This is a genomic window from Pedobacter agri (genome assembly GCF_032678665.1).
Taxonomy (GTDB): Bacteria; Bacteroidota; Bacteroidia; order Sphingobacteriales; family Sphingobacteriaceae; genus Pedobacter; species Pedobacter agri_A.
This window is the reverse complement of record NZ_JAVTSH010000011.1, coordinates 115,343-173,013: the sequence shown is the minus strand read 5'-3', so window position 1 is coordinate 173,013 and position 57,671 is coordinate 115,343. Positions and strand designations below refer to the sequence as shown.

The window sequence follows — 57,671 nt, the reverse complement described above, 5'->3', positions numbered from 1 at the left end:
ATATCAGTAAGTTGAATAATAGAATGTATTTTATTTTCTTCAGCATCTATAATTATATTTTTAATCGAAGTTTATTTTTTTCCATGACCGAGACTATCCCGATTACAGCGACGGCAATCACAAACGATCTGCATATCCCCAATAAGCCATTGTTCAGGTAATCGGGAAATTCCAGTTTCATCAGATTCAGCGCGGCATAAAGCAGATAGGGAATCAGGTAACAGGTCAATGTGCTGGTTCCTGCAGATTTAATGGGTTTTAACCAGGCGGACTTTCCTTTGACATCCATAAGCCAAACCATTGCCTCAAATGTCAGGATGCTTACGCCTAGGCAAATAAATACCCATGAGGGTGTGCCGTATATTTTGGAAATTCCGCCGGTATAGGACCGGATGAACATCCCGAAAGCAATAGCGAGCAAACCATAAAAAGAAAACAGGAACCACATGTGCTTCCATTTTTGCTGCGCTGTAAAATTCACATATAAAAGAGAAATACAGGCACCGGCAAGGACCGGTACAATGGATGATGCGTTGCCAATTACCGGAACATAGAAATCGAGCAGGCCAAGGTGTGCACCTACATTGATTAAAGCGAAAGCAAGAAACGCCAGGAATAAGAGGCTAAATTTTCCTTGAATAATCAAAAAAATCAGGGACGACACCAGATAGGCCCAGCCAATAATTCCCAGGATACCCCACCATTGCGGACGAAGGCCTATAGGATGTACCGGTGTACCGCCTCGATATAAAAAAGTCAGGAAAATTAATAGCACGACGCCCCCGCTGATTAGCATTAGCTGAACGTTTGATGTCATTCTTCCTGACGAATTATCCGTCCAGATCAAAAAAAATGATGCGGTCAATAACAGGCTGTAAACGGGGTAAGCCAGAAAAGCTGACTGATGATCATAGTTCTCGAGATTAACATGAAAAAACCCCATAACAATCAATGCAAGAGACCTACCACAAACATACCGAAGGATACTTAATGTGGATTTACCACGCTGCATTTTATTGCCAAGCCCTAATGGAAGCGACAACCCCACTATGAATAAAAACACCGGAAAAATCAGGTCCGAAAAACCCATTCCATCGAAATCTGCTCTAGAATGTTTAAGCCAATCCGGAATGTTGCCCACGCCTGCAACATCATTTACGAAGATCATCAGGAACATGGTCAGCGCCCGCAGTCCATCGATTGATATTGCGCGGATAGATAAAATGTTCATATTACTTAATAAACTTTTTTCAATTGAATGGCATTCAAGACAGGCTTTCCTTCAATCGGTAGGAACTTGACCGTAATCCCCTTATCGTTTTCGACCGTTATTCTGGTTTGCTTTTTTACAGCTGTGGTGTAACCAAAATCTCTGGCCAGGTTTACCTGCTGCATAAAAAGAGATCCGTTTATGGACACGCTGAAAATTCTTTTTTCTTCCACTTCTTTTTTATGATTGTTATCCAGATTATAGGCCAAAGCCTCTTTCGTCTCCCCACCCAGTAATTCGGCAAAATGCAGGGATAAATCATATTCACCATCGGGCACATCAAATTTGAATTGCTCAATACCTACCTGCTGGGTTTGATAAACAGGATCATGATCGGTACCAAGGATATTTTTATCACTTCCATAACTGATTCTGTTATTAGTCCCTTTAAACGGCTCGCCACCGATCGATCCCCATGAACCTTCCCTATAAATCTGATCAGGCATCCATGTCTGATGTTCCGCATCATCAAGGTAAAACCGTTTGGATCCCAGCAGCACATTGATTTGTTCAAAGGGAATCTCGTCCTTATACCGATAGGGCTGCACCAGAAAGTTGATATCGGCCTGATCGCTCTGGCCTTCCGAAACTACCCGAAGTTGATTCAATCCATTTTTGAAGGGAACTGTCCAGTCGATCACGTGATCCACTGCTGCTTTGAACCCCAAACTGGTTCCGTTTAAAAACAATTCTGCTTTCTCCAGATTCGTGGCAACCTGTATATTTTGTGTGCTGATCATTTTCGCCGAGTCCGCCTGTCCTGTTCGATCTTTCCAGTGAGCAGATGTTATTTTTAAATAGCCTTTTTTAAGAAGATATGCCTGATAAAGCAGGTAAGTATCTTTAGGCAGGCGTCCAATGGTCAGCAGTCCCTTATTATTAATGTGGGGCATCGTTTCCTCGCGGGTTTCGGAATTAAAATCTGCCAGGTTCCAGGCCATCCCTCCTGCAACAAAGGATCTGCTCAGCATGGCATTCAGATAAACCTGATGGAATTTTACGGCATATTCAATGCTTTTGTCAAATCTGACCGGATCAGTCGTTCTGATTCTGGGATCGGCATCGGCACCATATTCTGTCACCATAAAAGGGGTGTTGGGTAATTCCTGATGATGTCTGTCCAAAAATTTAGCAAAATCTGCTGGGACACCGGAATACCATCCGGAATATAAATTCCAGCCTACAATCATTGGGATTTTAGTCAGACCAACTTTATTGTAAATATCCCAGGCACCGTGATTTACCAGAAGCGTATACCTAGTGGGGTCAAGTTTACGGGTCAGGCTGTCGAGTTTTTGAGCCAGTTCCCGGACATGATCAAAATAAATCAGTTGGCGGGGTTTGTCATTCGAAAACTTCGTCCGCAAAAGGATTTCGTTCATATAAGCCCAGATGATCACGCTGGGATGATTAAAATTCTGGCTGATCATTTCCCGCTGCATGCTCATACAGTTTTTTGTGAAAGCCTCCGACTCTGTAATGGTATTGACCACCGGAATCTCGACAGAAGCGAGAATACCAAGCCGGTCACATGCCTCCAGGATCAGGGGGTCCTGCGGGTAATGCGCTATGCGTAGAAAGTTGCCGCCCATAGCTTTTAACAATTCTACATCCCTCGTCTGGAGCGCGTCGGGAGTCGCATTACCAAGCTTGTCATAATCCTGGTGACGACTAGCTCCCATCAGCTTCAGGGATTTACCATTTAAGAAAAAACCTTGATTGGCGTCAAATTTAAACCATCTGAAGCCCAGTGGACTGGACACCTGATCTATTACCTGATCTGACCGGATATCTATTATTCTGGAGACTACGCGATACAAATACGGATTTTCGGGTGACCACAGTTCCGGATTTTTCACCGAGCTGATGTCCTGAACCACCGGTTTATGTTCTCCACCGGCGAGCGTAATATTTTGCGCCTGGCTGGCAACAAGCATGCCTTTGGCATTATAGATTTGATGGATAAGCTGAAGCTTTTTTGTCTTGGTTGACTCGTTTTCCAGATAACTCCTGATGCTGACACTTGCGGCGTGCTCATTTACCTTTGGCGTCGTAATAAAAATCCCGGAGCCGCCGTTCTGGTCCTGCGAAAAATGAGTCCGATCAGTCATTACCAGATTGACATTACGATAGATCCCTCCAAAAAAAGTAAAATCAGCCGTGAGTGGTGGAATGTCCTCATTAAAGCGATTGTTCACCCTGACTTCCAACACGTCATTTTTGTAGTTTAAAAATTTTGAGACCGGGACTATGAAACGCGTATAACCGCCAACGTGTTTGGCAGCTGACTTGCCATTAATCAGCACTTCAGCTTCCTGTGCTACACCATTGAAAATCAAGAATATCGATTTGTTTCTGGCAGATTCATCAAATTTCAAGTTTCTGGTATAAACACCCAGATCACGGTAATATCCCGGAACGTCGTCCAGAACATCCTGATCATTCCAGGTATGTGGGATATTCACTTTGGAGACAGGGCCGTTCTGCTTGTGGAACAGCCACAGGTCGTTTAAGCTGGTGGTGAAGCGACCGGAATTTTGGGCAAAGCCTTGCAGGCTGAGCAGCGCTAATAATAGATTAAAATAAATTGACTTGGTTAATGACATGTTGTTTGCTGCTACTTGTTTTGCTGAAAAAGTTTTTTTGGATTTTAGATAGTGACTGTTAATCTTTCAAAAGGAAATCTTTCTGTAGTCTGATGTTGTTGGATGCGGTGCCGATCATCAGCTTAAATCCACCAGGCTCTGCAGCCCATTGTAACTTTTGATTATAGAAAGATAATTTCTCCTGGTCTATGATAAAAGAAACCGTTTTCGTTTCTCCCGGTTTGAGCATGATCTTTTTAAAATCCTTTAGTTCCTTAACTGGTCTGACCACCGAGGCAAACTTATCCTGAAGATACAGCTGAACCACTTCTTCCCCAGCGAAATTACCGGTATTCTTCAGGGTAAAACTCACTTCCATCTTCTCGTCCCTTCGCAGCTCGGTTTTATCAAATATTAATCCTGAGTATTCGAAAGTGGTATAACTGAGGCCGTGACCAAAAGCAAATTTCGGGCTGTTTGGCATATCCAGGTAAGCGGAGCGATAGCGGGTATCTTGATCATTTTTCGCTGGTCTTCCTGTACTGAGGTAGTTATAATAAATTGGTATCTGCCCTTCATCCCGGGGGAAGGTCATAGGCAATTTTCCACCGGGATTATAATCCCCGAACAAAACATTTGCCATCGCATTTCCTGCCTCACTTCCTAGCCACCAGGTGTACAGAATTGCTGGAACATGGTCCGCGGTCCAGTTGAATATCAGCGGGCGGCCCGCCATTACGAGTACCACCACCGGTTTGCCTGTTGCCTGAATGGCTTCAACTAAAGCTTCCTGTATGCCCGGAATACGGATGTGCGCCTTACTTTTAGCCTCGCCACTCATGTCCAATGTTTCACCAACGGCCATCACAATCACGTCTGCCTGCCTTGCCACGGCAACAGCCTGCGCAAAATCATTTCTGGAGGTGTCGGAAATATCACATCCCCTGGCATAAAGCAGTTCAGTTTTATCTCCCAATTTGTTTTTCATGCCCTGGTATAAAGAAATCAATTGGTCATTTTCCCAAGAGATGGACCAAAAGCCCTGCATGTCTTTTTCTGATTTGGCCAGGGGACCGATGACCGCAATTTTCTTTAATTCTCTTGACAATGGCAAAAGCTTCCCTTCATTTTTTAAAAGCACAATACTTTTTTCTGCCATGGACAGCGCAGCTTGTCTATTTCCTGCCGCATTCAACTCCTTATCCTGCCTGGTTACATTACTGAACCGGTAAGGATCATCAAAAAGGCCCAGTTCAAATTTTTTGCGCAATATCCGTCGAACCGCATCATCTATCAGCGTCACCGGCACTTTCTTTTCTTTTACAAGTCTGGCCAGATTGGGGAGATAGCTTCTGCTTTCCATATCCATATCACTGCCCGCCTTGATGGCCATTTCGGCTGCCTTTATTTTATTTTCAGCAAAACCATGGTCGACCATCTCCCCGATGGATCCCCAGTCGCTGACTACAAAGCCTGGATATTTCCACAGGCCTTTCAGTATATCCCGCTGCAGGTAGGAACTTGCCGTTGCGGGAATTCCGTTAAGGGTATTGAATGAATTCATAAATGTTGCAGCGCCGGCATCCACTGCAGCCTTGAAGGGAGGTAGATAAGTTTCCCAGAGCGTGTGTTCGCTTATGTCAACTGCGTTATAATCCCTTCCTGCGATTGCAGCACCGTAGGCAGCGAAATGTTTCGCACAGGCCATCACTGCATCAAGACTTCCTAATCCCTTCCCCTGAAAACCCTTTACGCGTGCAAAAGCGATTTTGGACCCCAGATAAGCGTCTTCGCCGGCTCCCTCCATCACCCTGCCCCAACGCGGATCGCGGGCAATGTCTACCATCGGGGCAAAGGTCCAGTGAACACCGGAGGCAGCAGTTTCCCTGGCTGCCACCCGGGCAGCATTCTCTATGGCTGATAAATCCCAGCTCGCTGCTTCAGCTAAAGGAATGGGGAAAGTTACCCTATAACCATGAATCACATCAAGACCAAAGATCAGTGGAATTTTCATCCTTGACTGCATCGCAATCTCCTGCACTGCCCTGGTTTCCTTAGCTCCTCGCACGTTCAGCATGGAACCCAGTTTTCCATCTCGTATATCTTTTAGTTTATCGGGATTATTGGTGATCGGCCCGGTGGCATCCCTGTCCCCGGTGTACTGGTTTAACTGACCGATTTTTTCGTCCAGGGTCATCATGTTCAATACTGAATCAACCTTGCTTTCAATTTTTTTATCCTGCGCTTTTAAGCTGATGGAAAAAATGAATAGCATTACAAGGGACACATAAGTTTTCATCATATTAATCTTTATTTTACACCATCCAAGATGGCCCGATAAGCCGCTTTTTTCTGATAATTACTATCGAATGGAAGCGGCCAGTCCGGACGATTATAATGAGCTGGTATCCAGCTGTCTTTATCGGTTACATTCCACTGGGTAATCCCAAATTGCTGCGATTTGGGTATGGCATTATAAGCTTTAATAATTGCCTTGTATTTCTGAGCCTGTAACTGTTCCAACTTAGCATTGAAGACCAAATTCTGTTCACCTTGAGGATTCACCGCAATATCTATTTCGGAGATATGTACCTTCAGTCCGGTGGCTGCGGCTGAGCTGATAGCCACCTGTAAGTTTTCATCGCTTTGGGTAATGCGTGTATGCATCTGCAGACCGATCCCATGAATTGGCACACCTTTCCCCTTCAGTTCATTCACCAGTTTTAAAATGGCATTTCTTTTGATGGCACTGCTCTCATTACCATAATCATTATAAAAAAGAATGGCATCCGGATCTGCCTCATGGGCATAGCGAAAAGCCCTCTCGATATATTCTGCTCCCAGCTTTTGAATCCAGATACTGTTCCTCAGACTGCCATCCTCATTCACCGCCTCATTCACAACGTCCCAGGATATGATCCTTCCTTTAAAATGGCCTACCACTGTCTGAATATGGTTTTTAAGAAGTGCTTCCCACTCGGCAGTGGTACCTTCGAAATGAACTACCCAGGATGGCAGAGATTTATACCAGTTCAGGGTATGGCCATGAACACGTTTTTTATTGGCGTCGGCAAAATCTACCAGGTAATCAGCATCCTCCCAGTCATACTTTTTTCTTTCCGGATGAATGGTGGCAATTTTCATCGCATTTTCAGGTGTAATACTGTTGAACTCACCCGTTACCAATTTGCGATAACCGGTATCGTGGCGCAGCAAAGCCACGTTTATTGCTGCACCCATTGGAAATGGTAGGCTTTTTTGCAACGTAGTTTCCCTGTCTGAGGTGACATTCTGTGGAAAATCGGCAGGATTTAAAACCTGATGCTTATCGCAGGCGGTATTCACAATCGAAAAAGCGAGCAGTAAGCCCAAGCCGGAAAAAAGTTTTAAAGACCCGATCATTTTAGCTGTATATGTTTTCCATTTGACTATCATTATCCTTTGCTGATCATATGCATTCTTTTTACCGTCTTCACCAAACAAACCTCGGAACTACTTTGCAGACTGAACAGGAAAACCTCTGGGTATTTGTAAACTAACCCAGAGGATTAAAACTAAATTAATCAATATCCGGGATTCTGTCCCAAAGCAGGCGCACGGTTCAACTCGTTTTGTGAAATAGGATATAAATAATTAGCGGCACCGAACACCCGATTTTCAATATTAAAAGGCGTATAGGTAAAACCTGCGGCCCCGGCCTGTACGATTCTCATGCCTGTAACAGCCTTATTAAACGTACTTTCCCCTTCCTTCCATCTGCGTACGTCAAAAAAACGGTGTTCTTCAAAACAAAGTTCCACTCGGCGTTCATTGCGAATCCTTTTCCTTAATTCTGCCTGTGAAGGGATGACATACCCATTTCCGGCCGGATTGGTCGTTTGAAGTGCAGGCATTGCTACTCCGGTCCTGTTTCTAATCAGATTCAGGACACGAAGCACCTCTGTTTGCCCGGCAACACCCTGAGCCTCATTCAATGCCTCGGCATAATTCAAAAGCACTTCTGCATATCTAAAGAAAATCCATGGGCGGCGGACATTGGTAGTAGTTGCAGCCCAGGCAGCATTTTCACTGAGGTACTTCCGAAGGTAGTAACCTGTTTTGGTTGCATTCACATTCAGGTTCAGCCCGTCCTTGCCTCCAACGTAGGTATCTACCGTCCTCCCTTTGAAAGTTGAGCCATTATACATGATTGCAAAATTCAGGCGGGGGTCACGATTGGCATAAGGGTTTGTTGCTGCATAGCCTGAGGCAATATCTGTAATCGGCCGACCTGTAGTCCGCATTTCAAATGCATCCACCATTTCCTGAGTAGGATTGGTTCGTCCATTTGCCGCATCATAACTGACCGGAGCATTGTTCACTTCGATAGAATTGGTATTCAATGTTGCTGTAGCGAAAATGGTTTCAGCGTTGAAGGCACCATTGTTCCATAACCATATATTCGGATAAGAACTGTATATGCTGTGTTTATTAAGGTCCATCAAACGTTTAGCTGCATCTGCAGCTGCCTGCCACTTAGTAATATCACCGGTCGGGTTGTATTGTGGACTGGCCGCATACAATAGCAAACGTGCCTTTAAAGCCATTGCGGCAGTCTGGGTTGCTCTTCCCCTGTTGGCCACGTTCCATTCCGTCGGCGAAATCGGTAAACGTGAGATTGCATCCTCGCAGTCTGCAGAAATCTGTGACACACATTGTGCAAATGTATTTCTTGGAAGATCCAGGTTATCGTTCACGGTAAGCGTTTTGGTTACGATGGCGTAACTGCCGTAACGTTTCAATAATTCAAACTGAAAAAAAGCACGAAGGAAATAGGCCTGACCTTTCAGTCGGTCAACCTGGGCAGCATAAGTTTGATTGGCAGCAACATTCGCTGGCAACATTTCATCAAGTGGAATAACAGCGCTACCGTCAATGTTTTCCAGGAACATATTCGCTTTTCGAATACCAATGTAGGTATCGGCGTAAATATCGTCAAATGTCTTAACAGGGCTCCATGTACCGTTAGTAATGGTATTAATGTTGGAGTTTTGATTGGAATTCACAGCCTCATCACTCGCTACGCCAAACAGTGCCCCGTTATTGTCCACATTATACCGATCGGAAAGAACAGAATAAACATTATTCAAAAAATTGCGGGCATAATCCGGATTTGCCCATAATTGCGCCTGTGTAATATCATTGCCACCACTGAAGGACCCATCCTGCAGAAAACCATCTTTCTTGCATCCGATCATTTGGAAACAGGAAAGTAACAGGATTATATAAAATATATTTTTTTTCATTGTTTTTGCTTTAAAATTTCAGGTTTAACCCAAACGAATAGATTTTCATATATGGATATGAGGAATTGTAACCGGATTCGGGCAACTCCGGATCAATTGGCAAATCGCCGAGCTGGTCAAAGGTCAGCAGGTTCAATCCACTCACGTAAAACCGCAGCTGCGAGATCTTTAGTTTTTTAATGAATGCGGAGGACAAAGAATAGCCGAGTTCAACATTTTTCAGTCTGATATAGTCGCCCGAGCGGATCCAGAAATCCGAGTTCGCTGTATTGTTGCCGCGATCAGTTAACAATAATCTGGGAAACTGGGCATTTGGATTTCCCGGAGTCCACCTGTCCTGGCTAAACTGATTGAGATAGCCATTGTTGATATTGCCCGCATTGACCAACTGCTGTATGGTGATCGAGCGGCCACTGGTTCCCTGAAACAGAAAATTGAGATCAAAATTTCTTACGGCAAGTGATGCACCGAAACCGAAGAAAGCCTTTGGAACAAAATTGAAATCCGTCCTTACCCTGTCAAGGTCATTGATCACCCCATCTCCGTTCTGGTCCACATATTTAATGTCTCCGGGCTTAACCTCCCTGGAGAGCAGTTGTTTAGGCGAAGCATCAATCTGGGCCTGACTCTGGAAAATCCCATCCGATATCAACATGGTGCTGATATATCCCGCCCCTGTCGTTGCAGTGGCTGCAGGGGAAATAACGCTAGAGATGGGATGGCCCACCTGCTTCTGATAAGCCGGCAAGTTGGCAGCCTCGTTGATGGCCAGGATTTTGCTGACGGTATAGGTAAAATTACCAAAAAGGTTTAAATTAAGCTCACCGAATTTTTTGTTGTAGTTTATCCCCGTCTCGATCCCTTTATATTGCGCCTCACCTTCGTTCACAAATATGAGACTTTGTCCCAGCAGACTAGGAAGTAAAGACTGTGTGGTAAGGTCTTTTCGGTTTTCGTAAAAGTAATCTGCACTGACCGACAAGGACTGCTTTAGCAGCTTGGCATCAAAGCCAAGACTGGTTTTATAAGCTTTTTCCCAGGTCAGGTAGGGGTTTGCCAAAGCAAGCTGGCCTGTTCCACCTACACCTGTGAAAGAAGTCCCAAAGGTATAGCCGGTGGTACTTCGGCTAAAGAAATCATTATAGGCGAATCTTCTCGCATTTCCTATTGCATCATTGCCTACCAGTCCGTATGATCCACGGATTTTCAACAAATCCAGCCAAGCTCCCGACCCTTTCATAAACTGTTCATCAGAAAGTATCCATCCTGCCGATGCGGCGGGAAAGAAACCATACCTGCGCCCCGGAGCAAAATTTTCAGACCCTGAGAAGGTTGCATTCAGGTCTAGAAAATATCTTTGTTTAAAGCCATAGGACAAGCGGTTTGACCATCCTTCCCTTCGCACATCTAGATTTCCGAAAGAAGAAAGGTTTGCTCTTGATACCCTTGTCGAAAATTTCACATCATTATCACCAAAAGTCCTGTTATAGTCCAATCCTGCCCACAGTTCACTCTTTTTGATATTGCCTGAAAACACATTTCCCTGATAATTTACCTTCGTTGCCGTTCCGAAAGATGAATATGATCCATCCGGATTCAGTATGGATGTGGCATAGGTTTCAGAGAATCCCGAGCGGTAAAGTCCGGCGATATCATATGCGTAAAATACCTCGGCTGTCAGACCTTTTAAAATACGATCCATTTTTTGGCGGGCACTGATGGTGGCGATCATATTCCGCATCAAATCCGTGCTTGCTCCCCTTGCCTGTAAAATGGCCAATGGGTTATTCTGGGTAAAAATAGAAGTGCCTCCGTAAGATCCGTTTGGATTCAATACCGGAAACGCGTTTGCGGGCGTAGAATAGACCGTATTCAGGAAAGTGCTTGTACCTGCATTTGGAAAATTCAGGTTCGTTATTCTTCCTCCGATATCGAGTGCGACATCAAGGTTTTTGTTTACATGAAGATCGATATTGGTCCTGAGGTTATAACGGTTAAAATCAGTATTGGCATCGTAGGTTTCATTGTTTCCGCCCTTGTAAAAGCCACCCTGCTGATAAGCACTCAAAAGTGTATAGTACTTGATAAAGGCATTTCCGCCGCTAACGGTAGCTACATAGCGCTGTGTCGGTGCAACTTTTTTGGTAAAATCCCGCACAAAATTATTATTTGGAAATCTTATCGGATCCGACCCTGTCTGGTAAGCATCCAGAGCTGCCTGATTATAGATAACCGTTCCACCACTGTTTAAGGAAGCTTCATTATACAGGGTCGCATAGTTGAATGCATCCAGAGGCTCGGTAATTTGCAGGGGTGCCTGCAACCCTGCCTGGCCATCAAATGTCACTTTAGTACTGGTAGCGCTTCCGCGTTTGGTTTTCACATAAATGACGCCATTGGCAGCATACATACCATACCATGCCAAAGTCGCCGCATCCTTGAGCACACTCACGCTCTCAATTTCACCAAGGTCCATTGCGGTGAAATCCCGTTCAATACCATCGACCAGAATCAACGGTTCCTGATTGCTGTTATAGGAAGAACGCCCCCTCACTAAAAAACTGGAGGCATCATAACCGGGCTGCTGAGAGCCGCTAGGATATACTGCCAATCCCGAAAGCCTTCCTGTAAAGACATTGGTCAGCGAGGATGAAGGAATCTGTGGAAGAAGATCTGTAGTAATGGTGCTTATCGTTGCAGTCACTTCTCTTCGTTTTCGCACGCCAAAAGGAATGTATACATTATCGTTATCCCCGGCATCAACCAATGCTCTGACTAATTTAACATCAGCATTCCTGATTTCACCCGCCGGTTTGAGTAGGGTGTTGAAGCCTGTATATTGAAAAATGAGCACATCACTTGTGGTAGCTTCAATTATAAAGCTTCCATCCGAGGCGGTAGCTACCGATTTTTTAGTTTTATCCTCCTGGATGGATATTGCCACTCCCGGTATGGGTTGATTGTTACCATCTACCACTTTGCCCTTAACCGTTATTCCTTCATCAGGCTTTTGCTGTCCATATGCCTGGAACAAAATGCACCAAAGCAGAAAGAAACACGTGATATATTTTGGTCTTATTAATTTCATATTGAATAAATCTTTAAGCGTTATGTAAAAACCGTTTACTCCCAACCTGGATTCTGGGTTAATATTCCTTTACTTTTGTAAATTTCATTTCTGGGAATTGGATAAAGGTTCTGAATCTCCGTCCATGTTTTTTGGAATGTGCCACTGAGTACGATGGGATTATAAGTAAAACTACCATTGGCATTTTTGATCACATCCATTCCTTTCATCGGAACAGAGATCGTTTGCGCACCTATTTTCCACCGCATGATATCATACCAGCGATGATCTTCGAAGGCCAGTTCAATGGCACGTTCATGTCTGATGGCTATGCGCATTTCATCCTGTGTCATACCAGCCTTCAATCCGTAAAGATTATTTGTACCCGGCAGAATACCTGAACGTTTACGAATCTCTGTCAATTGCTCATAGACGGTCTGATCAGGACCCACAGCTTCATTTTGTGCTTCTGCGTAGTTAAGCATCATCTCTGCATATCTGAAATAGATATAATTCAACAAGGTGGTGCTACCGCCAACAGTTCTGTATACCTCCGGCCAGTACTTTTTGCAATAGTACCTGGTAGCAGTGTAGGTTATGGTAGGATTGTAATCCTTCCCGTAAAGCGTTCTTCCGTTGGCATCGACGGTGGACCACATTTCGACTCTACCGCCCTGCCAAGGCCGATCATTATAAATAATGTTGTCGTAAAAACGAGGTTCCCTGTTTTCATAAGGACGTTGTGGGTTGTATCCTGAACTGGGGTTTGTTATGGGTAGACCGTTGGCCATATCATACATATCCACATGATTTTGTGTCGGGTTCATTTGTCCCTGCGCGCCACCCGATCCTGGAGACATGGAGAAATCCTGCATCATTTCTCCCGCCAGCGGGGTATTTCCTTTAATCCTGATCATGATATATTCGGGAGAGGATGGGACATTCAGAATATCTCCATAGGTGGCCTGCAGCTGATATCTCCCATCCATTAATATTTTGGCTGCATCCGCGGCCGCCTGCCATTTTGATTTATCATTGGACGGATTGTTCAACGGACTTGCTGCGTATAATAATACGCGGGCCTTTAACGCCTGAGCGGCACCAATGGTCGGACGTCCATAATTTGACGGGCCATATTCCGCATCGGTACCCAGTTTGGTAACTGCCACATCAAGATCATTTATTATAAACTGTGTAACCTGTGTGAAGGTGCTTCTTGGTAGATTGATGTCATCATTAACACCATACACTTTGTCCACTATGGGCACTCCTCCAAATCTTTTTGTGAGTTCAAAATAAGAAAGTGCACGCAAAAAGCGCATTTCGCCCTCCACACGCTTAGCATCAAAGATTGGAACAGAAGCATTTGGCGATGCCGGAACTTCGCTGATTCTGGCCAGCATCTTGTTGTGTACCGCAATCCCGGCATACATCAGACGCCAGACACCATAAATATCATTCAGGGAAGGTCCGTTGGAATGATCATGGTAGAGCCCTCTGTTGAGTGAAGTTACTGAACCTTCCGAATTTCCTGATACCGCTTCATCAGACGCCTGAGCGGTTGTGCCCCTGTGGTCATTGAAACGAACATATTTGGTGATCAGGTAGTTGTAGGCATTGTCCGCAAATCTTGCTGCAAGCGCCGGATCTGCGAAAATTTCATCCTCGCTGATGGCCACACCAGGGGTACGCTCCAGATAGTCCTTTTTACAAGCGGCAGCGCAGATGATAAAGAGAACAATTGCTGTCAATATTTTGTAGTTTTTCATTTTATTAGAATTGAACATTTAAACCAAAATTGTAAATCTTCGAACTTGGGTAAAGGGCTTGAAGCGGAAAGGCGGTGTTAATCGTGTTTACATTTTCAGGATCAACATAGAACTTGTATTTGGTCCAGGTATAGAGGTTTTGTCCTTGCAGAAACACCCGTATATTGCTTAATTTGATGGAAGAAGACCATTTTTTAGGTAAGTTCCAGGCCAGCTCCACATTTCTTATTTTTAAGTAAGCTGAATTTTGCAAGGTAAAGTCATTTAATGCATAATTTAGAGATGCCGTTCCCCTGGCGTGCAATGCAGGCCAGGTTGCATTTGCTGCATTCGCCGGTGTCCAGGCATCCAGCATAAAAGGATACATCTGTTGACCATTGTTTTGCTCATTCAGAATTACATTTGAGCTTATATTTGCAACGCCCTGAAATAATGCCGAGAGGGTAAAACCTTTGTAAATAATCCTAGGACTAAAACTGTAAATGTACTCAGGGGTATTGGAATAGCCGATCGCATCCTGATCCAAAGTGGTAATTACCCCATCACCATCCAGATCCCTGAATTTCAGGTCACCTGGAATCGGGCTATATCCTTGTAATTTCGGTGAGGCTGCAATATCTGCTGGCGACTGGTAGAATCCGTCGGTTTTGTATCCAAAAAATTGTCCTACCCTGGAGCCTTTTCTGGCTACAGAGAAAGGCAAATTATCAGGTTCATCATTTTCGACAATCCTGTTTCTTGCAAAGCTTAACTGTGTATTAAGTCCGAGCGTAACACTTCCAATCTGCTTTTGATAGTCTATTTCAATCTCATACCCTTTATTATATACTATCCCCCTGTTAAGATTGGGATAGCTATGTCCAAACAAAGCCGAACCGCTTAAAGGTGTTGTCAAAATATCCCTTCTTGTTTCATCAAACAAATCAACGGTTACTTTTAAGTTGTCTTTCAACAACCGGGCCTCAAAACCAATATTTCGTTTCGTGCCTGTTTCCCAGGTTACCTGCTCATTGCCTAAAGCGTTGATCGAAGCTCCGAAGAACTGCGGGTCACTGATCCAAAGGGTTGGGTAGCTGGTAATGGACAGCGGGTTGCCGAAGGGCGCTGCCTGTGCACTTCCCGCAACATTGGTGGAATAGTTGGTTAAAAACAGGAAGCGATCATTGGAAATTCTGTCATTGCCCACCAGGCCATAACTTCCCCTCACTTTAAAATACGTTAGTATGTTATTTTTCGTCCAGTAAGGCTCGTTTGTTAAGGTCCATCCTGCTGAAGCCGCCGGAAAAAATCCATAACGCAGACCAGAGTTGAAATTTTCGGATCCATTATATGACGCATTGAATTCAACTAAATAGCGCTCATCATAATTGTAGGTAATTCTGCTGGCAATACCCTGCGAAGCACGGGGTGGTGCAGTAAATGCAGTATTTCCGGTTGATTTGATCAGCTGACGGGTACCGAGCAATAAGGCTGTAACATTATGTTTTCCAAAATCCCTGTTGTAATCAAATCCGCTCTGCAGGTTCATATTGGTGCTACCTTCGGTAACGCCACCATCCTGCACTGCGCCAAGAGGTTCATCACGGTTCCTGGTATCTGTAGATAGGGTGGCCTGGCCGGTTGCCGGGTTATATACATATGCTGCCCAGTTCGCATTTCGTCTTTCGATATTATTATAATAGGAATCGTAGCCAAAAACCGTCTTGAATCCTAATCCTTTGGTGATGAAATTAAGTTTATAATTCAGGTTAAATGTGCTTTCAATGGTATTGTTATCATCATTCCGTGTCCCGAAACGGGTTAAGACTGCATAAGGGTTCCATATGTTTGTTCCGATGTTTGGATTGGCAGTGATTCTTCCGTCAGGCAAAGTCACGGGATAGGCATAGGCAGGAACCTGAAGGATACGTGAGATCATACCTTCGATGGTGTCATATGAGAAGGCCGAAGATGAACGCAATCCCGATGGCTGGTACCTGGTGGCAAAACGGCCACCGAGCTTGATGCCCACGGTAAAATCTTTGTTGAGCGTCAAATCTACATTGGAACGGAAATTATAGCGGTTATAATTGGGCACCGTATTAATTCCGTAAGGAGATTCAAATTTTTTAAAAATCCCGTCCTGGAAGGCATAGCCAGCCGAAACAAAGTATTTTGCAACCTTGGTTCCGCCATTGATGTTAATATTGTGCTGTGTTTGGGAATAAAACTTTCTGGTCAAATAATCGAACCACTGTACATCAGGGTAACCGATCGGATCTGAACCATCTCTGAACTTCTGTATTTCAGCATCGCTGAAAAATGGCGTTTTACCATCATTGATGTAAGATTGATTTAATAGAGATGCATTCTCGAAAGCCGGCAGCCCCACCGCCAGACCAGTGTAGGTCTGCAATGCGTAGTTTCCGGTATAGGTCACTTTGGGTGCACCGATCTTCCCCTGTTTGGTCGTGATGACAATAATACCATTTGCACCCCTGATTCCATAAATCGCTGTTGCGGCCGCATCTTTTAATGTGGTAATGGTTTCTATCTCATTCGCGTCCACATCGGCAAAGCTTGGGCGTTCTATCCCGTCCACTACAACAATGGCAGCGTTGTTTACACCATACGTAGCTACTCCTCTGATCTTGAGTGCTGCGCCGTCCGCTCCGGGCTGACCACTGGTTTGTACCGCCAGCAGGCCGGGTAGACGACCAACCAGGCTATTGGTCGGATTCGGGGTTGGTGACTTCATGATTTCTTCCGCACTAATCTGCGCAACCGCCCCGGTCAGGGTTGTTTTCTTCTGCGCACCATAACCTACCACCATAACTTCCTCGAGGCCCTGTGAATTGTCTTCCAGAACTATCGTCAAAGCATTTTTTGAGTTTACCGCCACTTCCTTACTGGTGTACCCGACATAGGTTATGGTAAGTACAGAACTTTCCGAAGCCCTGATAGAAAACTTTCCATCATTGTCCGTAACAGCACCTACAGAAGTTCCTTTAACACGGATACTTACGCCCGGCAATGTAATGCCTTTGCTATCTTTAACTGTGCCAGTGATAACGGATTGAGCCAGAACTTTGCCAGAGAATCCAAATAGTGACAGGAAAATAATTAAACAAATAAAGCTTGTGCGGTAGATATTGTTGCAGATAGCCGGCGACAAAACTTCCCGTCGTATGTAAAGTTTATCCATAGTAATATATATAATTGTTGATTTGAAATTGAATCAAAATATTGGCATAGATTATTTTATTGGCCAAGTCAATAAGCCACTTAATGTAAACCGCCAAACAGTGCATATTGGTTATAATCAGTAATTATCATCACCAACCACAACCCAAAAATTGTATGATATTATCTTAAATTAAAAACTACAAAATACGGTATGGACAAACTTTTTTTAAGCATCAGGAAGTGTGTCATCCATTGAATAATGGAGGAATAAGGATTTAGCAAAATAGATTTCATTTTTTTTTATTTGGTTAGAATTTTTAGTTAAACGAATGTATAAAAGTTAATATTAAAAAACCTCCTGATGCAACCTCAAACCCAAAAAAAATCCGGTTAAGACCAATTTCAAACGTTTGAAAAAATCGAATTCATCATTTATTTTCTCGGATCTTTTATCTCACATTTCCGATATATCATAACTAATTCAACAAAATCGTTTTATTCAGGTAATAAGCCCGATTTTAAACGTCAAAATGACGTTTATAACGCATCTTATCAAAAAATCCAAATTTTAGATAAAGACTGTAATAATTAAGACCACACCGGACGACTTTCAACATAGTTATTACCACATTTTTTTTTAAGTACCATGATAAGATATTATCAAAAGCAATATATAGATTGGTCACTATATTATCACATGAGGCTGCAATTCTAAAACTGATGACAGACTAATGGTCAAGCATATCTTATTATGATTGCTGCTTACTATATACTACGACAAACACATTTACAATAGTGTTATAACCTTTATATTTGTGAGCTGTAAAAAGGATAGACCTGATCTGACGCTTCAAAGGGAATGGATTGTCGAGGGATACAATATTGCTTATTTCGACTCCAATAACAATCAGCTTTTCCTTATGCTTTGGCATTTGTTGCTCCGGTTAAATTAGGCTTTGAAGGAAATAATGTAGTCAACCTTGATGAATATGATAATACAATTATAACAATTCCTTTCACCTCAAATAAATATGGTAAAGAAATCAATCTTAGTTTAGGAGGAAAGGGTATATATTTTGTCAATAACTGGAATGTTGTAAAAGAATCCAATGATGCTATATCCTTGATTAGCGATATATCTCACGCGTTTAGGCCACCTTACTTTCATGACACCAAAGAGATTGCAGTCAATCATGTGTTGATAAAGTTGGACTTGAAAAGAGTAAACTAATAGGTTTTTACAAAGAATGTGTACCCAGAATGCGTATTGAGCGAAGGTCGGTGCAGTAAAGTCCGAATGCGATGTAAACTTATGTTTTATGAAATCAAATATGAGGCCCAGAGTTAAAGTTCAGTGTTTGATCTCTTTCGTATAAAAATACTGCCTATAAATCCTAGATATAGTTACTGATATGGATTTCTACTAAACTGAGCATCTATAAACTATGAAACAATGTTTAATTACCCTCGCGTTCGTATTTACATATATCTCAGGCGATGCTCAAACACAACTGAACGACAGTAATATCGCAAAGACAATGCAAAGGCTATCAGATACAACGGTAATTATACAGTATCCCAGTATTTGGTCTCATGGCCCCTTTCTTCTTTTATTAAGCAAGACAGGAGACACAATAACTGCTTACGAATATAAAAGACCAGAAGCTCGTAAAGTCAACCTTACAGTGCCATCGGCGATCCGTAGGGCGATGTATTACAAAGACCTTACAGAATATATGAATGAACAAGTCTCGATTAACCGTTATTTCGTGGAAAAGGCTATTACACTGGATAAATTGAGAAATCTTTGGAATGATGTACTTAGATTGAATTTATGGAATATGAAAGATGATGCTATAGAGGGTTCGGGATGCCCAACGGTTAAAGGATCAAACCTAACCATTGATGATGCTGGAGGCATTTATATATTATTAATAAGTAAAGCTGAAATTAAGCCTTTAAACTTCTATGCTCCTGAAGAGTTTGAAAAGTTCTGTCCAGGACGCAAAGGTAGACAAACCGCTATTAAATTATCTGATTTAATGGTTAAAGCATTCAGAGCGCAGTGATTCCGATTTTAATCACTAAGGCCAGTCGTTCAGTGATGAGAATTTTCTCATCGCTTAGTGCTCAGTTTAGGCCGGCACCAAGCAATGTACCTAAAACAAAGCGTCAGAATCGCGTCGTCGTTTCCAGTATAGAGAAATGATTGTAACTGTAGCACAAAAGTTCTGCTATCACCTACAATACTGCCCCAGATCTTTCTTGCTTCCCACCAGCGATCATAGGACTGATTAAGCTTGAATGAAAGTATCACCGAAATCGCAGTACCCAAAAATGCCGGTATGCCCAGGGGCATTTCAAGGATAAGTATCCTGTGCCATGCAACTTTACCTGACATCATCCCCTGAGTAATTAGCACTCATAATTACTACTGGTACTGAGCACGTGGGAAAATCATTTTTGATACCCTTACATACCTCTATCCCATTACCATTCGGAAGCAGGCCAATCCCAAAGCCGGATACGCCAGCCATATCTTTTCCCTCCACCCTATGATACACGCTCGCACAACGTTCCCAGAATTTTTTTTAAGCGATGCCCATACCCTCCTCACGTAGGCTGACCTTTGCGCAATTTTGCACGGCCACACAGGCAATTAGGATAGTTCTATCATGCGCGGAATATTTCATTGCGTTGCGAAAGCCCCAGAATTGTCCTGTAAGATTTAAATTGGAGATGAGCTGTTCCGTCACGGCTATCTCGCTGATAGTTGTGGTTGGCGGGGTTTGATATGGGGTTAGCGAATTAGTGTCAGCAAATGATATTTTACAAAATAACAAAAAGGTAAAAAGATTAGCTTCTTCATTCTAATGGCCAAAAACTTTAATAAAAGAAAAATAGATATAAATAAGTAGCAACACCAAATTCATGATGAATATATCAACAAATAGATTGCAAGTTAATTAAGCTATCTTTAAGAAGTTTGTTTGTTCTATCTCTTGAACGGTTACCGCCTTGTGCATAATATTGTCGAAATAATATAAGGATCCTGTGCTTGCAACCTTTTTACTGAGGATGTCATCTTAACTGAAAACGGCCTTAAAATGCAAAACCACATCCCTTCTACATACGCGACTATTAAGTTTTTTCTACTTATAGCACTCGTACATTTTATTTTTATAAACATTAGCGTTCATGCCCAGGAAAGTCAACTATCTGGTAAAACTGTAAATGCCGCCACCAAACTCCCCCTTGCATTTGTCAGTATCGGCATCAGAGGTAAGGCTATCGGCACCGTTTCTGATTCATTAGGGAATTACAGGTTGAGCTATCGCCCAAATGAAATTTCAAAAACAGATTCGCTCATATTCACTGCAATAGGTTTCCAGACCGCTAGAATGAATGCAGAACAGCTCATCAATGCAAACACGACCATTTCTTTAAAGGAGTTGCCGCTAAACCTCAAAACCGTAGAAATAAATGCCGGGCAAAGGAAAATGAAAAGCTATGGACGCTGGTCAGCAAATCTGGTATTCTTTCCTGAAATGTATAAGAATATACCTAAATTCAGCGATGAAAGAGGCCGTGAACAGGCGACTATTCTTAAAATAGACCCGGATGTTTACCTAAGGAAACTTAATTTCGAAATTAACCGAAGACATTTTCAAAGGATAAAGCTCAGATTGAATGTTAATGGAATTCCCGATCACTCTTTGCTGGATAAGGATGTCGTGTTCGATGTGTCTGGCTCATCTGAGCAGGGAATGCCAAAGGTCCAGACCATAGATTTGCGTCCTTACCAGATCGAGATAAAGGGAAGAAAAGAAATTGCCGTTTCGCTGTCCATTCTTGAACTTGAGTCTTTACCCGGGGACACGAGCAGGCAGGCATTTTTTATCCCTTCATTTCCCAGTCCGCTGCGCTCAAGCCTCTACAGAATAAAAAGTGAAGCGCCATGGCAAAAAGTCTACAGTTCCCATTTGCTTATTGGCCTGGAAGTATCAAGCAGGAAAACCAAAAATATGAAGGAAGAAGAACAGGAGGAAAATCTGGATGGTATAACGAAAGTTGATCCGGAGATATCCGGGGCATTGTACGGAAACAACAATGGAAAGCGCATCATGGTGGCAAACGGTGAGATCTATTATGAGACCTATGGAAAAGGGAGTCCGCTGATTCTGCTCCATGGAAACAGCGAGAGCATTATCTCGTTTCGAAAGCAGATAGGACCACTATCTGAGCATTACCAGGTCATTGCCGTGGATACCCGGGGACATGGGAATAGCATCAACCGAGATACGATGGCCTATAGCTATAGGCTTTTTGCCGATGACCTAAAGTCGGTAATAGATTCCATCCACATCAAAAAAGCGAGTTTACTGGGTTGGAGTGATGGCGGAAATACAGCCATTGAGTTTGCTTTGAAACACCCTGAAAAAATTGATAAAATGGTCCTGATGGGTGCGAATATTTTTCCGGGCACCAGGGCCATAAGGGAAGATATTATCCGAATGTTTGAAAAACGTAGAGATAGCCTCATGAATCTTTAAGATGCAGCATCCAAGAACCAGTTGCGACTCACTCAACTGGTACTACTGGAACCGCATATAAATAAAAATCAGTTAAATAAGATAGCCATTTCCACACTGATCCTGGCTGGTGAGCATGATGTGATTAAATCCGAACATACCTTATTGATCCACGCCCATATCAAAAGTTCCAGCGTGAAGATCGTCAATGGTGAAGACCATTATTTACCACTAAAAAATCCCAAACTTTTTAATCAAATTGTACTTGATTTCCTCGGACAATAAATAATTGGATAGGTGAAACGGGCATAAAGCATTAGAGTATAAAAGCATCCATTCATTTCGTATTCACCTTATTGGCGTCGAAATAATTCAAAGATATCTTATACAATTTCTCCTTATGTTTATAGCGATACTAAAACTATTATAACGAGAAAACGTTATTGAATAAAATGATTCTATGAAATCTAAACTACACACGCTATCCCTTATTTTTTGTTTTTTTCTGATTAGCTGCAAGAAAGATGCACAGGTTGATCCAATTGTCAACGATCCTGAAGCACTTAAAGTAAAAATTACGGGTAATTAAATAACCACAGCGGGCAAAATTGAGTATTACGATGCCTCAGGGAAGCTTGCCAAAAGCGAAGATCAACCCGTTCTAAGTGGACAAGCCTGGGAATTTGCTGGAGATAATTCCGCGAAAAGTGTTGATGCCAGGGGTACAAGAACATATAACTACAGTTTCTCTACTAACAATAATATCAATTACATCAGTATTACAAATAATCCAACCGAAACCTATAAGATTACCATAGATAATAATAGAATGACATGGTCGACAGATGGGCCGTATAATAATGATCCAGCCTACACTTCCGCAAAGCTGACCTATTATTTTGTAAAAAAATAAATAAGCGGTAAATATTTCAGGTATAAGGTAACATTTTTTTTAAATTATGCTATCGGAGTGGAAATTTCGCAGGGTGTGACCATATCATTATGGAATTTTGAGTCAATTTGTTTCGGTCAAAGTTGAACACAGCAACCTATTAATAATTAATACGATAGAAGTTTAAAGTCAATTTACTTAAGCTGGTCAATCCGCTACGGAAACAATTACTCAGTAACCTCGAAATCTCCATACCAAGTTCTCCCGCAACTAAAAAACACAACTGCATTGCTTACAAAAGCCTTAAGACAAATTAAATTAGTCCACGCTTATAATATACTGCAAATTAATACATGAAATATTTAAAGACTGTGAAGTTTCAAGATTTTAATCAAATTCAACGGTAAAATTTTAAAATCATCAACCCCCATCCGTCGAACCCGATCTGTACTGGATTTTCCACTCATAAGCGCGAACCACTAAATCCAAGTTCTCCTCTTTCTGCAGACCAAGTTTTCGCTTTAAGCGATACCTGGCTATCCGGATGCTCTTAGGCTCAATCGCCAGCCTGTTCGCAATTTCCTTATTATCCAGACCCATTAATATATAGGCACAATATTTCAGGTCGAGTTTAGTGAGCACACCACCCGCCCTTTCCTGCAAAGCACTGAAAAATCCAGGGTGAATATCTCCGATCGAATTTTGCAGATCTGCCTTGTCCTTATCCAAACGCAGGTTTTGAGTGATCATTCGTCCCATACTTTTAGTAGCCGTATCGGCAATACTTTTCGATTTCTCTTTCAGCAGTTCCAAAACCGTGTTCTTTTCCTGAATCTTGAGCGTACCCGCTAACAATTCACGCTCCAGCCACTCCGTGCGGTCCTGAAGCAAAGCCTGCTGAGCAGCAATCCATTCACGTTCCTGCTCCCCTAAAGACGCCAGTAGCTCTGCCTCCTGTTTTTCCTGAAGCGATATCAAAATCCGCTGCTGCGAGGCTTTGAGCTTATAATGGTAAAAACCCAGTAACAAAGCCAAAACTAATATACTTGCTGAACCTATAACCACATATAACCAGTTTATCTGCCGATTTAAGTTTGCCCGTTCACGTAGCCTTACAATTTCCAGATCATGTTGTTCCGAATGATACTGTTCCTCCACCTGCTGCACAGCAGCAAGTTTATCACCGGAATGAGAACCCTGATGGTCTATTACCTTTACTGGCACACAGCGCCACCTATTCATGTTGTCCCATACATCTACAAAGAATCGAATGCTTTGAGTGGTTTCATTAGAGCCCTGATGCTTCCGGCTCAGATCATTTGGGGAATAATATACGTCTGGACCTGGATGAATACTAAAAAAAATAAATTACAGTAACCAGACCAGATATAATTTATAATTAAAATCAAGACGGTTTACCCCAATAGCCTTCCTATCAACATTGTCGCTAAACTGATTTATCACAAATGATTTATCAAATCTGACTTTACAGTCATAGATGAATGTTCAATTAAGAAACACCCATCTGAAAGAACTTAAAAACGCAGCTTAGCAATTATTATCCCTAAAGACAAAAGACTTTACTTGAGAAATGATTTCAAAAATTCGATTTCAGAAGTCCATTTTATTTGAGAAAAATTTTGATTGTCGAGCTTTGGGTGTTGCGTAGTGAACATCGAATATAGGTATTGTGCCTGCTGCCATTTTGAATACAACTCCTGCTCACCCAAAGGATTATCTGCGCGTTGTTTTCTAATGTTTGCCGCAAATTCATCTAATTCCGAAAACTTATACAATGTAAAATCCTGTCCGCTAATCAATTTAACCCTATCTTTTAATATCATAGGACTGATTTGAAAACTTGCGATATGTAAATCTCTTGGACTCTCATCCTGCAAAGCTACCAAAGCAGTAAATGCTGCAGTGTTTTCCATTGTTGTGAAATCCAGTTTCCAGTCCGCTTTATCACCCCAATAGGCAATTGATCTATTTTTTAGGTTTAAAATCGGCGTGTTGTATTTCAGTATATCAGCAAAGGCGCCGTTGAAAATGGAAGTGGCTTGGATGTCTTTTTCATCGATATAATTTTTAAAAGCTCTCCGAAGATCAAAGTTTCTGTTTTCCCCCGGCGTTAATGGCTGATAATCCGTACAAAAATCAGATGGAATAAACCGCTTCACTCCGGCGGCAATAGCACCATTTAAAAGTGCTTGTTGAGTATTGATTATAACATCGGCAAGTCCTGCGAGTGCAGAAACCACGCAGTCTATTCCCTCACAGGCTTTTGCGATTTCAGCATTCTTATTAAAATCTACTCCAATTACCGTGGCCCCTATTTGAGCAAGTGATACTATCTTATCTGCATCACTTGCTTTTCTTACCAGGGCAATCACATTGGCGCCCAGGCTAACCAAATCTTTACAAATCATCGACCCCAGATGACCGGTAGCACCTGCTACCAAAATATTTTTTTTCATTGTAATCTGTTTATGATTTTAAAAAATTATAAATGGCTTCAACCACCTGCTCCGGGGTTTCTTCAAACATATAATGGCCGCCGCCAGAAAGAGCCACTACATGGCTGTCTTGGCAAACATAAGGCATCGACATCTGCATAAACTGATGACTGACATTGCTGCCAATTCCTAAAACTGGCATTTGAAGTTGCTGATAGTTTTTCGAATCTTCAATATCTTGGCCAAATGCCTGATACCACGCATTGGAAGCCCTGATACTCTCTGCATCGCTATAGGCTTCAGCGTAGATGATGCGTTCCTTTTCAGTCATTTTGGTTTCGTCAATCATTACATAATCAAAAACATAATCTATCAGAAAGCGAAAACGACCTTCAAGAATGTTTTCAGGTAAACCCTTCACTTGATTAAAACCCATCCACCAGGCATAAGGCATATTGGCATCCATTTTTTCACCAAAAGTTCCGGGTGCAGGTAACAGCGGCATCTGCATTATGCCCTCGTTAGGATGCAACCCGTCGGCTACAATCAGTTTTTCAACAACTTCCGGGTGATTGAAAGCCAGGCTCATCGCGACCATTCCACCAATATCGTGACCAATCATTGCTACTTTTTTTAAACCAAGCGAATGTATTAATTGATTAATGTCTTGCGCCATTGTCTTTTTATCATAACCGCTTTCAGGCTTATCAGAAGTACCCATCCCCCTAATATCCACAACAATTACCCGATGCGTTTTTGAAAATTCAAGAGCAATATTTCGGTAAGAATACCAGGTCTGGGGCCATCCCGGCAGACAGATTATCGCTTCACCGGAGCCCCCATCGATGTAGTGTAATCGGACTCCATTAACCTCTGCATAATGATTACTAAATTCCGGAAAATCCTGAATGAGCTCGTCATCTGAAAACTTTTGCTGCGCTGTTCCTTTAAATATTGTCATTTGATTTATTGTTATTTGATTCAATCAAATGTACGGCAATGAAACAATGGCAAAACTACCAAAAGGTAGAAAATGACTTACCTGATGTTTTTTCTGATACGGCTCAATGCATTGGGTGTGATACCTAGGATAGCAGCAAGTTGCTTTACCGGAATTTTTTGTCCCAACTCTCTATTTGTAAGAAACTTAAGATAGCGTTCTTCTGCAGTCAAGGTCTGGAAATTCAATAATTGATCGACCATTCTGGCTGTTGTAGCCTCCCAGATCTTACGCCCGAATTCTTCCCAACTGCTTAGGTGGGCATAGAGAAAGTCCATATCTTTCTTATCGATAACGATCAGTTCCGTCTCCTCGATGGCTTCAATGTTGAAGCGGGTAGGTTTTTGCGGATGAAGGCTGGATATTTCAGTAAAAAACTCATTTTTAAAACAAACCCAAGTCGTATTTTCCTGTTCACCCGATGCATCGTAAAACCGAAGTCCGCCAGATACAATAAAGTAGTAATGACTGGCAACCTGTCCGCACTTCAACAAAAGCTTGCCCTTCGGTACAACTTTTTGCCTGCATTTTGATTGGACCAATCGCAAATCCTGTTCATCGATGTCCACTATACCCTTAATAAATCTAACAAATTGATCAATCCCCATTTATTTAATTCATCCGGTTGTAAAATCAATACCGAATCGCACAAAATTAGTTAAAGTAGATGCAAGAAACCACAGAAAAGTAAATTCCAGGACCAGGTTTTATAATTGACTATCAGTTTATTTTTCAATGAGTATAATCGTTTCTCTGACAATGGATTTAGTTGATCTATAGTAAGAATAACCAGGTTAAAAATCTGAATTCAACAAGGCGTAAAGACCGTCAGCTCCCATTAAAATTTCGAAATTAACACGGGTGCCCTCAGTGAGAATGGGTATATCTTTTCCTGATTGAAAACTTATCTCTTCACCATTAGCATCCCTGATCAATCCTTTTCGTGTATTGCCGTCAATGCAGATTATTATTCCTGTTCTCAAAAATTCTTTTCCCATGTGTTCTTGACAAAGCAACAATGAATAGATTCAAAAGTTTGATCTTAAAAATTATTGAAATAGTTGCAACTCCCATGTATAACTGATATCGAGATACAACCTCATCAAAAGAAATTTCCATCACCCCTTCCCAACACGTCTTAAAAATAGGTATCCCCCAAGCCCAGCCAAAACCGAGGCAATTAGTATCCCGTATTTGCCCTGCTGAACAAAAACCGGGTCTTTAAAGGCCAGTCCGCTTATAAAAAGCGACATGGTAAATCCGACACCGGCTAATAATGCAATGCCCATGATATGCTTCCAGTTAGCTTGGTCCGGAAGAACTCCAATTCCGGTCTTCACCATTATCCAGGTAAAGAGAAGGATACCTGTAAATTTTCCGATGATTAGTCCTGAGGTAACGCCAAGTGTCACCGGATTGATGATAGAACTGAAGAAATCTGACCCTATCAAAATTCCCGAGTTGGCAAGTGCGAATAAAGGCATGATGATAAAAGCGACCCATGGATGGAGTGCATGCTCAATTTTTTGCAGCGGTGTTTCCGCTGCCAAACTTAAGGTTTTAACATGTTGAATGGTACGATGTTGCTCTGGGGTAGTGAGGGTGCTGTTACTAGGAATTTCCTTTTCGAATTCATAGGAAAGTTTGCGCAAGTTGTTTGAATATACGTTTTCATCAATCCTGGTCATTGCAGGAATGGTAAAAGCGACCAAAACCCCTGCGATAGTGGCGTGAACGCCTGAAAGCAGAAAACCTATCCATACGCAAATCCCAATCAGCAGATAGAAAGTACTATTCCTTACCCCCATCTTGTTGCCAATAATTAACGCCAAAAGAAATATACCGGCGATGCCAAGAGCAGCAAAGTTTACATGATCAGTGTAAAAAAAAGCAATGACCATCACCGCTCCAAGATCATCTGCCACAGCAAGTGCAGAAAGAAAAACCTTTACCGAGGTGGGCACATTTCCCGCCATGGAAAGCAGGGCAAGTGCAAAAGCAATGTCCGTAGCCATCGGGATTCCCCAGCCGTGAGCGGTAGGAGTATTCAAGTTTAAGAGTGTATAAATCAAGGCCGGAAAAAGCATGCCCCCCAGCGCGGCACCCATCGGCATGGCTGCCTTTTTTAAAGATGAAAGCTCCCCTTCCATGAACTCTCGTTTGAGTTCCAGGCCAATAACAAAAAAAAATAGCGCCATCAGCCCATCATTGATCCAGATATGAAGCGGCTTACTAAGTGCATGTTTTCCAAACGCAATAGAGAAATCGATTTCCCATAAGTGATGATAGGATTCGCCAAAAGATGAGTTGGCCCATATAATCGCCAGGATCACACTGATCAAAAGAATGATTCCACTGGTGTATTCCAGGTGAATAAATCTGCTCACTGGGGCAATGATCTTCTCAATCGGGGTTTTCTTAACTTGATTCATGGTATTTTTTCCGGAAAGGCAAAGGTAAGCTAATTAAGGGCGTACACCTAGACAAACTTGTTCTTTAAGCATTCCGTTAAATCGGTTTTTTAGCTGAGTGGGAACGCTATTTATGACCAGTGCTTTCAAGATGGAGCTTTTTAATCTACTATATTTAATCAATAAGTCTTGAAAAGTTCGTATTATCGTAAAATTATGCTATTATTCGCCGCCCCACTTTATTTCGCTGTATACCTCATCTGGCTGGTCTACGCTGGGCTAATAACAAAGAATATCAGCCGGCACATGCCAATCGTTTACATCGGAGGTATTTTTGCCCTGATCTGGGCAGCAATCATTACGCTTATTATGATTTAAGATAAAAAGCTATTTTTTATCTCTTCCTCCTCTTTCTGCATGTAACCTCTCCAGAATAGCTTTCATCTGCTTGATTTCTTTTTCCTGGGAAGATATGATGGATATAGAAAGTTCCTTTAGCTCGGGGTCCTTTAAATCAGCATGACGACTGGTCATGATTGCAGAAGAATGATGGGGAATCATTGCCCGCATATACTGGGCATCTGTTACCACAACCTGGCTACGACGCATCCAAAAACTTAAAGCAAATATCGCTACAGCAGAAATGTTAATGATTCGGTTTAGGCCCTTATTTTTGTACATCATGGGCATGAGCAATAGCATGAGCACTGCCATAGGAGCGATCATGAGTAAAGTCATGTAGGTACGTGTGATGCTAAGGTAAATATGACTGCTGTCATCCAAATTTAAAAACATTACGCCATACATGATGAAAAAAGACAGGGTAAGCATTAATCCGAAAGTCTTGTAGCTGTTGGTTTTCATGGTAATTCTTTTAGGTAAAAAGTATACCGTTCAAACAGTTTAGCGATGTAAATGTTTAAAACGTGCCGGACTGTGAACCATCACAAAGGAAGCAAATAACAAGTATTTCTGATCAGGATAAGTTAATATTGGAAAACAATTAAATAAGAATTTCAGCGAATAACACATGCAAGATGAAAATGATAATGTTCCGGGTGCACTGCGAACATTCTTTTCCAGGCGTTTCAATTTGAATCTGGGAAAGACAAATGAAGAGGAAGTAGTAGATTCAATCTCCAGAAATTCTGTATTTGTAGGCGGCCCGCTTTGGACGCTGATTTTTGCTATCATCATCGCTTCAATTGGACTGAATGTGAACTCCACCGCAGTGATCATTGGCGCTATGCTGATTTCTCCACTCATGGGGCCGATAATGGGAATTGGGCTGGGTATTGGCACAAATGATTTTGAACTTGTTAAAAGAGGCGGAAGAAATTTGCTGATTGCTACCTTCATCAGTATAGCCACCTCAACCATATATTTCTACATTACCCCGCTCCATGAAGCTCAGAGTGAACTCCTGGCAAGAACCACTCCCTCTATATGGGATGTCTTTATTGCTTTCACAGGGGGACTTGCCGGCATCATAGCAGCCACCAGGAGGGACAAAAGCAACGTTATTCCTGGTGTAGCGATCGCAACTGCACTGATGCCACCGCTTTGTACGGCAGGTTATGGGCTTGCAATGGGCAACTGGCCCTTTTTCTTTGGCGCATTGTATTTGTTTTTCATTAATAGTCTCTTCATTTGTATATCCACCTATCTTATCGTACGATTTTTAAAGTTTGAGAAAAAACATTTCGAGGACCCGGGAGTGGAAAAAAAGGTTTCGCGGTATATTCTTATCAGCGTGCTCATCACCGTGATCCCCAGCATATACCTAGCCTACGGTATTGTGCAGAAAAGTATATTTGAGAACAATGCACAGACTTTTATTCGAGAGCAGTTTAATTTCACAACCACGCAGGTCATTAACCGAAACCTTCGTTATGCCAAAGGAGAAAAAGAGATTGACCTGCTGTTGATTGGAGAAGAACTCCCCCAGACCAAAATAAATTTAATTAAAGGGAAATTAAAGGAATATAAGCTAGCGGGAACTACTCTGCGAATAAGGCAGGGACTTAATGCCAGGCAGGAAATCGATTTTTCGCAGATCAAGGCCAGTATAATGGAAGATGTCTTCAAAAAAGAAAACCAGTCCGGTACTGCGGCGAAAGTCGACAAGCTTAAACAGCCATTGCCGGAAATCAGATCTGAGTTGATTGCGCTGTTTCCAGAGATTAAAAGCTATTCACTCGCGAACACAGTCATAAGCAGGCTCGATACACAGCGCAAGGATACGCTGACCCTTTTCAGCGCAGAGGTATCCAAAATGCCTAGTGCTGCCAATCAGGTAAGGATCCGTTCCTGGCTTAAGACTAGGTTAAAGGTAGATTCTTTAGTGGCTATTTATAGCAATTAAAAAGGAATCAATTGTTGAGATAACGAGTGATTTGTTTTGATGAGGGTTATTAATTGCAAAAAGATATAGGTAATTCATAACGTTTTACGGCAGGTAAGATAGCCCTTGCATTGACATTATAAAAGAAAGTTTGAGAAAGGAAAATCCCGGAATTCCAGCTTGGAATCCCGGGATAATCCATAGTTTGTTAAGAGCGAAAAACCTTTACCCCCCAAGCGCCCTGAAAAGGTTGATGAGCGAAGCGTATGATTTCTGCTTGAGATCCACCTGCTGCATTTCTGCTTCGAGCACACTACGCTGCGCGACTATCACCTCCAGGTAGCTGGCATATCCGGAAAGATACAGGTCGTTTGCTGTTGACACCGCGTTTTTTAGTTCCTGTACCTCGCTTGATTTTAAACGGTAGGCCTGCTTATAGTTATCCAGCGCCGAAAGCTCGACGGAGACCTCCTGATAGGCTTTAATAAGCATGCGCTGATAGTTGTAAAAAGCGGAAAGCTGTCCGGAGTTTGCAACAAGGCTACTGTTTTTAAGTGCTGCCCTGTTGAGTATGGGAGTACTCAGTCCACCCAGAAATCCTGCAGCAAGAGATCCAGGAGAAAAAATCAGCGGAAGCTTAAAAGCATTATAGCCAGCATAGGCATCAAGGGTCAGCGAAGGAAAAAATGCTTTTCTGGCAGCATTCACATCAGCATTCGAGGCAGCAAGTTCCAGCTCAGCTTCCTTTACGTCCGGCCTTGCCAGAATAACCTTTGATGGAATTCCCGCATAGATTTCTCTAGGCAAAACCTTTGTCATTGTGCTCGTGTCACGCCCGACCTTTCCCTGATACCTGCCCATAAGCAAGTTCAGCTCATTTTCCACCCTGTTGATTGCCTGACGGATTTCAAACTGTTTTCCCTGGGTGGCAGTGCGCTGGGCCTTAAACTGACTGACCGCGAGGGCGGTTGCCCTGCCGCCAGCCATCTGGGCTTCCACAATTTCAAGCCCCCTGTCTTGCAAAAGCATATTCCGCTGAATAATTTCCAAACGCTTGTCAAGTGCGCTCAGTTCATAATAAAGCTCCGCAACCTGAGTAACGACCTGTGTTTTGTACCACTGCAAACCGGCCTGGCTTGAAAGGTAGCGGTTGTATGCTGCCCTTTTTTTTTCTGATAATTTTCCCCAGATGTCAATTTCCCATGAACTCCTGAAGCCAGCAAAATAATCCGGAGTCGGGCTTGGAATACGCTGCTTTTCATTCAGGTTCTCAGAAAAATTGGTGTCATAATTCCCCACCCCGTTCATCGTATAATCCCCATAATGGTCAAGTCCGGCCGATATGCCGGCGTTTAGCCTGGGATAGAGTCTTGAGCGGCTTAAACGTAAGTTCAATCCCGCAACCAGCACCCGTTGCACTCCCGACCGGATATCCAGGTTATTTTTAAGCGCAGTATCAATAAGTTTTTTTAAATCAGGCTGGGTGAAAACCGATTTCCAGCTTAAAGCTTCCGCCGGCGCAGCGGCGAGTTTGCTGAAAGAATCAGGAATCTTTTTGAGATCAGGAAGGGTCGTCTGCCTGACTGAACCACAGGAAGTGATCATCGCAAACAGACCCGAAACGATAATAAGAGGAATAATTACTTTTATATTTAATTTCATTTTAATGTGTTTTAAGCGTAGAACCTTTAGCTGACGGCTGTTTTTTCCGTGCTGCAAATACCGCATATAACCCTGGGATCAGTAACACCCCAAAGAGCGTCCCAATGAGCATTCCCCCAACTGCAGTCATACCAATCGAACGGTTACCTACGGCGCCGGCGCCGGAAGCTATACAGAGGGGAATCAATCCTGCGATAAAAGCAAAAGAAGTCATCAGTATCGGGCGCAATCTGGATACTGCGCCAAGCGCCGCGGCCCTGGCAACCGAAAAGCCGGCTCGACGTTTTTGTTCGGCAAATTCTATAATTAAGATTGCATTTTTCCCGAGCAGCCCGATCAGCATGACCAGCGCCACCTGTGCGTAAATGTTATTCTCCAAACCAGCCAGTTTCAGCGTAAAAAATGCGCCTGCGATTCCTGCCGGAAGTGAAAGCAGGACAGGTAGCGGTAACAGGAAGCTCTCATATTGCGCAGCTAAAATGAGGTAGACAAAGATCAGGCAAATGATAAATATGTAAATTGCTTGATTACCGGAAAGAATCTGCTCCCTTGTCATTCCCGACCATTCGATACTGAAACCTCTCGGGAGCTTTTCCTTTGCCGTTTTTTCAACGGTCGTGATGGCGTCGCTGCTACTAAAGCCTGCTGCCGCATCGCCGTTAATCATTGCCGATGGATACATATTATACCTATTGATCTGTTCCGGTCCGTAAACCCGCTCCATGGTAATAAAGGCTGAATAAGGAATCATTTCACCACGGTCGTTTTTGACATAGAGTTTTAACAGATCTGTAGGCTTGCCCCGGTATTGGGGATAGGCCTGAAGCATCACTTTGTACATCTGTCCAAACCGGATAAAGTTTGTCGCATAGTAACTTCCGACGAGGGTTTGTAAAGTGCCCATTGCATTCTCGATCGTCACCCCTTTTTGCGCAGCCATATCCTGATCCACGTGAATCATATATTGAGGAAAGTTAGGATCGAAACTGGTGAATGCACCTGAAATGGCGCTGCTTTTGCGAAGCTCGGCAAGGAAATCTTTGGTCACCTTTGCCGTTTTCCCCATATCCTCACTTTTGTTTTTATCCAGCAGCCTAAGCTCAAAACCACTGGCATTGCCAAAGCCGGGAACAGTTGGCGGGGAAAAAAATTCAATAGAAGCATCACTGATTCCGCGGGTACTGGCTTTAAGGCCTGCAATAAGTTCGTCAACGCTTTCTTCACGACCATCCCATGCGGCAAGATTAATCATCGCCATCCCATAAGAGGCTCCCGTGATATCACTCATCAGACTATAACCTGCAAGTGTGCTGATATTTTCGACGGATTGAAAACCACTTGTTACTTGTTGAACTTTATCCAGCACCTCCTCTGTACGCTCCACAGTTGAGCCCGGAGGAGTCGTAACATTTACATATATCATTCCCTGATCCTCCGTTGGAATAAATCCTGAAGGGAGAATACTCGACCCCAGCCAGCTCAGAGAAATAAACAACAAAAGTAGTCCAATCGTAATTGCCCTACGAGAGATAATCAATCTGACCAGGCGGCCAAACTTTTTCTCTGTTTTATCATATCCTTTGTTGAATAGACCAAAAAATCGACGAAGCACCCCCGTTTTGCCATGCGCACCATTATGCTTAAGCAACAGCGCGCAAAGCGCCGGTGTCAACGTTAAAGCATTGATGCCGGATATGACAATAGAAATGGCCAGGGTAAGTGAAAACTGTCTGTAAAAGACTCCGACAGGCCCTGAGAGAAAAGCAACAGGGATGAATACAGCCGACATCACCAGCGTAATGGCCACGATTGCGCCGCTGATTTCCCTCATCGCGGCAATGGTGGCTTCCATTGGCGGAAGGTGTTCTTCGCTCATTTTAACATGGACTGCCTCTACAACCACAATTGCATTATCTACCACGATACCGATGGCCAGTACCAGCGCAAAAAGGGTAAGGATATTGATGGAGAAACCCATGACTTGAAGGAAGGCCAGCGTGCTGATTAGGGCTACCGGAACCGCAAGTGCCGGGATAAGGGTACTCCTGAAATCCTGAAGAAAAATAAAAACGACGATGAATACAAGTATGAATGCTTCCAAAAGTGTCCTTAGAACCTCGTGAATACTGGCGTCCAGAAATCTGGAAACATCATAGGCATAATTATATTCCATTCCCGGTGGGAAACTGGTCACTTTAAGTTCAGCCATTTTAGATTTAATGTTATCGATGACCTCGCTTGCGTTCGAACCGGGCCGCTGCTTGATCATAATAGAGGCGGAAGGTTTGCCATCAGTTTTGGAAACCATATCATAACTGACTGTCCCAAATTCCAGATCAGCAACATCCTTTAGCTTTACCAGTGCACCGTCCCGCTCCGCCCGAAGCACCAGATTCTCATAATCCTCTTTATTGTTGAACTTACCCGTGTAGCGCAGCACATATTGCTTTACTTCATTGCCTTTTCCTGAATTCTCTCCAGCTACTCCAGGAGCGGCTTCAATATTCTGCTTACGCATCCTATCAATGACCTCTTCTGCAGAAATATTGTACGAGCGCATCCGGTCGGGTTTCAGCCATACCCTCATGGAGTAATCCCTGGCGCCCATAATTTCTACAAAACCCACACCATCTATCCTTTTGAGTTCCTGCAACACATTGATGTCCGCAAAATTATAAATGAACTCTTCGTTCATATCCTTATCGCTACTGGTGATGTTTAGATAAAGCAACATACTGTTTACCTCTTTCTCTGTAGTAACCCCAGCCTTGATGACCTCTTCAGGAAGTTCATCCAGTACAGTGGTCACCCGGTTCTGCACGTTCACAGCTGCCTGATCCGGATCAGTACCGACATTGAAAAATACCTGTACCAGAGTTACCCCATTGTTGCTGCTCACCGTATTCATATAGGTCATGCCCGGAACACCATTAATGGCACGTTCGAGGGGGGTGGCTACGGCCTTGGCACACACCTCGGCATTGGCACCGTTATAGTTAGCCGTTACCACCACAGAAGGCGGAACAATGTCCGGAAACTGCGTAATGGGAAGTTTAAATAAGGCCAGAATGCCCAGTAAAATTAATATAAGTGAAATAACCAGTGAAAGGACTGGTCTTCTAATGAAGGTTTCAACCATTTATTTTGGATTATACCAATCCCACCCCGCCGAAAATTTCCGCAGAAGAATTGGATAATGATACATTGAATTATTTTTTCGCCAGCAAAGATTTATCTGTGGTATAGACCGGTTTGATGACAGCACCATCGCGGATATTCTGTATACCCTCATAAACAATGGTTTCTCCCGCATCAAGCCCACTTGAAGAGACAAAAAATCCCGGCAAACGCAACTTGGGAACGAAACTTTTCATTTTAACCTTATTGCCTTTACCCACTACGAAAACGTAATTCTTGTCCTGGATCTCAAATACAGACTTTTGGGGAATGAGAATACTGCCGGCAAGTTTCGAGCTCAGCTCGACTTTCCCGGAAGCGCCGTGCTTTAGAATATTTTTCGGGTTGGCGAAAACTGCCCTGAAAGCAATCGAGCCCGTGTTTCCGGAAAATGAATTTTCATGGGTCTGTATCTTTCCCTTTATCGGGTAGGTTGAACCATCGGAAAGGATAAGTGCAACAGATTTATTCTGATCAAAACGTCCTTTTCCTGTACGGCTGAATTGCAGGTACTCATTCTCCGAGATGTCAAAATAGGCATACATGTCCCTGGTATCAGAGATGGTAGTCAGCAGGGCACCCTCATCAATCAGGCTTCCGGCTTTCAAAGGGATACGGTCTATTGTACCATCGAAAGGAGACCGGATGCGCGAATAGGAAAGCTTCTGATTGGCATCATCAATCATTGCCTTTGCTGTTTTGATCCGCGCTTCAGCCTCTGAAAGCCTCGCCTGTCCCAGCGATAGTTCAGAAGAAGAGATTACTTTCTTATCCACCAGCGTTGTGATCCTTTCCAGTTCAACCTGGGCTATACTCGCTGCAGAAAGCGCACTGGCCAGACTGGCCTTCGCCTTGTTGAGTGCGATCACATGTTCCCGGTCATTCAACTGAAAAAGGAGCTGACCTTTGTGCACATTTTCACCCTCATCCACCAGAACCTTTTCGATAAAGCCATGTATTCTGGATCTAATGTCCACATTCTTATAAGCCTGGATATCCGCTACATAATCGAAAGACAGTGAAGTATCCTGACGGGCTAACTTTAATACCGGTATCTCGGCAACCTCATTATCTTTTTTCTGGGCCGTCCCTCCTGTACATGCCTGCATTGCGGCAGCAAGGATCAAGATCGCCATCCATTTAATTTTCATTGATGTGTTTTCTTATTTCTTTTTGTAAAGCAGCGGCCATAACCAAAAGGTTAGCGCACAGCCGCTTATCTGATATTTAATTTTTAATCCCGCAAGCGCATATAATCCAAGAAATGAATTACAAAGGCAGGAAAAATTAGAAATAAGTCAGCCTGTATAGAAAAGCGTGTTGCCCGCTGTAGAAATGTGGGGTTTCGTAACCCGATGGATTTGAAGCCGGTAAATGGTAGCGAATCTCCACACGCTTTTGAAAGGGCTGAAGGTCACTTGTGGCATCATTAAGGTGTTGGAATTTTTTACGGAACTTTGGCTGTTTCTGATCAACCGCGTCCAGGGAAGCATGTTCGTGGTCCTCCCCTGAAATAGTGCTAATAATACTCGTAAAATCTGTAGAAATAGCGGAAATTCCTTTTACCAGATCCCCGGTTAAATGAGGCGGTCGTAAAAAAAAGGATGCGAGCACCAGCAACAGCAGTAACGGGAAAAATTCCGGAACAGCAGATCGGATTTTAAAAAATGAATCTTCTCTTGTTCTAATCATTGATGCACACTGATTTGATGCAAAACTACGAATCATGAGACAAAATCCCGATACATCATTGTAACAGATATGAAACGATCGTAAATTATTTTACTAAACGTTGATTCATATACTATTCAATAGTTGAATATAAATTTCGAGCCGGAGATTTAACACATTAATAAGCAACAGGTTAGCTTGATGCATTCATCCATCTAATTTCAGCACCCTAAAGCTTTAGCTTGTCCGTTAGTTGTTTATAGGCTTATCCGATGGGAATAATGGTCTGGTCAGCCAAGGGGTGTCTTCCGCTCACATACCGGCAAATAATTCAGATTCAAAAGGGTCAGGAGCGGTTGCTAAGTTTAATGTTGGTGCTTCACCAATAAATTTGGCCATGGATATTGGCCTCAGGAAGGAAAAAAACAGGTATAATTATTAAACAGGCTCAGAGGCATTTGAAACTGCTTTTTAAAATCAAAACACCTATTTTTTTTATCGAACAGATGTATATGGACTACCAATGACAAATAAGAGGACTTTCCTACTTGAGGATGATTGCGGGGTGAGGTGCAGATTTCGACTCGCTTAACCATGGTATTCGGAAGCACCCTAACTTGTCTAGAGAATAAATAACTTCTTTTTAAGACACCAATCACCATTCATTGGAGGCGTTAATCTACCGTGAAACAGACTAATTCTGAATACCGAAATAAGTTTATCGTTACTTGCTAAACCCAGAGTGTAACATGATTAGCTTAATTGAAAATTTACAAGTCATTACCTCATTATGGCGGTTAGCTAATAATATACTTGGAAGAAATCAGTAGCAATAATGTTCTATCTGATTTTGCCTCCTCATAATTTTCCCTGAGTAATCTGTTAATATGCTGATTATGGAGCCGAATTGCAGCCATCTGTAAAATTTGAAAAGATGCCATCTCAATGCTTTCAATATTCTGTAAATAAAAAATTATAGAAAGATCCTGAAGTTCCGGTTCCCCTTTTTGCTCCTGAACTGCTTCAAAGGCGTCTTCTATTAAACCGCTAAGTCCATTTATGCTACCTTTCGACGGATCACTATCTAAAAGGGTATATATCAGTTGCATCCGGGCAATCTGTTTTTCCACATTCCCAACCGTCTCAGCGATGGCATTCCGAAGATCTTTAAACCTGGCCTCATCAATGATTAGGGGTAGTTTATGAACCAAATGAACTTTCGCCGCATAAATACGATCTAGATGTTTTAGAAAGAAAAGCTTTAATCGTTCAGAACCCAGGTGTATTCGATCCCAGGCGTTAGGATGGTTCGTTTTTTCAGCCATAATATTTCAACGCCTAAGTTAAGTGTTTCTTTATCTTATTCATCAAATAATCGATATCAAAAGGTTTTGCAATGAAATCGTCCGCACCACAACATCTGGCAAGTACTTCTAAGTCGTTCTCACCAGACACTAATAACACCGGAACATTAAATTCGCCACCACTTTCCTTGATCTCCTTACATATATCGGTACCATTTTTTTCGGAACCAATAATATTAACGTCCAGCATAATTAGATCCGGATGCTCCGCAATGATTTTTTCAAGAGGAATCCCGGTATTAAAGGTAACGGCCTGGATTTCCTGCTGTTGAAGTATCGCTTGGAAAAGCCATAGGAGTTCCCTGTCATCGTCAATCACCAATACTTTTTTAGACATGTTATAAGCTTTAAATATTTGTTAGCTAAAGCAATGCGGTAATTTCAATTCCATAAGTTTTATGAAAGAGTTTTTTAAATCTGCTAGTTGATACAAAACCAACCATTTTTCCTAAAACGGCGGGGTCATGCTCATTCCCACTCAATATGACTTCCCAAACCATGTGCATGCGTACCATGGTAATTAATTTTTTTGGTGTCATAAGGACAATCCTATTGATATATCTATAAACCTGACGTTCACTCATTGCCATTTCAGCACTAAGAAACTTAAGGCTTAGGTTTGATTTGGCCGCATTTTCCCGAATTAAGAACTCGAATTTCTCCATCCACTTCTGGTCCAGGTTAGGCAATGTTTCTGTAATGCCCAGCCACATAAATTTGGACGATTCACCACTTCTTACAGGATTGATAAAAGCGATTTCCTTTGTAAATCTTATCCGTTGCTCATCTCCTAATCTGTTCAGTATCGCCACAACGTGAGCTTGCTCCTCTTCTTTTTTCTTATCGGTAATATTTCTTGCTATAGCAAAAAACACTTGATCCCTTTCAATAAAGACGGAGCTCCAGGACAACCAGACTATTGTTGCATTTTTCGTAAGTAACCTATTCTCATATTCCGCGAAATCTCCTGCACGAACTTGGCCCAACCTTAAATGCTGAGTAATCTCTCTGTCTTCAGGGTGAATCAATTCATCTATGGGTGCACTAAACAACTCGTCCTCTGTATACCCTAAGAGACTTATAACGGCAGGGTTAATCTTCCTGAGAAAACCATCCTCACCTACTACAAAAAGAAGGTTTGGATATTGTTCAAAATAATATTCGAGGTCACTATGGCTGTTAACGTATTTATCTCTCATTTTACATCTATCTGCATGATAAATAGGTATGACCCCCTCATACCACATGCATCTGCAACACATAGTTATAGCTATTGTTTCACAAATCCATGAGATATAAAATTTTGTCAGTTTTTGTTTCGATATGGCAGTTTTATCTTTCATCAACACCTAACTCGTTAGAAAACACAGCGACTTTGACTGAAGAACTCTTGCAAAGTTAGGATAGCTATCATCAATTATTTTAAAACCTATCATTCATACACAAAAAGTCCGTTAGAGGGAACCGGTGTATTTCATTTTTGGGAGATAACTAAGCTCAACGGCTGGTTGATAGCCTTCCAGGGAATCTTTAAAGATAAAACTGGCGACAACTTTAATAATACAAATTTTATTTTTGTAAAGAATGGTACCCGTATGGGAAATAGTCGTGATCCCAATCTTTTAACAATAAAAGATCATTTTAAAATGATGTATCCAGAATGAACAAATTAACTTAAAGCTGCCTACGAGAATTACTAGACTTTTGAAATAACTCAATTCTGGACGGCCTGGTATTCCTGCAATGATCGTCATTGGATTTTGTGATTAGAGTGCCTATACACAAAGATCCTTCACCCGTTGTTGAGGGAATGATAGAAAGCAAATAGCTTTTTAAATAATTGGTTTTAAAGTTCAAAAAACCCACTCGATTTTTAATTCATTGTCAACTTTTTCACTGTACCTTCTTTCCAGATCTTGATCCGTAACCAACGATAAATAACCATTGAGGACTAAAGCCGTCAGTTATTACAACTCTTTCGCGAGCTGATCGGAGAATATGGATTCACTCAAGGTGAGATTCCGTAGTGGATTAATCAGTTTCCTAATTGGCGCCCGAATCTGTAATATAAGTAATGATGTAATTAAGGTGGCCAGCTTACTCAAGTACGAACTAATGCTAACTTTCAGCTGACTTAATCACTCCATCGATTGCTCGAGCTGGCTATCCGATGAATCTATATTTTTTGAAGAATAAATCATGCAATAACTCCGAAAGATGTGGAAGTCGAAACGCCGGTTGATCGTTGTTAAAACTTTTTGTGCTTTCCGTGGTTATTGTACATTGTATTCGGCGATACATTTTTAACTCAATCAGAAGATTTTAAACTCTCCAAACTGCGTGATTAATTTTAATAAAGGAAAATTTGACCTCTCGGGAACATCCATCAGTGAAAACTTTCAGCTACTTACCAAAGCGTTGGATGCTTCCATTTCGGGAATCATCATTACAGATAATACACAGCCCGATAATCCAATCGTCTATTGCAATACCGCATTCGAAAAAATTACCGGCTACACCCGTAAGGAAATCATTGGACACAACTGCCGTTTCCTGCAGGCTAACGACAGGTCTCAGAAAGAACGGGAGATGCTTAAAAACTGTGTCATCGAAGGAAAAGAGTGTACGGTTGAAATCCGGAACTACCGGAAAAACGGTGATTTGTTCTACAATGAGCTATATATGTCGCCGGTCAGGGATGACCAGGGAAATATTACCCATTTTATCGGTGTACAGAATGATGTGACAACCAGGAAAAATGCAGAGCTTGATCTGCGGCAGCAGAAAGCGATGATGGAACGCAAAATAGAGGAGCGGACCGCTGATTTGCGGGACAGTGAATCATTTCTGACCAGCATCATTGAAACGGTAAGGGAAGGCTTGCTGGTACTAGATCCGAATTTCAAAGTAATCAGCGCAAATTATCATTTTTTCAGGACATTTAAGGTAAGTCCTGAGGAAACCATTGGCAGGGAACTTTATCATCTGGGTAATAATCAATGGGATATACCCAAACTGCGTGAGCTTTTGGTTAAGATCCTGCCCACTAATAATCCGGTGGTTGACTTTGAAGTGGAGCACGACTTTCCTCACATCGGGCGCAAACTGATGCTGCTAAATGCCTACAGGATTGAGCTCGAAGGGCAGTATAAAGATCAGATATTACTGGCAATCGAGGACATTACCGATCGCAAGGAAATCGAAAGGCGAAAAGATGATTTTCTTTCCATCGCCAGTCATGAACTTAAAACCCCGCTGACGACCATCAAGGGTTTTATCCAGGTACTTCAGAAAAACGTACCCGAACATACGGGTTCAAAATATAAGTCAGTGCTGGATAAAGTAGCAGTGTATGTAGACCGTCTGAATAACCTGATTTCTGAACTACTTGATGTTTCCAGGATCCAGAGCGGAAACATCGAATTGCATAAGGCACCTTTTAGTCTGGACAGAGTCGTTAATGAAGCGATAGAAGGTATCCGTACCAATGCGCCAGGCCACCGGATTTCCCTATTTGGGATAACCAATGCGGAAGTTTTGGGGGATGAATCCCATATCATTCAGGTGATCAACAACCTGTTGTCCAATGCGATCAAATATGCCCCAGACTCAAAAGATATTGAAGTGCACATTTCCAATGTCAGTGAATATGTTAAGGTATCCGTAACCGATCACGGGCTAGGAATTACTGCAGAAGATACCAAAAAGGTCTTTGAACGTTTTTACCGAGGGAATGAGGTACAGAAAAATTATCCGGGGATGGGTATCGGACTATATATCTGCGATCAGATCATCCAGAACCATGAGGGTACACTATGGGTGGAGAGTGAAATCGGAAAGGGGTCGGTGTTCAGTTTTACATTGCCAAAAAACGGAAAGAATGCAGATGGCTAAAAAAATATTGATATGCGATGATGATCCGGGTATACTGGATTTGATGGAGATAATTTTGGAAGAGACGGGCCATAAGATCATTTCTGAACAGAACAGTTTGAAGGTATCTACCTTAATTGAAAAGGAAATCCCTGATCTGGTGATTCTTGATTTATGGATGCCGTTGGTATCGGGTGATCAGCTGCTTGAAAAAATCAGGAAAAACCCGCACACCCGGGCAATCCCAGTGATCGTTATGTCCGCAAGCAGGGATGGCGAACAGATTGCCAAAAAGGCAGGCGCTTCGGCATATATCCCGAAGCCTTTTGATATCAATGACTTAATGAGCATGATTGAGCAAGAACTAAACTAAGAAAAACGGGGGTTTAAGAAATTTTTCAGGAAAGTGCTCATTGCCTGTTTTCTAGCAAGTAATTCCACTTTGGGCTGTTGTTAAATTCATTTATCTGATCCACCGGTAGCTAGGATCGATAATCATCGATTTAACCTAAGATTTTAGCCACCACCTCATTCTATCGAATACTTTTTTTTTGCATTAACATCTTAATGATTTTTTTACACCATTTATCGTAGGGCCAGCCTGATTTATTTATGCCGGATGTGATGCTCCCAGACAAGATATTTTTATCAATATCCGCACTGATTTTCATAACTTCTTAAGATCCGTCCAGAAAGAAAAACGTGCGCAATAGACACAGTGGACATCGTTGCAGCATGCCGGCATATCGGATCAAAACCCTTATTGCCAGAGGCATTAAACATCAGGCAGCGGTCCCGAGCTGCTATTCGCCGGATTTCCAGGTCAGGAAACTGTTCCGTAGGGTACTTTTTACTCATATTTAAGATTCGGGAAAGAAATTTTCAAATCGATCTGCATTCTTTACTGTTTAAGGGAGTATAGCAGGTAGTGTAAAGAAGAATCTTGACCCTTTATCAGTTTCGCTTTCCACAGCAATCCCCCCCTTGTGCCGGGCCACGATCTCTGCGCAAAGGTACAGTCCGATACCAAATCCACGGAAATTATGATGGGCCGAATCAGTTCGGTAGAATCTTTTGAAGATATGCGCCTGATCCCGGCCCGCAATGCCAATACCCCCGTCTTTTACTGATATGAGCACTTTTCCATCAGCTTGTTCGGTATAAACAAGAACCTCCGGAGAATCAGGGGAATACTTGATGGCATTTACCAGCAGGTTGGTCAACACCTGGCCAATTTTCTCCCGGTCAGCTAAAATCTTGATTTCCACTCCTGGTGAAAAACTGATGCGGTGTTTGGCAGCCGTGGACTGAACATCTTCAACGGTTTCCACAATCAGGGTATTGATATCGAACTCAATAAGCTTAAGCTGTAGCATGCCCTCATCTAGCTTACTCACATCCATCAGATCCTCAACGAGCCTCGACATTTTAACAACCTGATATTGGGCGCGTTCTGCTGCATGAACCATAGCCAAATCCTGTGATTTTCTTGCTTTCAATTTCAGTACTTGTGCATACCCGGAAAGGGCTGTTAGCGGAGTCTTAAGCTCATGGGTCGCAACCGAAACGAAATCCCGCATGCGCTGTTCGTTCTGGTTCCTCACCCTGTTGATCTTAATTTGGGTGCGGACTTTTGAAACCAGCTCCTGACCGGAGAAAGGCTTGACCAGATAGTCATCCGCTCCTGCCTCCAGCCCATCAATCCTGGCCTCTTCACCAGCCCTTGCAGAAAGAAATATGAGCGGAATCCAGTGTTTTTCTTCCCCTTCTCTGATTTTGGCTAGCAGTTGCTTTCCGTCCATCACCGGCATCATGATATCGCTCAGGATAAGATCAGGCCTGCCATCAGCGAGCTGGTCTAATGCATCGGCACCATTGGTAGCGGTAGCTATGTCAAATTCGCTTTCAAGTAGTCTTTTAAGGTAAGCACGCAGATCAGAATTGTCATCAACAATGAGTACCTTTGCTCTGGTCCCGCCCGGGTCAATGTTGAGGTGCATATCCGAAGAAGCTGTGAAATCTGTTTTCGGTGCGGCATGCCACTCGACCCCTGCACCCAATAAGCCTGATGCTTCCTGAAGAAAGGATTCCCTGATGCCACTTGGGGCAGACTGGTAATTATCTTCTTGTATCAGCTCGGCTGTCAGATGGTCCCAACCCAGGGGTATCCGTAAGGTGAAAGTAGAACCTACAGACAACTCACTTTCCACTACAATCCTCCCGCCATGCAAGCCGACCAGTTCATTGACAAGTGAAAGTCCAATACCAGAACCCTCATGAGTCCTGCCTGCAGAATTCTCTACACGGTGGAAGCGCTCAAACATTTTAGGAAGTTCTTGCCGCGGGATTCCGACTCCAGTATCTTTAACAATGAGCGTTAGTTCACGCTCGTTATGGCTAAGTAAAACTGATATTTTCCCCTGCAGGGTATATTTAAATGCGTTGGATAGCAAATTTAAAACAATCTTTTCCCACATCTGCACATCCAGGTAAGCGTTGATTTCGTTGCTGTCGGAAGAAACCTCAAGCTGCATGCCTGCCTTTTCAATGATCGAGCGAAAGCTGCTGGCCAAATCCATTGTTAGTTCTGCGGCATTTACCCGCTGATAGGAGGCCTGGACACGGCCTGCCTCCACGCGGCTGAAATCGAGAAGGTTATTGACCAGCTTGAGCAGCCTCATCGCGTTCCGATGGGTCGCGTGAACCGTTTCACTCACAAGGGTATCCTGTAATTGCGGATGGGATTTGAGCTCTTCCAGCGGACCGAGCATCAGCGTGAGCGGCGTCCTGAACTCATGGCTAACGTTACTGAAAAAAGCAGTCTTGCTCCTATCAATTTCCGCAAGCGCCTCGGCGCGTTTCTGCTCCTGTTCATAAGCATAGACATTGGAGACAGCGGTGCTGAAGGTGTTGGCCAGCAACGCATAAAACCCCATGTATTCCTCATCCATTGCCCGCCTGGAACTTACTCCTGCAACGATATACCCGAAAGGCGATTCTTTGCCAGAAAGAAAGACCGGAAGTATGACCGCGGAGTGAGGCGTTTCCGGATATGGTGCACAGGCAAATTCCCCAAAACGCTGTTGTAAATCACTCACAACAATCTCGGATGCACCCGCAGCCGAGAAAGGCCAGCTATCTTCCAAGGCGGATGCTAAATCTATATATTCAGGCCCGATCTGATTTGCATGCTCAATGCCGGATGCACTGATCAGCCTGGCTGTCCTCCCCTCCTCTTCCAAAGCATAAAACAGGAGGAAGGGCAGATCAGCAATATAGTCTGCATGACGCTGGGCAGTAAATTTTCCAATGTCACCTATAGTATTGGCCTTTGCAAGTATTGCTGCTATATCCCTTAAAACCAGCGTCCGTCTCGCGCTGAGCATCTTGTCCGTGGTCTCTGTAATGGGATGGAAAATGCCACCCACCTCTCCGGATTCATCTCTGATCGGCGCAAAGGAAAAGGTCATAAATGCCTCTTCCAGATAACCATAGCGAAAAAGAAACATCTGCTGATCCTTGATATAAGTACCTTCTCCCTGCTGGCCGCGAGTGAATTTGTCACCCACCACTTCCAGTGCCGACTCCCAGCATACCCTAAAATTCATCCCCATGGACTGAGGATGCATCGCCCCGCATATTGGTCGGTAAGCATCATTATAAATCTGTATCGTTTCAGGTCCCCAGGCGATGAGTATGGGAAAAGTGGAAGATAAACATAAGCTGACAGAGGTGCGCAGACTCTGGGGCCAGCTTTCAACCGGCCCCAGCGGATTGCCTGACCAGTCCATAGAACGTATAAGTTCGCCCATTTCACCACCACCGGATAAGAACTGAGCGTTTAAGGCATTATTGTTGTCCATTATTTTAAAGATGGATTTAAAAGTTTAAAGATACAATATTCCAATCTATATACCTCCTTCAATCCGTGATGAAGATATAGTATCATTATTTAGCATCGACACGCATTCGATGTACATAAAACATCAAAAAGATTGCGTTAGTCTGGACAAGAAGTCGCGGCATTTACTTAACTTATTTTTTAACGGCAAAAACAATACATATTAAGACACACAAAAATCGATATCGCAAATACACTTATTATCTGCCCTAAAAATTGAGTTTTACTTGTTATTCCCAAATTAGACAGCCATCCTGAAAGTTTCCCAGTCCCTAATTTATCCAATTATGAGACTTTAGCGCTATGAGTGGACAAAACAATTAATTTAGCCCCTTTCCGCCACTTCAATAACAAAATGGCAACCAGTTATTCATTACGAATTAATTTCCGGTGAGACGGGGTCAATCTACTCTGGTTTTTCTATCCTTACTGTAATTTCATTGTTTTAAATTATCCCCTTATAAAATAATGAGTGTCCATATAGGCTTAATGATCTGGAAGGAAATGAAGCAAAAAGAAATCTCTGTTTCAGACTTTGCTGCTGCGCTTGAGATCAGCATGACAAAGGCACAGGAAATGCTAAATACCGTAACCATCGATATCCTTACCCTGGTGCGTGTTAGTGAAATCCTTAACTATAATTTTTTCAGCTACTACGAAAGCGGAAAGGTTTTCTCTAAGATAGAGTTACATGAAAAAAACCGGCTAACAGCAGAGGTTAACCATTTGAGGGCTTTGCTCAATGAAAAGAACAAAGCCCTGGAACTTCAAGAAAAACTATACAAAATTCAGCTCAGCACAATTTCTATACTTGAAAAGCGCCAGTTCAGTTAAACTGCTTTATTTAAACTTGAGGTTTAGGGAGACAATATTGGAAACCAGACTTGTAGACCGTGAATAATGCCCGTATCGCAATTCAAGCATATTAAGCCTCTGCCAACCAAAGACCCCTCTAGGAGGCGCAAAACGAAGACCTGCACCATAGTAATCACTGGTGAGTGTGGACAGGTCATAATCGCTGGTAAAATTTTCTTCAGATGGCAAATGCTGGCCATAAGGCGCAAAGTATCTGGTTCCGACCTGGTTGTTGTACCGATAGAATGGACTGATTGAAAAGAACGGACTGATCTTAACGGGTATTTCCAGTTCTGCCGTATGTGCTTTTATGCCCCAATTATCCATATAATACCGGTAAAATGTTCGGATTACAAACCGATCATCCAAAAAATAGTTCATACGTAACCCTATTGGTAGCTTATAACGCTTATCTGGCAAGGTTTCTGAACGGAGGGAGCCGTCGGTAAAATAAGTGCGCTGATATTTTGTAGCTAGCAAACCTTTCTGGTAAGATGGTTCCAAAATCAGCGAAGCCTGAAATTTGTGGTTAATCACCTGGGCTAAGGAGAAAGAAGCGCTGAAAGAATTTCTTGGTGCGGTATCATACTGTTCGCCAGCCCTTCCGGCGTTTCCTGTTCGGAGCTCTATCGGCAGGATAACTGTCCACTGATCTAAAAAGGCCTGTAGTTTAAAATCAAACTGGGAATTTTTATCTTTTGATAAGCGGGTCAGGTTAAAAGCGGCACCAATTGACTGATAATCAAATTCTGTTGAATAAGACCCGGTGAAGCCAAAGGAATTTCCCGTTTCTTCATTAGAATGTGTCCAGTTTAAAGATGGGTAAATACGGGTATCAGCTGAAGAAGCTGAAGAAATGGTATTTGGATCAATTTTATCCGAAGACGCTGAAGTGTAATGATCCACGCCAAGTTCAAAAAGGAAAGTATTCCTCTTTCCTTTTTTGTTAAATTTTGACATCTGCAAATCAATCGTATTGGCGAAATCACTGAGTTTCTCAGTCCCTATACCGCCTGTTACCGCAGAGTTGTTTCCATCCTGATGGTAATAGGCTGAAACAAGGTTAATTTCATCTATCTTTAATTTTCTAGACTGATATTTACTGCTGTCTGCTCTGGCTGGTTGAGGTTTGGTTTGGGCATAGGTGCTTAAAATACCCAGGTACATAAGCAGCACGGGAAGATATATTTTTCTCATTTTCTACAGTTCATTAATTACAACCACAACCACCGCCACTTTTACCGCCATTAGCCCCGGAAGCCCCCTCGCGATAGAGCTGAAAACTTTGCTCGAATTTTTGGGCTTTTCTAGCCGAAAGAATCATGTCCGCATCATTAAGTTTGCTTTTCTGATAAGGCTTTACGCTGCTGCACGAGGTGAGCATAGTGTTAAAGAGCACTCCACCCAGAAGAAAGAGGAAAAATGTTTTTGAAGTTTTCATATTATATCACATTAATATTGTTTGAGGTAAAAACCTGGTCATAATCATCGATTACAATACAAGCCACATCTTTGATCTGGTTAATCAGCTCCAACCCTACCTTTACACCCATTACCACGACCGGGGTAGCCAGTGCATCTGCAAGTTCCGCGCTTGGGCAAATGATGCTTACGCTTTTAACCCCGCTCACCGGGAGCCCTGTTTTGGGGTCTATGGTATGCGAGTAACGCTTACCATTGATGGTTACATATTTTTCATAGCTGCCCGAAGTAGCAATCGCCATATCGCTGATCTTCAGCGCAGAGAATGGCCTGCTGGTTTGTTCAGGATCTGCAATACCTACCGTCCATGGATGGCCGTTAATTTGAGTACCCCAGGTAATCAAATCCCCGGCTGCATTTACGATTCCGCTTTTCATCCCAAGGTGCTGTAGAATTGATTTTGCCTTATCTGCGGCATAACCTTTTCCAATTCCACCAAAACCGATGCGCATGCCCTTATTTTTTAAGTATACAGTCGATTGTGCTTTGTTCAGGATGACATTTTTATAATCAATTAACCCAACCGATTTTAGCGCAGTTTCCTCATCTGGAAGACTGGTCATGTCCTGATCAAAATTCCAGAGTCTTTTATCTATCGACCCATAGGTAATGTCAAAAGCACCATCTGTAATTTCTGAAACCCTGATAGACCGCTCAATAAGGTTAATCACTTCTTCATCAACCCTCAACGGCTTCAGGCCCGCATTTGCATTGATCAGGCTCGTCTGGCTAAGGTCGCTGAAAGTCGTCAGCAGAGCTTCTATGCGTTGCACTTCTTCTATCGCGGCAGCTATTGCCGAATTCCCTTCCTGCTCGCTATCTGCAATAACGGTAAACTCAAAGCGGTTGCCCATGAGTTTTAATACCTGGTTTACGGAAACAGCTTTAGCCATTCTGAACTTATTTTTTTAGTTTGTCAATTTCAGTAACAAAAGCCTCCGGACCTTCATCCAGAAATCCATCCCAGCTTCTTAGTATCTTCCCATTTTCATCAACCAGGACTGTAAAAGGGAATTTTCCATCTTTATTATAAACCTCTGCCAATGATTCGTTGAGTTTGATTTGCGCTTGAGGTAACTGGTTTTTCTTCTGCCTTGGAAAATCTGCCCTGACCAGTACGAGATTGTTGGCAGCATATTCTTCAAAGCTTTTTGACTCCAAGATTTCTTTGCGCAGGCGGATGCATGGACCGCACCAGTCTGAGCCAGAAAAATTGATCAGGATTTGTTTGTGTGAAGCCTTTGCTTGTTTTTGTGCTTCAGCAAAATTACCCATCCATGATACAGGAATGGCAAGGAAGGCAAATAGGATGATAGATAGTTGTTTCATAATGCTTTAAGCGTAAACTCTTAAAATGGTACCCGTAAGCTGGGTGTTATAAATGGTTAAGGCCCTGGATGCAGGACCATTGGTTACGGCGCCGTTCTCAGAAAAAGTGGAACCATGGTTAGGACAATAGAAGCGGCTGTTTGCAGATTGATACGTGAGGGTATAACTTTCATGAGTACAAGAGCGCTGCACGGCAATGTACGAACCGGTATTCGTCCTGGCCACGATAACCCCATTTGTTACCAGCGAGCCGCCGTTATTGAGCAATGCGGCATTGGCAGCGAGGCTTAGATCGAGGGTAAAGTTTACACCAGTTGGCCCTGTGGTATCTATAGCACTGCTACCATCGGTTTTTTTGCAACCCATACAGTTAATGAGGGCAAATGCTGCAGCACTCATCCCGATGCTGTTAAGAAAATCTTTTCTGTCCATAGTCTTTTTATAATTAAAATGAGCAAAGCAAATAAAATATTCCAACAATGTCCCGACGGACACCCCTTTAGAATAGACCAATCCTGAAAAAAATCATATAAAAATTTTATCTCGAGAAGCTTTTAGGGTCACATGTATGCTGGCAGCCACTTATCCCGATATTTTGATAAGGAGCATATTCCATGTATCAAAAATATAGACAGATTCTGAAGACATTCTGAAGTTTTAAAATAAATTTGTTGACTAACCGCTCCCGCCTGCCTATTGCTGATTGAAGCGCCAGCCTTTATCAGTTCATGCTTAACAAAGTCGCGCTGCGAATGGTTAAAAAGTGTGAAGTTGATCAGCACAGTAAATAAAGATCCGGATACAGGATTAAATTTACCCAGTGCCAGAAACATGTGCAAGAAGCATATTTCTTTCCGCTTTCAAGGTTGCCAGTTCCATAGGCGGTAGATCCAATAATAACCATAAAAAATTACTCTTGGTTAAAAGTTACAGTAAAAGTGTGCAGGTCATGATGATAGGTATAATCGAGCTGATAATTATGGCGGTTGCATATTTGCTTAAGAATAGCTAGTCCCAAACCTGTACCTTCGGAGGCATTGTCTTTGTAAAAACGTTCGAATATTTTTTCCGGGTCAAGCGCCTTATTGTGTCCGGTATTTGCAAAACTAATTTTGTTCCCATTCAGACTGATTTCTATTTTCCCGCCATCATAATTATGCCTGATCACATTACTGAAAAGATTATTGATGAGTATCTCCAATAATTCTCAACTGGCAGGTATGCTTACATCTGCCAATGACATCTCGACACTTATGTCCCTCCCGAAGATAAGCTCTTGAAAATAAACAGCTTTTTCTCCGATGAGCAGCTTCAAATTAACCAGCTCCTCGTCCTGCAGTAAATTATTGTCAATTTTAACCAGCAGTAACAATGACTGGTTAAGCTTTGTAAGACGTGAAGTTGCTTTATAGAGTTCAACAAGGGTTTCACCATCTTCTTTACCCAAAACATTCGACTGGAGCATGTTATCTAGTTTTGAGTTGATTACGGCAAGGGGCGTCATCATTTCATGGGATGCATTTTCAGTGAACAATTTGATCTCCTTATAATCAGATTTTACTTTCCCCGAAAGTTCAATCAATACCTTGTTTAATACTCTGAATTCTGCAACAGGCATATCCACAGGCTCGTAAGGGCGTTCATGATTGACATTGAACGCTGTAATATTTCTTAAAAGCTGCTCAAAAGGCGTCCATATCTGTTTTAACAAAATCCTGTTCACCAGCAGCACCAGGGCAAAAAGCAGTAGCACAGGAATCAGGATAATCAGGCAGATGTTCCGAATTTGCTCCTGCCGCTCAAATTTTGAAGCGATCACCAGCACCTGATAAGGCTGTCCATCTAGCTCAAGTTCAGTCTTGAGGTATCTGGCGGTTTCTTTTCGATGCTTTATCGTATTATAAAATACGGTATCGGCATAGCTACTGGAAGGATTGGCTTTATCTATTTTTTTGTATTGAACCACCAGGTCCTCAAATTCATGCGGCCGGTAAAAATTGCCTTTTTCTGAGTACACCTTAACTTCCAACACCTCTTCCATCAGATCATGGTCAATCTGCTGATCGAGATAATAGGTGAGCATCCGGTAAAAAAGAGATCCGATCAGCAACAGTCCAAAAAAACTGATAATGATGAGTATACTATTATATCTGGCAAATAGTTTCATGACTGCGTGAACTTATAACCTATGCCATAAACTGATTGAAAGTAATCCTTGCTTCCCGCATCAATAAGTTTTTTTCTGATGTTTTTAATGTGGGTGTAAATAAAGTCAAAGCTATCGGCCATGTCAGCATCATCACCCCAGATGTGCTCGACTGCAGCAGACTTAGAAATCACTTTGCCTTTATTGGAAATAAAATACAGCAAGAGATCAAACTCTTTTTTTGTCATATAAACGATTTTACCATCTACAAGTATTTCTTTCGCATCCAGATCTATTCTGATCTCATTAAATTCAATGTGCCTTTCGCCATGAGCACTTTTGCGGCGAACAACTGCCAGTATCCTGGCATTAAGCTCTGAGAGGTGAAAGGGCTTGATCAGGTAATCATCAGCCCCTAGACTGAGTCCCTCTATTTTCTGATCAATGGAGTTTCTCGCCGAAATAATGATCACCCCTTCGGTTCTATTCATTCTTTTGAGATAATTCAATATCTGTAAACCCTCTCCATCAGAAAGTGTCAAATCGAGCAGTATACAATCGTATGCATAAAGCCCTAAACGATCAATTGCCTCGGCGTAACTGCTGGCCTGACTACATAAGTTTCCCTGCGAAAGTAAATACTGTACTATACTCAGCTGAAGCCCGGGTTCATCTTCAATAATTAAAATCTTCATAAAAACAAATATGGTATAAGATACTGAAGACATCTTGAAGTTTAAAAAAACAGTCCCAAACTATTTTAAATGCGCTCAGATAGCAGATAACCTGTCAATATTAAGTTCTTTCCCCTTTTGGAATTTATTTCTGGAATAGGGGGAAAAATATTCATGGTTGCATAGCAGATTAAGGTTTAGCGCATCCCATTGCTGTTTATTATAAGAGACTTTCAGCATAACACCCCATTCCCTTTTTAGGTTTTCTGCGAAAAGAAGATAGTCATCGAGGGAAAAATGGTAAAGATCAGCGTCACATAGGATCATGCTCAGTTTTTCAGTGGGCAATTGAGGGAATCTCGTCGCGAGAATGCAAATACAGACAGCGTCGATGACCTCCTGACCAACATTTTCCTTTCGTAAGAAATCAATCGCTATCCGCATGCTTTCCTCTTCGTGCCCGATATACTTTCTGGTATAACCGGAGTCATGAAATAGTGCGGAAAGCTCCAATATATATTTTTCCTGATCATCAAGCCCGCTATGGTTTCCGATCCTTCGGACTGCCTCCAAAGTTCTCAACGTATGCTCCAGGTTATGAAAATACATTGCCTTTGGAAGACAGTCGGTAAATAATCTGTCAATGTAAGCACTTGCCATCTCTATAAGTTCTTCCATAATGTACTTCCTCTTTGAAAATAAAGTAATAATAGCCAACAAATCTAAAGACACTTTGAAGTTGCCGAAATTTTTCATTCGTGATAAGCATAAGCTTAGATGATTATGGACGAAGGTAGGTGTTGGCGTCAAATAAATTTCCCCAAATAGAATAGAAAAGCTCTACAAGAAGCTGATGATTAACGGCGACGATTTACAATTATAAACGTCCCTTCTACTTCCCTGATTTTGATATTAAAATTAACTCTTTTATTTTGAATTTCTTCTAACGATGTTTATTTTAAAGGTAGCTAATAGACCTTCCTTTCTAATAGAAACATTTTTGGCTAAGAAAGTAAAATCCTTGCTGAATAGTTAGCGCTATTTTCTAATTTAATTTATATAAAACAGTTTTGTCGCTTTTAATCTATTAATGTAAATTAAATCTTGGTTCAGGCCTTATCTTAAAAGATCATCAATCCATCTTGGAGATTTGCATTCAGAATGCTGCGAAGGTATTACATTCATGAAAATCGGCTCCGCTATTTCATGAATTTCTGTTTTATCAATTACAAAAAAAAGCATGTTTTTCACCTATATCTTTTCACATTCTCTCCTCCTAGTCGCTTTGCCATGTAATCTTAGTTTAGTGAACAGGGTGACCCTTATGCCATTCTCTCAAAATATAGATTAATCATTGGTCAAAGTCGTAAAAATATTCCTTTTTCGGACCCGAAAACCCTGTCCTGAAGAAAGAAACGAGTGGCCTGTGTCCTTTCTAATAATCATAGCCATGCATATTCAAAGCATTGCATACCTTTCATACAAAGCCGGTTTTCCGCCAATAGTCAACTGACGCACAATTATTTGAAGACATCATAGCGCTTCAGATATTCGTTAACAAAGTTCTGCGCATACTTCCTGATCATTTCCCTCACTTCACGGAAAGCTTCCATCACCTGCTCCTCTGTTCCGGTAGCTTTAGCAGGATCAGGAAAGTTATGGTGTAATTTGATTGCATGACTCGGGAAATAAGGGCAGCTTTCCTTTGCATTATCGCAAACAGTGATTACATAGTCAAAATCGATATCCATGTACTCAGCAATGTTGTTGGAAGTATGTCCGGAAATGTCAATCCCATCCCTTTTCATAACCTCAATAGCCTTTGGATTAACTCCATGTGTTTCAATTCCCGTACTGTATACTTCCGCTTTATCTCCTGCAAAATATCTTAAATAGCCTTCTGCAATCTGGCTTCTACAACTGTTACCTGTGCAGAGCACTAATATTTTTTTCATATTCTTTTAGTATCAAATGTTAACAGCAACCACTGCCAGGTACACAACCCTTTGCCGCTCCTGCCAGATTAACCAACTCTTTTTTAGGCAAATCTTCAACCCCACAGGCTTCCTTCGCCAGGCAAGCAGTCTGTTTGGCCAGCAAAATAAAGTTTGTTCCATCAAAGCCAAGATCATATTTACCGATCGTTACAGACTGATATTCCACTTCTATCTCTAGGTCTTCCATACCCAGAACCCTTTCCGAAAGAGCAATGATATTTAACAGTTTTGCCGCTTTCAGGCGGTGCTCATAGTCATCTGCATCCCACAACTGAAAATTTGCCACCTTCTCATGGCGCACCTTACCTCCACAGTCGATAAAGTCTTTGGTGATGATTCCAACCTCGGTCACATGGAAATGCTCCGGTACTGATTCTCCGTTTTCTAACTGGAAGTTAATCCCTTCAGCTGTGGCCAAAATGGTTTTGATTTCTGATAGTTTCATGTTATCTCTATTTATGAATCGTAATTTTACGATTGATTTGCTCAAAAAAAAGGGCTTAGCAACAGTGCCTCATATCAACATAGGAACCCATAAAGTCCCCAAAAAGCTTTTGCAAAAGCCTCCACGTTTCAGGTTCTATACAATAGCAAACTTTTACCCCATCGATAGTCCCCTGAATGATCCCCGCCTGCTTAAGTTCTTTCAAATGCTGAGAAATCGTCGCCTGAGCAAGGCCAAGCTCTTCCACAAGATCTCCGCAAATGCAGGCATTTGCCGAAATGATCTGCTGCAAAATGGCAATACGTGCAGGATGGGCAATAGCCTTTAAAAGCACTGATAGCCGATTCTGCTCTTGCGTAAATATCTCTGTTTTTGTAATTCCCATAAGTTAGCATCGCAATATTACGATATATTGATCATATAAAATAATTTTTCTGCATAATACCGATTTAGGCAAACTAAAACAACCAACTAATAGCTTGAACCTATTCAAACCACAACTCACAACCTAAACCCTCCCCCGCCTTTTACTTTCCTTCAATTCTTCTCTCAGTTCACTTTTGTAAAAGCGGTCCCCGCCCGGAAATTTGTAAGGATTCAACTGGCCATTTTTCACCTTTCGTTTATAAGTACTTTCACTAATCCCCAAATAATCCTTTACCTCCTGTCTGGACAATAACTGATCCTCCGGCAAATTAACTTTTCCATAATTAATGGTATAGATCATTTGAATAATCTCATAAATCTTCTCCAAAACATCCAGTAATTTATCAAGTCTGTTCATACTCTATTTAGGATTAGCGTAAACAATAAAAAGCTTGCTGCATTCGGAACAACAAAATGACTGAACATCACGAAAAAAGTCAAGTTTAAAGAAGGTGGTGCAATTTTCCACCGCAATCCAGACGCAAAAACAACTACTTTTCCATCACCATCAGTAACCACATCTAAAAGCATTAATCCTGCCCCAGCAGACATTTATCCTCCGGCAACTATCGCCAGTGTAATAACTTTTTATTATATACCAAGTTGACATTATATTACTTTAAAAGTGCTCACTTCTTTTCACAGAAATTAATTTCTGGCTATTCATAAATAATGATTAGAAAATGATAAGCTACTATAAATTAAACTAAAGAAGTCATCAGACATTTTGCTCAATCAAACAGACCACAATACGAAAAAAAGGTTACTTACCGAAATTTTGAACCCCTGCAAAAAAACTATAAAAGTCGTTAGATAGCTGGGATGGCTTTATCTGACCTAACGAATTTCAGCAGTTCTTTCAGATAGGTTTCCGTTTCCGATAGTCTGCCATGCCTGTTGGCAGAACAAATTTCTGCAAGGGCCCATCCTGCTAAGAATTTTCTTACGTTTGATAGGTGTTTAAACGAATAGAGTGTATAGTTTTTATCCAACAAACCTGTTGCCTCCAAACATTTCTTGAATCTATTATAGGCGTAATTTTCTGAGCACATATTCTTTGAGATAAATGTTTGGGCAGAACCGAGCAGAATATATTCTTTATCAATTTTTCTTTCTGTAGTTAAAGTCAGCTTAGGCTTAAGCTCCTTTGCGGCGATATCCAGATGATCAATACTCATGCCATGTGGCAGATCATGCGCTGGCAGCAAACTGGCCTCGGCCTGATTACCAGATAAGGAAGCCATAGAAGCCGTAATTACCGCAAATGTTTTTTTAGCGAGGTCTATTAATCCTTTTTCATTTTTCATAAATTAAAGAATCAGCACTTCACAACAGATTACTTAGCCAGTAACAAAAGAAAACAAGATCAACGGATGATCACTGGAAGAGGGCGTAATTTGATGAGCGTTCTGAGCGTTATGTTAATATGGGACTAAAGTAAGCTTTATTCCTAAAAATACAAAATATGGAAAACCCCTCCTTAAACAAAACCTCAAAACCACTTAAAATCTGCAAACCGTTCCAAAAGATCTCCCGTGTCACTGATGGTGGTAACCCCCTCTTGAGTTACCAGCATTAACTATCTAACTTCTTATTTAGCTTAGCTTAAAGATAACAATTCAAACCATCGGCCAAAGAGTCTTACATTTTCTGACCGAAAGCAGTTCATTGGTCAGGCGTACCCTACAGGAAAGACCAACCGCAAGCCACCACCATTCCAGCCACCCTCAGCAACTCAAGGCCCACATTAATTCAAAAATAAAGACCGCACAAATACGCCAAAATCCGTATTTTTGCAGCATTACAAAACCCAAACAGAATATACCCTTTGAAGATGGAATGGACCAGGCAGCAGAAAGATATCATCAATTCAACTGGTCATATCAAAATTAA

The 57,671-nt window shown here is 42.2% G+C and carries 48 protein-coding genes (2 of these 48 running past the window's edge); 9 read left to right on the top strand and 39 right to left on the bottom strand.

All coding sequences use genetic code 11. The features are described from left to right. The 9 genes from R2Q70_RS20360 to R2Q70_RS20320 form a co-directional block, all read right to left on the bottom strand. Nucleotides 1-46: the 5' end (the start) of a glycoside hydrolase family 2 TIM barrel-domain containing protein gene (locus R2Q70_RS20360; protein WP_316809391.1), read on the bottom strand. The gene continues 2,417 nt to the left of window position 1, outside the view; the window shows 46 of its 2,463 coding nt (coding positions 1-46); it begins with the start codon at nt 44-46; the stop codon falls past the left edge of the window. A gap of 6 nt (nt 47-52) precedes the next feature. After that, nucleotides 53-1,231 (bottom strand): DUF5009 domain-containing protein, encoded by a 1,179-nt coding sequence (locus R2Q70_RS20355; protein WP_316809390.1) that lies wholly within the window; start codon nt 1,229-1,231, stop codon nt 53-55. 5 nt (nt 1,232-1,236) lie between these two features. Next, nucleotides 1,237-3,876, bottom strand: coding sequence for a glycoside hydrolase family 2 TIM barrel-domain containing protein (locus R2Q70_RS20350; RefSeq protein WP_316809389.1), 2,640 nt, complete (start codon nt 3,874-3,876; stop codon nt 1,237-1,239). 58 nt (nt 3,877-3,934) lie between these two features. Continuing rightward, on the bottom strand, nt 3,935-6,157 hold the full coding sequence (gene bglX, locus R2Q70_RS20345) for a beta-glucosidase BglX (RefSeq protein ID WP_316809388.1): 2,223 nt from the start codon (nt 6,155-6,157) through the stop codon (nt 3,935-3,937). An 8-nt stretch (nt 6,158-6,165) separates the two neighbouring features. After that, complete coding sequence (locus R2Q70_RS20340) at nt 6,166-7,257, bottom strand: endo-1,4-beta-xylanase (RefSeq protein ID WP_316809387.1); 1,092 nt, start codon at nt 7,255-7,257, stop codon at nt 6,166-6,168. Nucleotides 7,258-7,418: 161 nt separating this feature from the next. Next, entirely contained in the window at nt 7,419-9,140 is a 1,722-nt protein-coding gene (locus tag R2Q70_RS20335; RefSeq protein ID WP_316809386.1) for a RagB/SusD family nutrient uptake outer membrane protein, read from the bottom strand. A gap of 10 nt (nt 9,141-9,150) precedes the next feature. After that, entirely contained in the window at nt 9,151-12,228 is a 3,078-nt protein-coding gene (locus tag R2Q70_RS20330) for a TonB-dependent receptor (protein ID WP_316809385.1), read from the bottom strand. 35 nt (nt 12,229-12,263) lie between these two features. After that, the gene (locus R2Q70_RS20325; protein WP_316809384.1) at nt 12,264-13,958 is read right to left on the bottom strand and encodes a RagB/SusD family nutrient uptake outer membrane protein; all 1,695 of its coding nucleotides are present in this window, start codon (nt 13,956-13,958) and stop codon (nt 12,264-12,266) included. Between the two features lie 22 nt (nt 13,959-13,980). Further along, complete coding sequence (locus tag R2Q70_RS20320; protein WP_316809383.1) at nt 13,981-17,160, bottom strand: TonB-dependent receptor; 3,180 nt, start codon at nt 17,158-17,160, stop codon at nt 13,981-13,983. A gap of 906 nt (nt 17,161-18,066) precedes the next feature. Between R2Q70_RS20320 and R2Q70_RS20315 the strand changes: the two genes are divergently transcribed. Further along, on the top strand, nt 18,067-18,372 hold the full coding sequence (locus R2Q70_RS20315) for a hypothetical protein (RefSeq protein ID WP_316809382.1): 306 nt from the start codon (nt 18,067-18,069) through the stop codon (nt 18,370-18,372). A gap of 214 nt (nt 18,373-18,586) precedes the next feature. Further along, nucleotides 18,587-19,210 (top strand): hypothetical protein, encoded by a 624-nt coding sequence (locus tag R2Q70_RS20310; protein WP_316809381.1) that lies wholly within the window; start codon nt 18,587-18,589, stop codon nt 19,208-19,210. Nucleotides 19,211-19,257: 47 nt separating this feature from the next. Here the strand turns inward: R2Q70_RS20310 and R2Q70_RS20305 are convergent, their stop codons facing one another. Then, nucleotides 19,258-19,500 (bottom strand): bestrophin family ion channel, encoded by a 243-nt coding sequence (locus R2Q70_RS20305; RefSeq protein ID WP_316809380.1) that lies wholly within the window; start codon nt 19,498-19,500, stop codon nt 19,258-19,260. A 748-nt stretch (nt 19,501-20,248) separates the two neighbouring features. Between R2Q70_RS20305 and R2Q70_RS20300 the strand changes: the two genes are divergently transcribed. Together R2Q70_RS20300 and R2Q70_RS20295 are read left to right on the top strand one after the other, a co-directional pair. After that, nucleotides 20,249-21,694: an alpha/beta fold hydrolase gene (locus R2Q70_RS20300; protein WP_316809379.1), complete on the top strand. Its 1,446-nt coding sequence runs from the start codon at nt 20,249-20,251 to the stop codon at nt 21,692-21,694. A gap of 439 nt (nt 21,695-22,133) precedes the next feature. Beyond that, nucleotides 22,134-22,262 (top strand): hypothetical protein, encoded by a 129-nt coding sequence (locus tag R2Q70_RS20295; protein WP_316809378.1) that lies wholly within the window; start codon nt 22,134-22,136, stop codon nt 22,260-22,262. A 723-nt stretch (nt 22,263-22,985) separates the two neighbouring features. On the opposite strand, the gene R2Q70_RS20290 is transcribed toward R2Q70_RS20295, so the two are convergent. From R2Q70_RS20290 to R2Q70_RS20260, 7 genes are all read right to left on the bottom strand, one after another. Next, entirely contained in the window at nt 22,986-23,807 is an 822-nt protein-coding gene (locus R2Q70_RS20290; RefSeq protein WP_316809377.1) for a helix-turn-helix transcriptional regulator, read from the bottom strand. Between the two features lie 338 nt (nt 23,808-24,145). After that, nucleotides 24,146-25,042, bottom strand: a complete 897-nt coding sequence (locus tag R2Q70_RS20285) for an NmrA family NAD(P)-binding protein (RefSeq protein ID WP_316809376.1) — start codon at nt 25,040-25,042, stop codon at nt 24,146-24,148. 10 nt (nt 25,043-25,052) lie between these two features. Continuing rightward, entirely contained in the window at nt 25,053-25,982 is a 930-nt protein-coding gene (locus R2Q70_RS20280; protein WP_316809375.1) for an alpha/beta hydrolase, read from the bottom strand. A 77-nt stretch (nt 25,983-26,059) separates the two neighbouring features. Next, on the bottom strand, nt 26,060-26,629 hold the full coding sequence (locus R2Q70_RS20275; RefSeq protein WP_316809374.1) for a Crp/Fnr family transcriptional regulator: 570 nt from the start codon (nt 26,627-26,629) through the stop codon (nt 26,060-26,062). Between the two features lie 186 nt (nt 26,630-26,815). Continuing rightward, nucleotides 26,816-27,019, bottom strand: coding sequence for a hypothetical protein (locus R2Q70_RS20270; RefSeq protein WP_316809373.1), 204 nt, complete (start codon nt 27,017-27,019; stop codon nt 26,816-26,818). A 120-nt stretch (nt 27,020-27,139) separates the two neighbouring features. Beyond that, nucleotides 27,140-28,453, bottom strand: coding sequence for a Na+/H+ antiporter NhaA (nhaA, locus tag R2Q70_RS20265; protein ID WP_316809372.1), 1,314 nt, complete (start codon nt 28,451-28,453; stop codon nt 27,140-27,142). 366 nt (nt 28,454-28,819) lie between these two features. After that, complete coding sequence (locus R2Q70_RS20260; RefSeq protein ID WP_316809371.1) at nt 28,820-29,296, bottom strand: DUF305 domain-containing protein; 477 nt, start codon at nt 29,294-29,296, stop codon at nt 28,820-28,822. Between the two features lie 166 nt (nt 29,297-29,462). Here R2Q70_RS20260 and R2Q70_RS20255 point away from each other — a divergent pair, with 166 nt between their 5' ends. After that, nucleotides 29,463-30,797, top strand: a complete 1,335-nt coding sequence (locus R2Q70_RS20255; protein ID WP_316809370.1) for a TIGR00341 family protein — start codon at nt 29,463-29,465, stop codon at nt 30,795-30,797. 204 nt (nt 30,798-31,001) lie between these two features. Here R2Q70_RS20255 and R2Q70_RS20250 read toward each other — a convergent pair whose 3' ends face one another. From R2Q70_RS20250 to R2Q70_RS20220, 7 genes are all read right to left on the bottom strand, one after another. Next, nucleotides 31,002-32,438 carry a TolC family protein gene (locus tag R2Q70_RS20250; protein ID WP_316809369.1) on the bottom strand — a complete coding sequence of 479 codons (1,437 nt, stop codon included), beginning with the start codon at nt 32,436-32,438 and terminating at the stop codon, nt 31,002-31,004. 1 nt (nt 32,439) lies between these two features. Next, nucleotides 32,440-35,577 carry an efflux RND transporter permease subunit gene (locus tag R2Q70_RS20245; protein WP_316809368.1) on the bottom strand — a complete coding sequence of 1,046 codons (3,138 nt, stop codon included), beginning with the start codon at nt 35,575-35,577 and terminating at the stop codon, nt 32,440-32,442. A gap of 70 nt (nt 35,578-35,647) precedes the next feature. Further along, nucleotides 35,648-36,766, bottom strand: coding sequence for an efflux RND transporter periplasmic adaptor subunit (locus R2Q70_RS20240; RefSeq protein ID WP_316809367.1), 1,119 nt, complete (start codon nt 36,764-36,766; stop codon nt 35,648-35,650). Nucleotides 36,767-36,902: 136 nt separating this feature from the next. Further along, the gene (locus tag R2Q70_RS20235) at nt 36,903-37,307 is read right to left on the bottom strand and encodes a hypothetical protein (RefSeq protein WP_316809366.1); all 405 of its coding nucleotides are present in this window, start codon (nt 37,305-37,307) and stop codon (nt 36,903-36,905) included. Between the two features lie 776 nt (nt 37,308-38,083). Beyond that, nucleotides 38,084-38,611, bottom strand: a complete 528-nt coding sequence (locus R2Q70_RS20230) for a DUF892 family protein (RefSeq protein ID WP_316809365.1) — start codon at nt 38,609-38,611, stop codon at nt 38,084-38,086. Between the two features lie 13 nt (nt 38,612-38,624). Continuing rightward, nucleotides 38,625-38,987, bottom strand: a complete 363-nt coding sequence (locus R2Q70_RS20225; RefSeq protein ID WP_316809364.1) for a PleD family two-component system response regulator — start codon at nt 38,985-38,987, stop codon at nt 38,625-38,627. A 25-nt stretch (nt 38,988-39,012) separates the two neighbouring features. Further along, entirely contained in the window at nt 39,013-39,849 is an 837-nt protein-coding gene (locus tag R2Q70_RS20220; protein ID WP_316809363.1) for a PAS domain S-box protein, read from the bottom strand. Between the two features lie 1,141 nt (nt 39,850-40,990). Between R2Q70_RS20220 and R2Q70_RS20215 the strand changes: the two genes are divergently transcribed. After that, on the top strand, nt 40,991-42,544 hold the full coding sequence (locus R2Q70_RS20215; RefSeq protein WP_316809362.1) for a PAS domain S-box protein: 1,554 nt from the start codon (nt 40,991-40,993) through the stop codon (nt 42,542-42,544). Then, nucleotides 42,537-42,896, top strand: coding sequence for a response regulator (locus R2Q70_RS20210; protein WP_316809361.1), 360 nt, complete (start codon nt 42,537-42,539; stop codon nt 42,894-42,896). The genes R2Q70_RS20215 and R2Q70_RS20210 overlap by 8 nt, the downstream gene beginning before the upstream one ends. A gap of 535 nt (nt 42,897-43,431) precedes the next feature. On the opposite strand, the gene R2Q70_RS20205 is transcribed toward R2Q70_RS20210, so the two are convergent. Beyond that, a complete protein-coding gene (locus R2Q70_RS20205; protein ID WP_316809360.1) occupies nt 43,432-46,386 on the bottom strand; it encodes an ATP-binding protein in 2,955 nt (984 codons plus the stop codon). 506 nt (nt 46,387-46,892) lie between these two features. On the opposite strand from R2Q70_RS20205, the gene R2Q70_RS20200 reads away from it, so the two are divergent. Further along, nucleotides 46,893-47,258, top strand: a complete 366-nt coding sequence (locus tag R2Q70_RS20200) for a helix-turn-helix domain-containing protein (RefSeq protein WP_316809359.1) — start codon at nt 46,893-46,895, stop codon at nt 47,256-47,258. A gap of 6 nt (nt 47,259-47,264) precedes the next feature. Here the strand turns inward: R2Q70_RS20200 and R2Q70_RS20195 are convergent, their stop codons facing one another. The 14 genes from R2Q70_RS20195 to R2Q70_RS20130 all read right to left on the bottom strand — a co-directional run bounded on the left by R2Q70_RS20195 (nt 47,265) and on the right by R2Q70_RS20130 (nt 57,085). Next, the gene (locus R2Q70_RS20195; protein WP_316809358.1) at nt 47,265-48,476 is read right to left on the bottom strand and encodes a DUF3570 domain-containing protein; all 1,212 of its coding nucleotides are present in this window, start codon (nt 48,474-48,476) and stop codon (nt 47,265-47,267) included. A gap of 13 nt (nt 48,477-48,489) precedes the next feature. Next, nucleotides 48,490-48,720: a DUF4266 domain-containing protein gene (locus R2Q70_RS20190; protein ID WP_316809357.1), complete on the bottom strand. Its 231-nt coding sequence runs from the start codon at nt 48,718-48,720 to the stop codon at nt 48,490-48,492. A 1-nt stretch (nt 48,721) separates the two neighbouring features. Further along, on the bottom strand, nt 48,722-49,654 hold the full coding sequence (locus R2Q70_RS20185; RefSeq protein ID WP_316809356.1) for an FAD:protein FMN transferase: 933 nt from the start codon (nt 49,652-49,654) through the stop codon (nt 48,722-48,724). Between the two features lie 7 nt (nt 49,655-49,661). Continuing rightward, complete coding sequence (locus R2Q70_RS20180; RefSeq protein ID WP_316809355.1) at nt 49,662-50,090, bottom strand: thioredoxin family protein; 429 nt, start codon at nt 50,088-50,090, stop codon at nt 49,662-49,664. A 6-nt stretch (nt 50,091-50,096) separates the two neighbouring features. Then, nucleotides 50,097-50,522 carry a Rieske (2Fe-2S) protein gene (locus R2Q70_RS20175; protein WP_316809354.1) on the bottom strand — a complete coding sequence of 142 codons (426 nt, stop codon included), beginning with the start codon at nt 50,520-50,522 and terminating at the stop codon, nt 50,097-50,099. Nucleotides 50,523-51,000: 478 nt separating this feature from the next. Further along, on the bottom strand, nt 51,001-51,291 hold the full coding sequence (locus R2Q70_RS20170) for a sensor histidine kinase (RefSeq protein WP_316809353.1): 291 nt from the start codon (nt 51,289-51,291) through the stop codon (nt 51,001-51,003). 6 nt (nt 51,292-51,297) lie between these two features. Further along, on the bottom strand, nt 51,298-52,257 hold the full coding sequence (locus R2Q70_RS20165) for a histidine kinase dimerization/phospho-acceptor domain-containing protein (protein ID WP_316809352.1): 960 nt from the start codon (nt 52,255-52,257) through the stop codon (nt 51,298-51,300). After that, the gene (locus R2Q70_RS20160; RefSeq protein WP_316809351.1) at nt 52,254-52,931 is read right to left on the bottom strand and encodes a response regulator transcription factor; all 678 of its coding nucleotides are present in this window, start codon (nt 52,929-52,931) and stop codon (nt 52,254-52,256) included. Before R2Q70_RS20160 ends, R2Q70_RS20165 begins: the two co-directional genes overlap by 4 nt. 75 nt (nt 52,932-53,006) lie before the next feature. Further along, on the bottom strand, nt 53,007-53,666 hold the full coding sequence (locus R2Q70_RS20155; RefSeq protein WP_316809350.1) for an HD domain-containing protein: 660 nt from the start codon (nt 53,664-53,666) through the stop codon (nt 53,007-53,009). A gap of 764 nt (nt 53,667-54,430) precedes the next feature. After that, nucleotides 54,431-54,865 carry an arsenate reductase ArsC gene (locus R2Q70_RS20150; protein ID WP_316809349.1) on the bottom strand — a complete coding sequence of 145 codons (435 nt, stop codon included), beginning with the start codon at nt 54,863-54,865 and terminating at the stop codon, nt 54,431-54,433. Between the two features lie 19 nt (nt 54,866-54,884). Further along, entirely contained in the window at nt 54,885-55,352 is a 468-nt protein-coding gene (locus tag R2Q70_RS20145) for a DUF6428 family protein (protein ID WP_316809348.1), read from the bottom strand. A gap of 55 nt (nt 55,353-55,407) precedes the next feature. Then, on the bottom strand, nt 55,408-55,737 hold the full coding sequence (locus tag R2Q70_RS20140) for a metalloregulator ArsR/SmtB family transcription factor (protein ID WP_316809347.1): 330 nt from the start codon (nt 55,735-55,737) through the stop codon (nt 55,408-55,410). A 123-nt stretch (nt 55,738-55,860) separates the two neighbouring features. Further along, on the bottom strand, nt 55,861-56,136 hold the full coding sequence (locus R2Q70_RS20135; protein ID WP_316809346.1) for a helix-turn-helix transcriptional regulator: 276 nt from the start codon (nt 56,134-56,136) through the stop codon (nt 55,861-55,863). Nucleotides 56,137-56,587: 451 nt separating this feature from the next. Further along, complete coding sequence (locus R2Q70_RS20130; protein ID WP_316809345.1) at nt 56,588-57,085, bottom strand: hypothetical protein; 498 nt, start codon at nt 57,083-57,085, stop codon at nt 56,588-56,590. A gap of 527 nt (nt 57,086-57,612) precedes the next feature. Between R2Q70_RS20130 and R2Q70_RS20125 the strand changes: the two genes are divergently transcribed. Beyond that, nucleotides 57,613-57,671, top strand: partial view of a UvrD-helicase domain-containing protein gene (locus R2Q70_RS20125; RefSeq protein ID WP_316809344.1) — the beginning only. Its footprint extends 1,702 nt past the window's final position; 59 of the gene's 1,761 nt are visible here — the first part of the coding sequence; it begins with the start codon at nt 57,613-57,615; its stop codon lies beyond the right edge, outside the window.

Excerpts from the sequence above, each read along its gene's own strand:
- R2Q70_RS20275 (WP_316809374.1), bottom strand. The coding sequence starts at position 26,629 with ATGGGGATTGATCAATTTGTTAGATTTATTAAGGGTATAGTGGACATC.
- R2Q70_RS20250 (WP_316809369.1), bottom strand. The coding sequence starts at position 32,438 with ATGAAATTAAATATAAAAGTAATTATTCCTCTTATTATCGTTTCGGGT.
- R2Q70_RS20260 (WP_316809371.1), bottom strand. The coding sequence starts at position 29,296 with ATGAAAACCAACAGCTACAAGACTTTCGGATTAATGCTTACCCTGTCT.
- R2Q70_RS20220 (WP_316809363.1), bottom strand. The coding sequence starts at position 39,849 with ATGAGAGATAAATACGTTAACAGCCATAGTGACCTCGAATATTATTTT.
- R2Q70_RS20240 (WP_316809367.1), bottom strand. The coding sequence starts at position 36,766 with ATGAAAATTAAATGGATGGCGATCTTGATCCTTGCTGCCGCAATGCAG.
- R2Q70_RS20205 (WP_316809360.1), bottom strand. The coding sequence starts at position 46,386 with ATGGACAACAATAATGCCTTAAACGCTCAGTTCTTATCCGGTGGTGGT.
- R2Q70_RS20270 (WP_316809373.1), bottom strand. The coding sequence starts at position 27,019 with ATGGGAAAAGAATTTTTGAGAACAGGAATAATAATCTGCATTGACGGC.
- R2Q70_RS20330 (WP_316809385.1), bottom strand. The coding sequence starts at position 12,228 with ATGAAATTAATAAGACCAAAATATATCACGTGTTTCTTTCTGCTTTGG.
- R2Q70_RS20200 (WP_316809359.1), top strand. The coding sequence starts at position 46,893 with ATGAGTGTCCATATAGGCTTAATGATCTGGAAGGAAATGAAGCAAAAA.
- R2Q70_RS20145 (WP_316809348.1), bottom strand. The coding sequence starts at position 55,352 with ATGAAACTATCAGAAATCAAAACCATTTTGGCCACAGCTGAAGGGATT.
- R2Q70_RS20225 (WP_316809364.1), bottom strand. The coding sequence starts at position 38,987 with ATGTCTAAAAAAGTATTGGTGATTGACGATGACAGGGAACTCCTATGG.
- R2Q70_RS20150 (WP_316809349.1), bottom strand. The coding sequence starts at position 54,865 with ATGAAAAAAATATTAGTGCTCTGCACAGGTAACAGTTGTAGAAGCCAG.
- R2Q70_RS20180 (WP_316809355.1), bottom strand. The coding sequence starts at position 50,090 with ATGAAACAACTATCTATCATCCTATTTGCCTTCCTTGCCATTCCTGTA.
- R2Q70_RS20175 (WP_316809354.1), bottom strand. The coding sequence starts at position 50,522 with ATGGACAGAAAAGATTTTCTTAACAGCATCGGGATGAGTGCTGCAGCA.
- R2Q70_RS20165 (WP_316809352.1), bottom strand. The coding sequence starts at position 52,257 with ATGAAACTATTTGCCAGATATAATAGTATACTCATCATTATCAGTTTT.
- R2Q70_RS20235 (WP_316809366.1), bottom strand. The coding sequence starts at position 37,307 with ATGATTAGAACAAGAGAAGATTCATTTTTTAAAATCCGATCTGCTGTT.
- nhaA (WP_316809372.1), bottom strand. The coding sequence starts at position 28,453 with ATGAATCAAGTTAAGAAAACCCCGATTGAGAAGATCATTGCCCCAGTG.
- R2Q70_RS20255 (WP_316809370.1), top strand. The coding sequence starts at position 29,463 with ATGCAAGATGAAAATGATAATGTTCCGGGTGCACTGCGAACATTCTTT.
- R2Q70_RS20305 (WP_316809380.1), bottom strand. The coding sequence starts at position 19,500 with ATGCCCCTGGGCATACCGGCATTTTTGGGTACTGCGATTTCGGTGATA.
- R2Q70_RS20135 (WP_316809346.1), bottom strand. The coding sequence starts at position 56,136 with ATGAACAGACTTGATAAATTACTGGATGTTTTGGAGAAGATTTATGAG.
- R2Q70_RS20185 (WP_316809356.1), bottom strand. The coding sequence starts at position 49,654 with ATGGCTAAAGCTGTTTCCGTAAACCAGGTATTAAAACTCATGGGCAAC.
- R2Q70_RS20280 (WP_316809375.1), bottom strand. The coding sequence starts at position 25,982 with ATGACAATATTTAAAGGAACAGCGCAGCAAAAGTTTTCAGATGACGAG.
- R2Q70_RS20195 (WP_316809358.1), bottom strand. The coding sequence starts at position 48,476 with ATGAGAAAAATATATCTTCCCGTGCTGCTTATGTACCTGGGTATTTTA.
- R2Q70_RS20285 (WP_316809376.1), bottom strand. The coding sequence starts at position 25,042 with ATGAAAAAAAATATTTTGGTAGCAGGTGCTACCGGTCATCTGGGGTCG.
- R2Q70_RS20130 (WP_316809345.1), bottom strand. The coding sequence starts at position 57,085 with ATGAAAAATGAAAAAGGATTAATAGACCTCGCTAAAAAAACATTTGCG.
- R2Q70_RS20340 (WP_316809387.1), bottom strand. The coding sequence starts at position 7,257 with ATGATCGGGTCTTTAAAACTTTTTTCCGGCTTGGGCTTACTGCTCGCT.
- R2Q70_RS20140 (WP_316809347.1), bottom strand. The coding sequence starts at position 55,737 with ATGGGAATTACAAAAACAGAGATATTTACGCAAGAGCAGAATCGGCTA.
- R2Q70_RS20290 (WP_316809377.1), bottom strand. The coding sequence starts at position 23,807 with ATGAATAGGTGGCGCTGTGTGCCAGTAAAGGTAATAGACCATCAGGGT.
- bglX (WP_316809388.1), bottom strand. The coding sequence starts at position 6,157 with ATGATGAAAACTTATGTGTCCCTTGTAATGCTATTCATTTTTTCCATC.
- R2Q70_RS20355 (WP_316809390.1), bottom strand. The coding sequence starts at position 1,231 with ATGAACATTTTATCTATCCGCGCAATATCAATCGATGGACTGCGGGCG.
- R2Q70_RS20230 (WP_316809365.1), bottom strand. The coding sequence starts at position 38,611 with ATGGCTGAAAAAACGAACCATCCTAACGCCTGGGATCGAATACACCTG.
- R2Q70_RS20320 (WP_316809383.1), bottom strand. The coding sequence starts at position 17,160 with ATGGATAAACTTTACATACGACGGGAAGTTTTGTCGCCGGCTATCTGC.
- R2Q70_RS20245 (WP_316809368.1), bottom strand. The coding sequence starts at position 35,577 with ATGGTTGAAACCTTCATTAGAAGACCAGTCCTTTCACTGGTTATTTCA.
- R2Q70_RS20210 (WP_316809361.1), top strand. The coding sequence starts at position 42,537 with ATGGCTAAAAAAATATTGATATGCGATGATGATCCGGGTATACTGGAT.
- R2Q70_RS20190 (WP_316809357.1), bottom strand. The coding sequence starts at position 48,720 with ATGAAAACTTCAAAAACATTTTTCCTCTTTCTTCTGGGTGGAGTGCTC.
- R2Q70_RS20160 (WP_316809351.1), bottom strand. The coding sequence starts at position 52,931 with ATGAAGATTTTAATTATTGAAGATGAACCCGGGCTTCAGCTGAGTATA.
- R2Q70_RS20310 (WP_316809381.1), top strand. The coding sequence starts at position 18,587 with ATGAAACAATGTTTAATTACCCTCGCGTTCGTATTTACATATATCTCA.
- R2Q70_RS20155 (WP_316809350.1), bottom strand. The coding sequence starts at position 53,666 with ATGAAAAATTTCGGCAACTTCAAAGTGTCTTTAGATTTGTTGGCTATT.
- R2Q70_RS20335 (WP_316809386.1), bottom strand. The coding sequence starts at position 9,140 with ATGAAAAAAAATATATTTTATATAATCCTGTTACTTTCCTGTTTCCAA.
- R2Q70_RS20300 (WP_316809379.1), top strand. The coding sequence starts at position 20,249 with ATGCAAAACCACATCCCTTCTACATACGCGACTATTAAGTTTTTTCTA.
- R2Q70_RS20350 (WP_316809389.1), bottom strand. The coding sequence starts at position 3,876 with ATGTCATTAACCAAGTCAATTTATTTTAATCTATTATTAGCGCTGCTC.
- R2Q70_RS20295 (WP_316809378.1), top strand. The coding sequence starts at position 22,134 with ATGAAATCTAAACTACACACGCTATCCCTTATTTTTTGTTTTTTTCTG.